This is a genomic window from Fictibacillus nanhaiensis, assembly GCF_019801215.1.
GTDB classification, from domain to species: domain Bacteria; phylum Bacillota; class Bacilli; order Bacillales; family Fictibacillaceae; genus Fictibacillus; species Fictibacillus nanhaiensis_C.
On record NZ_JAHVJO010000003.1, the window covers coordinates 1 to 56,760 of the forward strand.

At 38.7% G+C, this 56,760-nt stretch carries 65 protein-coding genes and 1 pseudogene (1 of these 66 only partly in view); 22 read left to right on the top strand and 44 right to left on the bottom strand.

Annotated elements, in window-relative coordinates:
- Positions 1-150: 150 nt before the first annotated feature.
- The 3 genes from KUV80_RS12945 to KUV80_RS12955 form a co-directional block, all read right to left on the bottom strand.
- Positions 151-816, bottom strand: a complete 666-nt coding sequence (locus KUV80_RS12945; protein ID WP_222463169.1) for a DUF4397 domain-containing protein — start codon at positions 814-816, stop codon at positions 151-153.
- A 308-nt stretch (positions 817-1,124) separates the two neighbouring features.
- Positions 1,125-1,754: a sortase domain-containing protein gene (locus tag KUV80_RS12950; RefSeq protein WP_222463170.1), complete on the bottom strand. Its 630-nt coding sequence runs from the start codon at positions 1,752-1,754 to the stop codon at positions 1,125-1,127.
- Complete coding sequence (locus KUV80_RS12955; protein ID WP_222463171.1) at positions 1,754-2,542, bottom strand: DUF4397 domain-containing protein; 789 nt, start codon at positions 2,540-2,542, stop codon at positions 1,754-1,756. The genes KUV80_RS12950 and KUV80_RS12955 overlap by 1 nt, the downstream gene beginning before the upstream one ends.
- A gap of 354 nt (positions 2,543-2,896) precedes the next feature.
- On the opposite strand from KUV80_RS12955, the gene KUV80_RS12960 reads away from it, so the two are divergent.
- Positions 2,897-3,025 (top strand): YjcZ family sporulation protein, encoded by a 129-nt coding sequence (locus tag KUV80_RS12960; protein WP_222463172.1) that lies wholly within the window; start codon positions 2,897-2,899, stop codon positions 3,023-3,025.
- Positions 3,026-3,198: 173 nt separating this feature from the next.
- On the opposite strand, the gene KUV80_RS12965 is transcribed toward KUV80_RS12960, so the two are convergent.
- From KUV80_RS12965 to KUV80_RS12985, 5 genes are all read right to left on the bottom strand, one after another.
- On the bottom strand, positions 3,199-3,990 hold the full coding sequence (locus KUV80_RS12965) for a DUF2935 domain-containing protein (RefSeq protein WP_222463173.1): 792 nt from the start codon (positions 3,988-3,990) through the stop codon (positions 3,199-3,201).
- A gap of 172 nt (positions 3,991-4,162) precedes the next feature.
- Positions 4,163-4,423 (bottom strand): hypothetical protein, encoded by a 261-nt coding sequence (locus KUV80_RS12970; RefSeq protein ID WP_222463174.1) that lies wholly within the window; start codon positions 4,421-4,423, stop codon positions 4,163-4,165.
- Between the two features lie 129 nt (positions 4,424-4,552).
- Positions 4,553-4,777: a hypothetical protein gene (locus KUV80_RS12975; protein ID WP_222463175.1), complete on the bottom strand. Its 225-nt coding sequence runs from the start codon at positions 4,775-4,777 to the stop codon at positions 4,553-4,555.
- Between the two features lie 62 nt (positions 4,778-4,839).
- A complete protein-coding gene (locus KUV80_RS12980; protein WP_222463176.1) occupies positions 4,840-5,289 on the bottom strand; it encodes a hypothetical protein in 450 nt (149 codons plus the stop codon).
- 322 nt (positions 5,290-5,611) lie between these two features.
- Positions 5,612-5,971, bottom strand: a complete 360-nt coding sequence (locus KUV80_RS12985; protein ID WP_222463177.1) for a helix-turn-helix domain-containing protein — start codon at positions 5,969-5,971, stop codon at positions 5,612-5,614.
- Positions 5,972-6,339: 368 nt separating this feature from the next.
- Here KUV80_RS12985 and KUV80_RS12990 point away from each other — a divergent pair, with 368 nt between their 5' ends.
- Positions 6,340-6,795, top strand: coding sequence for a hypothetical protein (locus KUV80_RS12990; protein WP_222463178.1), 456 nt, complete (start codon positions 6,340-6,342; stop codon positions 6,793-6,795).
- A gap of 94 nt (positions 6,796-6,889) precedes the next feature.
- On the opposite strand, the gene KUV80_RS12995 is transcribed toward KUV80_RS12990, so the two are convergent.
- The gene (locus KUV80_RS12995) at positions 6,890-7,243 is read right to left on the bottom strand and encodes a hypothetical protein (RefSeq protein WP_222463179.1); all 354 of its coding nucleotides are present in this window, start codon (positions 7,241-7,243) and stop codon (positions 6,890-6,892) included.
- A gap of 159 nt (positions 7,244-7,402) precedes the next feature.
- Between KUV80_RS12995 and KUV80_RS13000 the strand changes: the two genes are divergently transcribed.
- The 5 genes from KUV80_RS13000 (at position 7,403) to KUV80_RS13020 (ending at position 11,185) form a co-directional block, all read left to right on the top strand.
- Positions 7,403-8,413 (top strand): glycosyltransferase family 2 protein, encoded by a 1,011-nt coding sequence (locus KUV80_RS13000; protein WP_222463180.1) that lies wholly within the window; start codon positions 7,403-7,405, stop codon positions 8,411-8,413.
- On the top strand, positions 8,414-9,208 hold the full coding sequence (locus tag KUV80_RS13005) for a sugar phosphate nucleotidyltransferase (protein WP_222463181.1): 795 nt from the start codon (positions 8,414-8,416) through the stop codon (positions 9,206-9,208).
- On the top strand, positions 9,201-10,355 hold the full coding sequence (locus tag KUV80_RS13010; RefSeq protein ID WP_222463182.1) for a glycosyltransferase family 2 protein: 1,155 nt from the start codon (positions 9,201-9,203) through the stop codon (positions 10,353-10,355). Before KUV80_RS13005 ends, KUV80_RS13010 begins: the two co-directional genes overlap by 8 nt.
- A 148-nt stretch (positions 10,356-10,503) precedes the next feature.
- Positions 10,504-10,857: a helix-turn-helix domain-containing protein gene (locus tag KUV80_RS13015; RefSeq protein ID WP_222463183.1), complete on the top strand. Its 354-nt coding sequence runs from the start codon at positions 10,504-10,506 to the stop codon at positions 10,855-10,857.
- A gap of 154 nt (positions 10,858-11,011) precedes the next feature.
- A complete protein-coding gene (locus tag KUV80_RS13020; RefSeq protein WP_222463184.1) occupies positions 11,012-11,185 on the top strand; it encodes a hypothetical protein in 174 nt (57 codons plus the stop codon).
- A gap of 83 nt (positions 11,186-11,268) precedes the next feature.
- Here the strand turns inward: KUV80_RS13020 and KUV80_RS13025 are convergent, their stop codons facing one another.
- The 4 genes from KUV80_RS13025 to KUV80_RS13040 form a co-directional block, all read right to left on the bottom strand.
- The gene (locus tag KUV80_RS13025; RefSeq protein ID WP_222463185.1) at positions 11,269-11,721 is read right to left on the bottom strand and encodes an SRPBCC family protein; all 453 of its coding nucleotides are present in this window, start codon (positions 11,719-11,721) and stop codon (positions 11,269-11,271) included.
- Positions 11,714-12,034 (bottom strand): winged helix-turn-helix domain-containing protein, encoded by a 321-nt coding sequence (locus KUV80_RS13030; protein ID WP_338083512.1) that lies wholly within the window; start codon positions 12,032-12,034, stop codon positions 11,714-11,716. The genes KUV80_RS13025 and KUV80_RS13030 overlap by 8 nt, the downstream gene beginning before the upstream one ends.
- A 114-nt stretch (positions 12,035-12,148) precedes the next feature.
- The gene (locus KUV80_RS13035; RefSeq protein ID WP_222463187.1) at positions 12,149-13,168 is read right to left on the bottom strand and encodes a Gfo/Idh/MocA family protein; all 1,020 of its coding nucleotides are present in this window, start codon (positions 13,166-13,168) and stop codon (positions 12,149-12,151) included.
- A gap of 38 nt (positions 13,169-13,206) precedes the next feature.
- Positions 13,207-13,497: an AbrB/MazE/SpoVT family DNA-binding domain-containing protein gene (locus KUV80_RS13040; RefSeq protein ID WP_222463188.1), complete on the bottom strand. Its 291-nt coding sequence runs from the start codon at positions 13,495-13,497 to the stop codon at positions 13,207-13,209.
- Positions 13,498-13,747: 250 nt separating this feature from the next.
- Between KUV80_RS13040 and KUV80_RS13045 the strand changes: the two genes are divergently transcribed.
- The gene (locus tag KUV80_RS13045) at positions 13,748-15,262 is read left to right on the top strand and encodes an ATP-binding protein (protein ID WP_222463189.1); all 1,515 of its coding nucleotides are present in this window, start codon (positions 13,748-13,750) and stop codon (positions 15,260-15,262) included.
- Positions 15,263-15,358: 96 nt separating this feature from the next.
- Positions 15,359-15,655 (top strand): hypothetical protein, encoded by a 297-nt coding sequence (locus KUV80_RS13050; protein ID WP_246625217.1) that lies wholly within the window; start codon positions 15,359-15,361, stop codon positions 15,653-15,655.
- Between the two features lie 52 nt (positions 15,656-15,707).
- Here the strand turns inward: KUV80_RS13050 and KUV80_RS13055 are convergent, their stop codons facing one another.
- The 3 genes from KUV80_RS13055 to KUV80_RS13065 all read right to left on the bottom strand — a co-directional run bounded on the left by KUV80_RS13055 (position 15,708) and on the right by KUV80_RS13065 (position 16,937).
- Entirely contained in the window at positions 15,708-16,004 is a 297-nt protein-coding gene (locus KUV80_RS13055) for a rhodanese-like domain-containing protein (RefSeq protein WP_222463190.1), read from the bottom strand.
- A gap of 14 nt (positions 16,005-16,018) precedes the next feature.
- A complete protein-coding gene (locus KUV80_RS13060) occupies positions 16,019-16,375 on the bottom strand; it encodes a rhodanese-like domain-containing protein (RefSeq protein WP_222463191.1) in 357 nt (118 codons plus the stop codon).
- A 121-nt stretch (positions 16,376-16,496) separates the two neighbouring features.
- Positions 16,497-16,937: a GNAT family N-acetyltransferase gene (locus KUV80_RS13065; protein ID WP_222463654.1), complete on the bottom strand. Its 441-nt coding sequence runs from the start codon at positions 16,935-16,937 to the stop codon at positions 16,497-16,499.
- 287 nt (positions 16,938-17,224) lie between these two features.
- On the opposite strand from KUV80_RS13065, the gene KUV80_RS13070 reads away from it, so the two are divergent.
- The gene (locus KUV80_RS13070) at positions 17,225-17,539 is read left to right on the top strand and encodes a MerR family transcriptional regulator (RefSeq protein WP_222463192.1); all 315 of its coding nucleotides are present in this window, start codon (positions 17,225-17,227) and stop codon (positions 17,537-17,539) included.
- 37 nt (positions 17,540-17,576) lie between these two features.
- On the opposite strand, the gene KUV80_RS13075 is transcribed toward KUV80_RS13070, so the two are convergent.
- From KUV80_RS13075 to KUV80_RS13090, 4 genes are all read right to left on the bottom strand, one after another.
- The gene (locus KUV80_RS13075) at positions 17,577-18,305 is read right to left on the bottom strand and encodes an exonuclease domain-containing protein (RefSeq protein WP_222463193.1); all 729 of its coding nucleotides are present in this window, start codon (positions 18,303-18,305) and stop codon (positions 17,577-17,579) included.
- On the bottom strand, positions 18,302-19,279 hold the full coding sequence (locus KUV80_RS13080; protein WP_222463194.1) for a DUF294 nucleotidyltransferase-like domain-containing protein: 978 nt from the start codon (positions 19,277-19,279) through the stop codon (positions 18,302-18,304). Before KUV80_RS13080 ends, KUV80_RS13075 begins: the two co-directional genes overlap by 4 nt.
- 61 nt (positions 19,280-19,340) lie before the next feature.
- Positions 19,341-20,615, bottom strand: coding sequence for an ammonium transporter (locus tag KUV80_RS13085; RefSeq protein ID WP_222463195.1), 1,275 nt, complete (start codon positions 20,613-20,615; stop codon positions 19,341-19,343).
- 220 nt (positions 20,616-20,835) lie between these two features.
- Positions 20,836-21,915, bottom strand: coding sequence for a diguanylate cyclase (locus tag KUV80_RS13090; RefSeq protein ID WP_222463196.1), 1,080 nt, complete (start codon positions 21,913-21,915; stop codon positions 20,836-20,838).
- Between the two features lie 171 nt (positions 21,916-22,086).
- Between KUV80_RS13090 and KUV80_RS13095 the strand changes: the two genes are divergently transcribed.
- A complete protein-coding gene (locus KUV80_RS13095; RefSeq protein ID WP_425308810.1) occupies positions 22,087-23,175 on the top strand; it encodes an FAD-dependent oxidoreductase in 1,089 nt (362 codons plus the stop codon).
- A gap of 69 nt (positions 23,176-23,244) precedes the next feature.
- Here the strand turns inward: KUV80_RS13095 and KUV80_RS13100 are convergent, their stop codons facing one another.
- The 6 genes from KUV80_RS13100 to KUV80_RS13125 all read right to left on the bottom strand — a co-directional run bounded on the left by KUV80_RS13100 (position 23,245) and on the right by KUV80_RS13125 (position 32,164).
- Positions 23,245-24,510: an aminopeptidase P family protein gene (locus KUV80_RS13100; RefSeq protein WP_222463198.1), complete on the bottom strand. Its 1,266-nt coding sequence runs from the start codon at positions 24,508-24,510 to the stop codon at positions 23,245-23,247.
- 164 nt (positions 24,511-24,674) lie between these two features.
- On the bottom strand, positions 24,675-25,907 hold the full coding sequence (pepT, locus tag KUV80_RS13105) for a peptidase T (protein WP_222463199.1): 1,233 nt from the start codon (positions 25,905-25,907) through the stop codon (positions 24,675-24,677).
- 405 nt (positions 25,908-26,312) lie between these two features.
- Entirely contained in the window at positions 26,313-26,729 is a 417-nt protein-coding gene (locus KUV80_RS13110) for a DUF1801 domain-containing protein (RefSeq protein ID WP_222463200.1), read from the bottom strand.
- 110 nt (positions 26,730-26,839) lie between these two features.
- Positions 26,840-27,409, bottom strand: a complete 570-nt coding sequence (locus KUV80_RS13115; RefSeq protein WP_222463201.1) for a nitroreductase family protein — start codon at positions 27,407-27,409, stop codon at positions 26,840-26,842.
- A 259-nt stretch (positions 27,410-27,668) separates the two neighbouring features.
- Positions 27,669-29,393 (bottom strand): ribosomal protection-like ABC-F family protein, encoded by a 1,725-nt coding sequence (gene abc-f / locus KUV80_RS13120; RefSeq protein WP_222463202.1) that lies wholly within the window; start codon positions 29,391-29,393, stop codon positions 27,669-27,671.
- A gap of 377 nt (positions 29,394-29,770) precedes the next feature.
- Positions 29,771-32,164, bottom strand: a complete 2,394-nt coding sequence (locus KUV80_RS13125; RefSeq protein ID WP_222463203.1) for a M14 family metallopeptidase — start codon at positions 32,162-32,164, stop codon at positions 29,771-29,773.
- A gap of 235 nt (positions 32,165-32,399) precedes the next feature.
- On the opposite strand from KUV80_RS13125, the gene KUV80_RS13130 reads away from it, so the two are divergent.
- The gene (locus KUV80_RS13130; RefSeq protein ID WP_222463204.1) at positions 32,400-33,248 is read left to right on the top strand and encodes an alpha/beta fold hydrolase; all 849 of its coding nucleotides are present in this window, start codon (positions 32,400-32,402) and stop codon (positions 33,246-33,248) included.
- Positions 33,245-33,691: a hypothetical protein gene (locus KUV80_RS13135; RefSeq protein WP_222463205.1), complete on the top strand. Its 447-nt coding sequence runs from the start codon at positions 33,245-33,247 to the stop codon at positions 33,689-33,691. Before KUV80_RS13130 ends, KUV80_RS13135 begins: the two co-directional genes overlap by 4 nt.
- A gap of 22 nt (positions 33,692-33,713) precedes the next feature.
- On the opposite strand, the gene KUV80_RS13140 is transcribed toward KUV80_RS13135, so the two are convergent.
- A complete protein-coding gene (locus KUV80_RS13140; protein ID WP_222463206.1) occupies positions 33,714-34,286 on the bottom strand; it encodes a GNAT family N-acetyltransferase in 573 nt (190 codons plus the stop codon).
- 144 nt (positions 34,287-34,430) lie between these two features.
- Between KUV80_RS13140 and KUV80_RS13145 the strand changes: the two genes are divergently transcribed.
- Together KUV80_RS13145 and KUV80_RS13150 are read left to right on the top strand one after the other, a co-directional pair.
- Complete coding sequence (locus KUV80_RS13145) at positions 34,431-34,808, top strand: cupin (protein WP_222463207.1); 378 nt, start codon at positions 34,431-34,433, stop codon at positions 34,806-34,808.
- Entirely contained in the window at positions 34,805-35,557 is a 753-nt protein-coding gene (locus KUV80_RS13150; protein WP_222463208.1) for a hypothetical protein, read from the top strand. The genes KUV80_RS13145 and KUV80_RS13150 overlap by 4 nt, the downstream gene beginning before the upstream one ends.
- A 60-nt stretch (positions 35,558-35,617) precedes the next feature.
- Here KUV80_RS13150 and KUV80_RS13155 read toward each other — a convergent pair whose 3' ends face one another.
- The 11 genes and pseudogenes from KUV80_RS13155 to KUV80_RS18775 all read right to left on the bottom strand — a co-directional run bounded on the left by KUV80_RS13155 (position 35,618) and on the right by KUV80_RS18775 (position 44,835).
- Entirely contained in the window at positions 35,618-36,118 is a 501-nt protein-coding gene (locus KUV80_RS13155; protein ID WP_222463209.1) for a DoxX family membrane protein, read from the bottom strand.
- 310 nt (positions 36,119-36,428) lie between these two features.
- A complete protein-coding gene (locus KUV80_RS13160) occupies positions 36,429-36,965 on the bottom strand; it encodes a GNAT family N-acetyltransferase (RefSeq protein ID WP_222463210.1) in 537 nt (178 codons plus the stop codon).
- Positions 36,965-37,363, bottom strand: coding sequence for a GNAT family N-acetyltransferase (locus KUV80_RS13165; protein ID WP_246625218.1), 399 nt, complete (start codon positions 37,361-37,363; stop codon positions 36,965-36,967). The genes KUV80_RS13160 and KUV80_RS13165 overlap by 1 nt, the downstream gene beginning before the upstream one ends.
- A 6-nt stretch (positions 37,364-37,369) precedes the next feature.
- Positions 37,370-37,699, bottom strand: coding sequence for a YunG family protein (locus tag KUV80_RS18905; protein ID WP_425308981.1), 330 nt, complete (start codon positions 37,697-37,699; stop codon positions 37,370-37,372).
- 75 nt (positions 37,700-37,774) lie between these two features.
- Positions 37,775-38,596: pseudogene (locus KUV80_RS13175) on the bottom strand (alpha/beta fold hydrolase); the annotation flags it as partial.
- 11 nt (positions 38,597-38,607) lie between these two features.
- Positions 38,608-39,744, bottom strand: coding sequence for a DNA polymerase III subunit beta (dnaN, locus tag KUV80_RS13180; protein ID WP_222463211.1), 1,137 nt, complete (start codon positions 39,742-39,744; stop codon positions 38,608-38,610).
- A gap of 282 nt (positions 39,745-40,026) precedes the next feature.
- Positions 40,027-40,917: an AraC family transcriptional regulator gene (locus KUV80_RS13185; protein ID WP_222463212.1), complete on the bottom strand. Its 891-nt coding sequence runs from the start codon at positions 40,915-40,917 to the stop codon at positions 40,027-40,029.
- A gap of 284 nt (positions 40,918-41,201) precedes the next feature.
- Positions 41,202-42,836 (bottom strand): M4 family metallopeptidase, encoded by a 1,635-nt coding sequence (locus tag KUV80_RS13190; protein WP_425308818.1) that lies wholly within the window; start codon positions 42,834-42,836, stop codon positions 41,202-41,204.
- Between the two features lie 225 nt (positions 42,837-43,061).
- Positions 43,062-43,973 carry a hypothetical protein gene (locus KUV80_RS13195; RefSeq protein ID WP_222463214.1) on the bottom strand — a complete coding sequence of 304 codons (912 nt, stop codon included), beginning with the start codon at positions 43,971-43,973 and terminating at the stop codon, positions 43,062-43,064.
- Positions 43,974-44,169: 196 nt separating this feature from the next.
- On the bottom strand, positions 44,170-44,688 hold the full coding sequence (locus KUV80_RS13200) for an HAD family hydrolase (protein ID WP_222463215.1): 519 nt from the start codon (positions 44,686-44,688) through the stop codon (positions 44,170-44,172).
- Between the two features lie 21 nt (positions 44,689-44,709).
- Positions 44,710-44,835: a hypothetical protein gene (locus KUV80_RS18775; RefSeq protein WP_276516657.1), complete on the bottom strand. Its 126-nt coding sequence runs from the start codon at positions 44,833-44,835 to the stop codon at positions 44,710-44,712.
- Between the two features lie 163 nt (positions 44,836-44,998).
- On the opposite strand from KUV80_RS18775, the gene KUV80_RS13205 reads away from it, so the two are divergent.
- From KUV80_RS13205 to KUV80_RS13220, 4 genes are all read left to right on the top strand, one after another.
- Complete coding sequence (locus KUV80_RS13205) at positions 44,999-45,307, top strand: hypothetical protein (RefSeq protein ID WP_222463216.1); 309 nt, start codon at positions 44,999-45,001, stop codon at positions 45,305-45,307.
- Positions 45,308-45,330: 23 nt separating this feature from the next.
- Complete coding sequence (locus tag KUV80_RS13210) at positions 45,331-46,089, top strand: hypothetical protein (protein WP_222463217.1); 759 nt, start codon at positions 45,331-45,333, stop codon at positions 46,087-46,089.
- A gap of 160 nt (positions 46,090-46,249) precedes the next feature.
- Positions 46,250-46,711, top strand: a complete 462-nt coding sequence (locus KUV80_RS13215; RefSeq protein ID WP_222463218.1) for a universal stress protein — start codon at positions 46,250-46,252, stop codon at positions 46,709-46,711.
- A 220-nt stretch (positions 46,712-46,931) separates the two neighbouring features.
- On the top strand, positions 46,932-47,696 hold the full coding sequence (locus tag KUV80_RS13220; protein WP_222463219.1) for a class I SAM-dependent methyltransferase: 765 nt from the start codon (positions 46,932-46,934) through the stop codon (positions 47,694-47,696).
- Between the two features lie 79 nt (positions 47,697-47,775).
- Here KUV80_RS13220 and KUV80_RS13225 read toward each other — a convergent pair whose 3' ends face one another.
- The 5 genes from KUV80_RS13225 to KUV80_RS13245 form a co-directional block, all read right to left on the bottom strand.
- On the bottom strand, positions 47,776-48,402 hold the full coding sequence (locus KUV80_RS13225; RefSeq protein WP_222463220.1) for a YrrS family protein: 627 nt from the start codon (positions 48,400-48,402) through the stop codon (positions 47,776-47,778).
- Between the two features lie 159 nt (positions 48,403-48,561).
- Positions 48,562-49,815, bottom strand: coding sequence for an L-lactate MFS transporter (locus KUV80_RS13230; protein ID WP_222463221.1), 1,254 nt, complete (start codon positions 49,813-49,815; stop codon positions 48,562-48,564).
- A gap of 232 nt (positions 49,816-50,047) precedes the next feature.
- On the bottom strand, positions 50,048-50,389 hold the full coding sequence (locus KUV80_RS13235) for an RNA polymerase sigma factor (RefSeq protein ID WP_222463222.1): 342 nt from the start codon (positions 50,387-50,389) through the stop codon (positions 50,048-50,050).
- A 132-nt stretch (positions 50,390-50,521) separates the two neighbouring features.
- The gene (locus tag KUV80_RS13240; RefSeq protein WP_222463223.1) at positions 50,522-50,779 is read right to left on the bottom strand and encodes a phage holin family protein; all 258 of its coding nucleotides are present in this window, start codon (positions 50,777-50,779) and stop codon (positions 50,522-50,524) included.
- Between the two features lie 248 nt (positions 50,780-51,027).
- The gene (locus KUV80_RS13245; protein WP_222463224.1) at positions 51,028-52,104 is read right to left on the bottom strand and encodes an NAD(P)H-dependent flavin oxidoreductase; all 1,077 of its coding nucleotides are present in this window, start codon (positions 52,102-52,104) and stop codon (positions 51,028-51,030) included.
- 122 nt (positions 52,105-52,226) lie between these two features.
- Here KUV80_RS13245 and KUV80_RS13250 point away from each other — a divergent pair, with 122 nt between their 5' ends.
- Complete coding sequence (locus KUV80_RS13250) at positions 52,227-52,781, top strand: GNAT family N-acetyltransferase (RefSeq protein WP_222463225.1); 555 nt, start codon at positions 52,227-52,229, stop codon at positions 52,779-52,781.
- A 230-nt stretch (positions 52,782-53,011) separates the two neighbouring features.
- Positions 53,012-54,187 (top strand): endonuclease, encoded by a 1,176-nt coding sequence (locus tag KUV80_RS13255; RefSeq protein WP_222463226.1) that lies wholly within the window; start codon positions 53,012-53,014, stop codon positions 54,185-54,187.
- A 490-nt stretch (positions 54,188-54,677) separates the two neighbouring features.
- On the opposite strand, the gene mraY is transcribed toward KUV80_RS13255, so the two are convergent.
- Positions 54,678-55,628 (bottom strand): phospho-N-acetylmuramoyl-pentapeptide-transferase, encoded by a 951-nt coding sequence (mraY, locus tag KUV80_RS13260; RefSeq protein ID WP_222463227.1) that lies wholly within the window; start codon positions 55,626-55,628, stop codon positions 54,678-54,680.
- Between the two features lie 228 nt (positions 55,629-55,856).
- On the opposite strand from mraY, the gene KUV80_RS13265 reads away from it, so the two are divergent.
- Positions 55,857-56,760, top strand: partial view of a serine hydrolase domain-containing protein gene (locus KUV80_RS13265; RefSeq protein WP_222463228.1) — the 5' portion only. 758 nt of this gene lie beyond the right edge of the window; the window shows 904 of its 1,662 coding nt (coding positions 1-904); its start codon is at positions 55,857-55,859; the stop codon falls past the right edge of the window.

Below are 56,760 nucleotides of genomic sequence, written 5' to 3' on the forward strand. Positions count from 1 at the left end.
ATGTTCATAAGTGAGCAACACATTATACTTAAACTCTTTAGAATACCCCATAAATAAAACTCCCCTTAAGGTAAAACAGATTTTTTATTTCATCTGTCTACCTAAAGGGGAGCATATCACCTTGGTGTTAGCTCTTTTCGTATTAAACTTTTATCGTGTGGAAGGCATTCCTGGATTTTTAAGAACAACCACTTCAAGTTTATCCGCCGTATTTACTGCGAAAATGGTATAGATGGTATTGGCATCTAATTTGGTGCCAGAAAGACCTAATATTTGTTTGCCATCTGGTGTTCGAATTTCTAAACGGTATGTGTTTGGATCTAACTCTTTGTAATCTGTAATTGTTTTAAACGATGCTCCACTAAAGAGTGTAGGTCCATCGATTACTCCCACATCTACTGTAGGCGCATCTGGAGAAAGATGTCCAACACGGACTTTCGCTTTTCCATTTGTAACACGAAGAGCATCTTCAGCTACTACTAATTCAATATTTTTAAGCGTATTGGCTGCTGCTACCGTATAAGCTTTACCACCTTCGACCGTTAACTCTTGAGAGATAACCGGATTAGATGTTGTTCCCGCAGCAAAGATTTCTACTTTATGTGGTCCTGCAGCCAGTGGAATATACTCTGTTGCTGTTTTAAAGGACGCACCTTTTACAGCGGGTTTCCCATTTACATAAACATCAACTGCTGGTGCGTCTGGTGAAGCATGCACGATCCGAACCAATGCATCGTTCGAGTTGGCTGCCGCTCCTGTCGCCATTAAACCTAACAACATGAAAGCCGTAAGTGCGATACCTACAAACTTCTTCATCTTTATCTCTCCATTTCTGTAGTGTTCTAGTTGTTTATCTGATGTACCCTCACAATTTCTTAAAAAGTGTCATTGGATAACATTCGGTTTAGTTTTTGATGATCCAAAATCATTTATACTTCATTTTGAAAAACTCAAACAGGGAACTGTACTTTATAAGATTTTTTAAAAATTGAATAAGGGTATACGTAAGGGGTGAATCTTAAGAAGGAGGTTGTTGGCTATCGATGAAGAAGATTTCTAAAAAGACATACTAAAACCATCATAAAACGAAACAAGCCGACTCCTTTTAATAGAAATCCGCTTGTTTATGAATCGATTCTTTTTGTATAAACGACTAACCGCTTCTCATGTTCGTTTGACTTACGATCGTATAGTCCCGTACAAGTAATCAGGTTCAGCCTTCCATCACGAGAAGGACCGAATATCTCCCGGATAGGTGCTTCATCTTTCTCATAAGCAACGACTCGTTCTACTTTAAAAGAGACTTTCTCTCCTGCCTTGTTGTATACATGAACCAAGTCACCGGCTTTTAGTTTTTTTAGATAAAAGAATACAGCAGGGCCTTTGTAATCGTCCACATGACCAGCTATGACCGCATTTCCACGTGCACCTGGTTTCACTCCTAATTCAAACCATCCCACATCCTTACCGTTATCAGGCACTTCCATCTGACCTTTTTTGTTTAACCCCTGCCCGTCTATTAGAGCATCAACTTCCAATAAAGGAATTTCAATTCTCTCCGGGTCAATTCCAGTCAAAACAGGATCTGATGAAGTTTCTTTCGGAAGGTTTTTATCTTTATTTATCATATGACTCGTAGTAACTGTTGCAATTTGTGTCAGCTCTTGTTTTGCCGTTTCATTCGTTGATAAACTATTGTTTCCTGCTGAGCAGCTGCCCAGCAGGAAAATAGCTATTACCCATAAGTGTTTCATTAGTGAGCCGTTCTTTTACGGTAAGCGGCAAACGCTAGAACGCCAAGCCCTACAACAGAAGCGATGATTCCAGTCGTATAATCAGTCGTTGACTCAGAAGCTCCGCCCATTCCAGTCTTAGGCATCTCTGAAGGCATGACCATCGAATCTTGGAGAACTAATACTTCAAGCTTATCGGCTGTATTGATCGCATATACGCTGTATACCATATTTGCTTCAAGTTTTGTTCCTGAAAGATCAAGCACTTGTGTACCGTCAGGCGTACGAATTTCTAAGTCATACGTATTCGGATCTAATTCCTTATAATCTGTAAATGCTTTAAACGTAGCACCGCTAAACAAAGCATCTCCACCAATCAATCCTATATCTACAGTCGGTGCATCTGGAGAAAGATGCCCGATTCGAACTTTCGTTTTCCCTTCAGTTGCTTGCATAGAATCCTCTGCTACTACCAATTCAATCATTTCAAGTGTGTTGGCAGCTGCCGCCGTGTAAGCTTTACCCGCTTCAACAGTTACAGTTTGTGAAATTACTGCATTATCCTTTGTTCCCGCTGCAAAAATTTCTACTTTGTGCTCACCAGCTGGCACTGGCATATAATCTGTCGCTGCTTTAAATTCTGCTCCCTCAACAACTGCATTTCCATCCACGTAAACATCAACTGCTTGTGCATCTGGTGAAGCATGTACAATACGAACCATCGCGTCATTCGATTCAGCGAATACCCCAGTGGCCATTAAAGCAAACATCATAACAGCGGCAAGTGCAGATCCTACTATCTTTTTCATTTCATCTCTCCTCTAAAATGGTATACAAACGTCTGTACATGTCTTGTAAGTCATTTGTATAACTTATGTACCACATAAACCATAACCTTAAACTATATTTTTTAAAGATTTACATTTTTATAAAATGTTCAAGGTTTCCCCTTCTTTTTAAAACTTAGTGGTTTAGGGAAGAGCACTAAAGGTCTTGGCGTCCAATTTGTTCAAGGTTATTTTCTTCATAAGCCTGAACCGGTAACAACTTTTTAAAATTAAATGAAAATATCTACTAAAACTTGTGATACTGTCCTACTCATTCTATTTCCCTCCTACATATCATGATTGTGAGTGATGATATAAGCAGAGAGGAGGATTTACATGAGTTTTGGTTGTAAAGGTGGAGGATTTGCACTAATTATTGTCCTTTTCATCTTGTTAATTATCGTAGGTGCAGCATGTTTCTGTGGCTTTGGTTATGGCGGCGGTTATGGATTTGGCGGCTTCTAATAAACCGCTTAAAGCAGTAAAATAATTTATAATATGGCTACGTAGCAGAATTTACAATGGTAATGGAGACGGAACACAAATTATTATCGTAGGTTTTGCTATTGTAGTCATCTTTCATTACATATAAAAAGACGCTTTTTTTATTTCTGAAAGCGTCTTTTTTGCGTTATCTCCTAACTTCCTGAAGTTAGACTATCCTCAAACATATCAATAATATGAAGAAACCTTTCAGCTTCACGGAAAACATGATCGGCAAGGAGCGGATGTATATTGCTCTTGATTCTACAGGCCTCAATTAACTCCGTTGCAGCCTTTTTAAAATCTCTTAACGATACGACGGATACACGGTTTTGATCAAGAAATTGATTGAGCAGCGGTTTGGTTTCTGACTGTGGACGCATGGAATCCAAATCAATCGCTTGAAACACAAGTTGATCAAAATCATGACTGAATTCTCTTGCCTGATCGACAAGCTTTCTTTCAGATGGATCAAGAAGATGTCCAATAAACTTGGCATGGTCCGCCATAATTTTAAGAAAAAATACATTTTCTTTTATGATGGCTTCTGGTAATGGTCTCAGCTTCCCTTCATTTAATTCTTTTAGACGGTTCGCAAAATAGGCGGCTTCCCGGCTCGTATGGTCAATTAAAAGAGCATAATTGTTTGAAACTACTTTACAGCTTAACGTTAACCCAAGAACTTTTCGATTATATGCCCAAATGGAAACAGCCGATTGGTAAACCTGATTATTAAAGTTGATAATTTGCTGAGGATCAGAGTTCTGCGAGTATTGACTGAGTTGTTCTTCAATTTGTTCAAATACAGGTATGAATTGCTTCGCCTCTTGAATAAGTTGTTTATCATCAGCATTAAATCCAAGACTTAAAAATAAGGCATGTTCCTTCATGATTCTTGACCAAAAACGGATTTCATCAATTGAACGCATTACAAACGAATTAGACATTGATTCACCCCTAATGATTTTTTCACCATTGGAGTATATTCACTTCGTACAACCTTTATGATAATTTCCCTATGCTGTTTTCGTACACTTTATTGTTTTTGAGAATAGTAGTTTTCTGTTCTAAGAGGCTAGCAACGGTTTTCTATAATCTACTCGTATCGCCTTCTTTGTACTACCGTTGCTTATTTAACAAGTGTACAAACTTTTCCCGTGCTTTTTCATTATGGATCATTCTTTTCACTCGAAAAGAACTTTGTAAATAGGCTCTTACTCTTCTACTCACAAAAAATAAAGAATGATAGTTTTCATCATCATATAATGCTGCAAACCAGCTGTATTTTTTCATTTGCTCAATGTGCTTGTCAATTTTCTTTGTATCTAAAGAGTTATCACCTACACCGCCTGCAAGCATGTTTAACAGGAAGTCTATCATCGCTTCACAACCCCTAACCTTATCTGTTCTTCAATCCCTTCTGTTATGTTCTGCAAACCTGTCAAGCTTCCTGCTTGTCCGTAATATAAAAACAAGACCGCACGTAGGCAGTCTTGTTTTAACAAACGATTAAAATAGGTTTCGTATAAATTGAGCTTGATTATGGGTTTCAACCTTTACGTCAACGTTTAATTTACGAATATTATCACAATGAATGTGGAGTCTTTTTGCTTTATCAGCGTTAAGATAAGAAGCGTATTGATCCAGCTTATCTACTTCGCGGAGTATGTCTTCTTTTGTGTCTGCTTTTTCAATCCTGCTGCAACACGAGCTGATTTGGTCATAAACAGACATGCTATCCACCTCCTTTATTTTTTTATCTATATACCCTACTCTTCATTTTTAAAACGGTTGGCTTAATTGCTCGAAGAATCTTGCCAACTAGAGGAACCTGTCATTTGCATCGTTAACTGCTTGGCGTGTTGAAGATGCAACTCGGCATAGTCCTGCCATTGAATGATGTTTTCTACGAACGGTTTATACGGTTCAGGTGCTGCTTTAAGCATAACCTTTAAGTTTTTTCGTACTCCTTTGTCTTGATCCTCGGCTTGTTGGATACAGAGAATTAACGTTTTTAGAACAGATGGCGTAATATACCCGTTAACCATGCGGATGGCTGAACCCACAGCAGTTACACGATGGTAGGACGCCGGAACGAGAAAACGGTGCATGTTATTGTTTCCTTCTAACTTTTTTGTTTTGGGTATGTGATACAACTCCGTACTCATGGAGCACACAATTTGCTCACCATACAGGCTTTTCTCCAGTTCATCAGCAACAGACTTCCACCTATTACCTTGTCTCATCACAAAAAACACCCTTTCAAAAGAAATCGATGCATTATGTGTATGTTTGTAACACTTGTACGGTACCTAGTTTAGTATTCTCTTTAAGGGAGATTGGAGATTTTTTAAAAGGAAACTTTTGGATTTGAAAAAGAGATGATGAGAGATTTTGGGACAGGTATAAGAAGAGGTTTGAAATTGATACTTATATCATGTATAAGTTGTTTCCATATTAAAAATTTCAATATAGGGCGGGCGTAGGAAAGGGGTGTCATACGAATATCTTTCATAACAGTTTAATACGTGAAAACAATTAAAACAAACCTTACTAAAATGGTTTTTTCTATTTGTTTTGTATTGTATCTCTTAACATTCTAAGAGTCTGGATAATAAAATCAAATTCATGTTTAGTAACTTTTTTTCCATCTAAACATAAATCGTATTCTTCCAAAAGTTCGTCTGAAGAAAAATCAAGTTCTTTCATCAAACTTTCTTCCTCTAGTGTGAATGGTTCGTTCACGTCTAATAAAGTCATCAGGTTTACCGAATATACTTCAGCAATTTTCACCAATAATGATAAAGAAGGCGAATAGACACCTCTTTCAATTTTTGAAAGGTTGCTATAATCATAATTGATTTTTTTAGCCAAAGATTTTAAGGTATCTCCATTTTTTTTGCGAAGCTCTTTAATTTTCACATTCAAACTAATTCACTTCCCATTTAAGCATTATCTTCATTCTAAGTTGAGCAACGTTTACATGTAAATTTATTATACTTATATTGGTGTAATTGTCAAAATTATCTACTTTTTTGGTATATGTAACCAAAAATAATGTCTCTGCATATAATTTTAACATGAGTCATGAAATATGTTACTCATACACTCCTTTGAAACTGCTCCTGCTCCGCCAAAGCAGGAGTAGACTTAAATAAAAAGTTTTAATCATGAAGTAATAAGTAAATTAATAAGTTTTACTATTACGACTTTTGGTGTATAGACCAATTAACTAATAGTACTTTATAATTACATTAAAATAGGCTAAAGGACTATACAATTGGAGAGGATCTCTTATGGAAAAAAAGAGCATAAACTTAGTAAGTTTGATTCGAAAATTGATAAGAGAATATGAAAAGAAGCACGAAACGTTATATTTTTCTTTTATAAAAAGGAATAATGAATATATTTATATAGATATAAACGACAATCTACTGGAATTGTTACGCCTAAAGGCAACAGATGTAATTGGTAAAAGCTTATATAATAATCAGAACTTTTTAGGAACTTATTCTGATGAAATTTTCAATAATTATGAAAAGGCATGGCAAGGTGACCCCATTTTTTATTATTTAACCCCTGCTTCTAATACCGAGATATTCCTCATTATTTCACTTGATCCTATTTTAAATGAGAATGGAAATGTTAATCGAGTGGATGCTCATTGTGTACAATTAAACAAAAGCGATGAAAATGTGTTACAAATGAGCCTATCTCAATTTAAAGAACATGAATCGATTTCAAACAAATAATTAAATGAAGAGGGAATCCTCTTTTTTTCTTTGTCTTTAAAACAACACCCACATCAAATAGAAGTGGGTGTTGTTTTAGCATATTTCACAAGTCTTAGTAAGGTTTGATTTTTTTGTCGCCTAAGCAGACGATAGCACAAATACAACGACAGTCAAGGATGATCGTTCTTTTTTGTTCATGTTGATGCTTTCCGCAGTGTTCCATAAAACTAAAGACCACACAACACGATTTACGATCGAATCTTTCCAGTTTAAACTCCGTACTTCTCATACTGCTTATTGATAAAGGCTCTGAAGCACCTTTTAGAATAACCAGAAACTTCATTTCATTATCTGTACATAAACCAAGAGTATCATTTGCCAATTTTTCTAAAAGCTCGCAAATGCATGTATCACACTTATTTTTTTTATCAGTGTGGGTATTTTCGTTAAACAAAGTGTTATCCATTTTAACACTCTCCTTTCTTTAATTACTTCAAGATATGTACGATATACCAATTTGCGTTAAGTTAATCACCTATTTATTGTAATAATTACCAAAATGCCTATACAGAAGTTTTAAGATGGACATAGTTTACATAAACACAACAAGATTGGTAGTGAAACGATGTTACCTAAAGTAAGCATTGTCTTATCCACATACAATGCAATTGAAAGACTTAAAAAATGTTTATTTTCCATCACTTTGCAAACCTACACCCTCTCCGATTTGGAGGTTGTGGTTATTGATGACTGTTCTACAGATCAGACTCAAGAATATATAGAAAACACTATCTTCCCATTTTCAGTGATTTATCACAAAAATGATAAAAACTCAGGTAGATCTTATACACGTAACAAAGGAATCCATCATTCTAATGGTGAGGTCCTAATATTTTGTGATTGTGACATGATTCTTCCTCCTGAATTTGTGCAGAAACATCTAAACTATCATAAAGCAAATAACAATCTAGTCGTTTGCGGTTCCTTTTGGCAACAGCTCCCTTTAAGTACTTCACTTTCTTTAGAGTCTATAAAAAGCAGAGCCTATCAAAATGAAGCAATTGAGCAACCTTGGGCTTATTGGTTTAAACAATTTGTTCAATTGTATGGTAAGCATTTATCCTCCTTTTACTTCCCTTGGATGTACTTTGTGGTTATGAATGTATCTGTGAGAAAAGAGCATATCATTCAGGCAGGATGCTTTGATGAATCGTTTCAAGGATATGGAGGAGAAGATGAGGAGCTAGGATACCGTCTATATCAAAATGGACTTCCATTTATAATGGATACAAACATCAAAAATTTTCATCAAGAACACGAACGTTCTTTCAATCAACAAAAAGAAAGCCAGTCTAATATTAATTACATTGTTAAGAAACACCCTAATATAGACATTTTGCTTTTTTATTGCTTTAAAGAATTTGATCATTTTTTTAAAAATAATATATGTAAAGAAATTGATGAACTAAATGAGAATTCCGTTCTGCATAATTTAGAAAAAATGATTGCTAGACTGGAGCATCAAGGATCTTTGGACGAAATGGAAGATTTTTATTATTTCTCTAGAAAATCTGCTTGTCCCCCTCATTTGTCACGTATGATTAAGAAGAAACTTAAACAAGGAAGGCGATTTTAGTTGAAAGTATTTGGTGTTATACCTGCTGCTGGAAAAGGATCACGGTTATCTCCTCTCCCTTTTTCAAAAGAATTATTTCCTTTAGGATTCATGAATGCTCATGGAAAAATATGTCCAAAACCCGTTTCTGCCTATTTAATCGAAGCTCTAAAAAAAGCGGGAATCGATGATCTCTATTGGATAACATCTGTGGCTAAAACAGATATTCAGAAGTATTATAAAAGCGGAACAAACCTAAAAATGAATTTTTGTTATTTACTGCAAGAAGAACCAAATGGCTTGGTAGATGCTTTGACATGTATTGACCCTTGGATAAATAAAATGGATGAATATTTAATCGCATTAGGTTTGCCTGACACGCTCTTTTATCCACCTTGTATATTTACTCAGATGAAAAAACGTCTATTAGACGATCTCACCCTAGATGTTGTACTTGGACTTTTCAAAACCGACCAATGGTATAAACTAGGCATGGTCGAATATGAAGAACTGGAAGAGAAATCTTTAGTGAAAAGGATTGTGGATAAACCAAAAGAAAAACCGAACACAGAATTTGCATGGGGTGTAGCCATGTGGAAACCTTCTTTTCAATCTAGATTAGCGAAATTCCTGTCCGAAAGTGAAAGGCTAACGGAATATACGTTAAGTGAAGCATTCAATAGTGCGATTGGTGAGGGATTAAATATTGGTATAATTAAAGGCAGCCATTTTATAGATATGGGGACAGTTGAGGATCTACAAAAAGCAATTGAGATTCAAAATTCGCTTTCTTTTGAGGAAAATAAGGATGATTAAACTAAGCATCATCATACCTTCCTATAATCGGTATCCATTAAATTTGTGGAGTTTGTATTCACTGGAGAATCAAACCATTTCATCCGACCAAGTTGAAATTTTATTTATTGATGATTGTTCTACAGATGAAACACCATCATTAAGACATTTTGAATCAAGGTATCATTTCACCTATATTCGAAATTCCGTAAATAAAGGTCGAGCAGCTTCTAGAAATATAGGAGTAGAATTAGCTAGAGGAGAAATTATCTTGTTTCTCGATTCCGAAATGTTGACCGAACCAGACTTTCTTGAAAATCATATGAATCACCATCGTAATGACAAAAGCCTCGTGGTAAGTGGAACTTTTTATCATAAAGGTGTTTTTACCATGTATTACCCTGACTTTTCACATAATCAAGTAAACCATATCAAACATCTAGCTAAACACCACTCATTTCCACTGCGAACTCTCCCTGAATCCTATCCTGTTCCCTTGATAAAGAAAGAAGATATCCACACCTCTCAATTTATTAAATTATCTTTTCCAAACCCTTATTTTCCAGAAATCTCAGAGACTTATGGTGATGAATTAAAAGGTTTTACGCAGCCATGGACTGTTTTTCTTAGTGGGAATGTCTCCTTACAAAGAGAATTATTGTTACAAACAGGAGGGTTTGATGAAAACTTCAAAGGTTGGGGATATGAAGATTGGGAACTTGGGTACCGTTTATATAAACAAGGAGCTTATATTGTTAGTAAAAGCGACATAAAAGCGTATCATCAAGAACATCCTATTCCTCCTAATTTTATTGAAAAACAGATGATCCCGAATTTTTATTACTTTCAAAACAAGCATAGCGCTTTTGAAGTGAGCATCCACGCACTCTTTTTGTTAGGAAAGATCAATCGTGTTCAGGAAAGTCTAATCGTGAAAGAGTATGTAACTTTAATTGATGAACATCCTGTTGAGTTCATATCACTTCTTACTCTATTTCAGGCAGGACTAGAACAGATTGCTGCACACTTGGCTTCAGTCCCAATTAACAAAAGAGAGCTCGTACTAAATAGAAGAACGATTAAACAACAAAAGATAAAATTATTTCGAATGAATAAATATCACCATTTTCTTGATGCATTTTACTTTATTGAAAACAAAATTTTGTAAGGAAAAAGAGCTGTGCAGCAACAGCTTTTTTGTTATTTTTAAATTTATGTGTTAAAAAAGGCTAACTTTTTATATGGACGCAATATAATGTATGTAAGAGCTGTAATTAACAAAATTATACATTAATAATAAGGTGGGATCTTTTCTTATGAAAAAGATAAGGGAACTAAGAAAAAAGAAAGGGGACACCATTAAAGAGTTAGCGGATAAAATTCAATATGATTATAGTAACTTGTCCAAAATTGAACGTGGCCTTCTTACTCCTTCCATAAAGTTACTATCTAAAATTGCAAATATTTATGAGGTGAAGTTGACCTATTTATTAGATAACGAAGGTTTTTCAAGTGAAGAGCAAAGTTTCATGGAAGACTTAGAGCTTTCATCTGAAGATCTGTTAAACAAATATAACTTTTTATTGGATGGTAAACAGGTTTCTCAAAAGGAGGCAGAATTTATTATTATGATGATTCGAAAGTTAAGAGAAACTTTAACCGATCAATAGAAACTTCCTAATATTTAGTGCAAGATTATTATATTCAACCCAATTGGTTTTATTTACACAAATTTTATCTTCTTTTGGTTCCGAATACCAACTTTTCACCATATACTATATTAACCCCGATAAGGGATTCAATTTGAATTAAGGTGAAAAATAGATGAAAAACAATGAAACAATCAACGAAGAATATTGGAAATTGCTTCAGGCTATTGAAAAAAAGGGGCTAGACACAAATAAATTTCAACAAATTCTGTTTGATTTATCGAGCTATGGAAATACAATGTTGCTTGAACAACTTGTAGAAATCTTGTATTTTTGTTTAAAAAAGTGAATATTTTTTTATTCAACACAGAATAAAGCTGCCAACATTATCGGCAGCTCCTACTTTTTTATTCTTTCAATTAATTTACAAGGTTAAACAACAACTGCAGGCAGCGTTTTACCTGTTTCTAGTAAGGTCTTCAGGTTGCTCATGATTGCTGGCCAGCCATTATTGTATCCTTCAAACGTATCTTCTTTTTCTACAATCTCTGACTCTATTAAGTTATCATGTTTCAATGTCAGCTTAACGGTTGATTCCATTTGCTGCAAAGTAAACGTAACAACCGAAAGATCTCGCTCGCTAGTGTCTTCTTCATACGTCCACGTAAAAGAGAGTTCATTTGGCGGATCAAATTTTAATATGTTACCATAGTTCGGCCCTGCCCCTTCACGTGTGTGTTTAATCGTTGATCCTTCTTTCCAATCCGACTCCACTCTTGTACCAAAAAAATATTGTTCGGTCATCTCACTGTTTGTTAGTGCTTCCCAAACTTTGTCAGGTGTAGAAGCGATATATGTTACATAAACGAATTTCCGTTTATTCATTTTTGTGTTCCTCCTCTAAATTCTTTTTCAATGTATGTAAGGCTTGTAAAGTTTGGTCTTCATATTTGTGGATCCATCTTTCATAAATCTCATGTATAGGAACCGGATTCAGATAATGAAGCTTCTCTCGTCCGTTCCATTCTACTGCCACTAGATGTGCTTCTTCTAATAGTTTGAGATGCTTCGTTACAGCCTGACGTGTTATATCAAGATGTGCACATAACTCATGAAGCGTTTGCCCGTTGTTTTGATACAAGAGGTCTAACAACTTTCTGCGATTGGAATCAGCAAGTGCTTTAAATACCGAATCTATAAAGTAACACCTCCCCTTCTTTTGATTTGATTATATGCAACTTATTGGTTGCATGTCAAAACAACTTTTCATAATAAAAAAAGAGTGACTCGTGTAAGTCACTCCTTGTACAACTTATGTCTCTTGTTTAATTCCTAACTCAGATAACAAAACACGGCGTCCTTCTTTACTCGAACGAGCTGCCGCCTCATTGATGGCAGTTAGATTCAACATATCTTCTTTTGTAATGACAGGGTTTATTCCGCCTTCAATCGACGCTACCCATTGCTTCATCGCGGAGGGGAGTGGATGTGGCAGCTGTGCTGGAGTAAACCACTCCTCAGTTGTGAAGGATTTACTTTTCAATCGGACGTTGTCGCCTTCAATCATTAACGTTCCTTCTGTTCCATAGAGTTCGAGCTGTTGCGGACTGCCGAACGAAAGAAAGCCTGTTTCAATCATTCCCATCGCGCCTGATTCATACTCGACCATTACGACGGCGTTATCGTCCACTTCATGCTTATAAAAATGGTTTAACCTGCCGCTCACTGCTTTGACTTTTCCACCTAATCGGTTTGTTAAGTAGATCGGATGCGCACCAAGGTCGATCAACGCTCCTCCGCCGCACTCCTCTTTTTTATAAAAATGCTCAGGCAGCCATCCGTTAGGGTTTTCTTTAGAAGGAACGGCTCCGTTATGTGCCACGCGGCATCTGATGTATGTAATATCTCCAAGCAAGCCTTCGTTCACCACATCCTGCGCATACAGGTAAGAGCTTTCTGTCAAACGGGGCAAGGAAAGCATAAGCTTAACGTTATTTTCTTCAACAGCGGCAAAAATCTCTTCACAATCATCAATAGAGAAAGCCAAAACTTTTTCGGTGAAAATATGTTTACCATGGTTTGCTGCAGCAATTATGATGTCCTTATGCTGATTGGTTGGTGTTGTTAGGATTACTCCGTCAATCTCTGGGTTTGATAATACAGCTTCTAGGTCTCGTACAAAAGGAACGTTTAATTCTTTTCCCCACGTTTCTCCACGTTCATGGTCCTCATCCCATACCATTTTAATAGAGATCTCTTCATTTTCCTGTGCTTCCCGAGCATAATCAACGGCATGGACGTGCCATTTGCTAAGTAAGGCAACATTCACCATTATACCCACCCCTTCTCCAGCTCGTATTCATTAATTGATTAACTCACTTTTGGTGAGAGCATAATCTTTTCTTCTTTTTGCATGATGATAATATCATATGTTTTATTTAGTAAATGTTTTCTTAGTTCCAAGGGAATCGTTAATTTTCCTTTTGCACTGACCGTTCGAGTAAATTCTCTTGACTGTTGCCGGTCAATGATAATGATGTCATTATCGACATCAATCCCAACTTCTTTACCCTTATGCAGATTGAACTCTTCTCGCCATGTAACAGGGATATAAAAATAACCCCTCTGATTATTGTAAGTCTTGTCTGTGAATATGACCAATGATATTCACCCCTATTGTTATGATAGTCAAATCATATTACGAATAGGTGATCTGGTAAAGGAGATATAAGAAAATTTAGACATTCTTTACAATTCTAAGTATTGATGAAAAGCTACTTTCAGACTAGATAAAGATTAGGGAAGAACATGTTAATATCTTTAGACCTAGAAAATTTAAAGGATTTTAGTCATGGCTGTCAAAGATATCTCTATGTACGAATCATTGTAAGTGTAGAAAGGTGGGGGAAACGTGAGCGAAGAACTTGAATTATTTAGAAGGAAAATCAAAAAATCCGGCCATCTTTTTGCTGATGTCATTACCGAAAAATTCAAGGAAGAAAATGCCTCACTGAAATTGGATTTTAACAACATATACATAATGAGCGAGAAACTGTTCTACTATCTTAGTAATGCGCTCAATGAAGAGTATGAGCAAGCCAAAAACACAATCCATACTTGGACGGATATTTTTGAATTGGAACAGCCTGAATTACCTCTTAACTATTATTTGGACATCCTTCGGTATACGCGGACCATCATTTTTGACTATCTTGAAAAAGAAATGAACAACGATAACATCTCTGCTTCTACTGTGTTTCAAATCATGAAGATTCTGAACCCACTTCTAGATTACGCCTCTAATTCGTTAACCGAAAATTTTACAAAATCCCTGTTTAATATGAAGCTTGCCTTGCCTGAAACAAACGAAGATCTGATAATTACGTTAAAAGAACTGAAAGATTTTCAAGTGGCTTTAAATGAAGCGACCATTTTTGCAATAACAGACCAAAACGACAACATCGCTTATGTGAATACGCATTTCTGCAACATCTCCAAGTATACGAGAGAAGAATTAATCGGTCAGAACCATGGTGTCTTTCTAAGATCTGGTTATCATACTGATGAATTCGTTCAAGATATTAAGGATTCCATTCAAATGGGTAAGGTGTGGAAGGGTGAAATCTGCAACAAAGCTAAAGACGGCTCTCTTTATTGGGTGGATGCGACGATCGTTCCTTTTTTAGCGGCAGAAGGAAAAATGTATCAACACTTTTCGATCCAATATGATATTACAGAAAAAAAGCAAACGGAAGAGATGCTTCTTAAGTCGGAAAAACTGTCATTAGTAGGTGAACTGGCAGCAGGGCTTGCCCACGAGATCCGAAATCCTCTTACAACCGTGAAAGGATTTGTTCAAATTCTCCATCAAACAACCGGCGAAAAAAAGGATTTCTATACAAAGGTCCTTCTTAATGAGATCGATCGCATTAACTTTATTGTCAGTGAGTTTATGGTATTAGCTAAGCCTCATGCGGTTTATTTTAGTATGTGTAATCTAAGCGAAATCCTTAAATCTGTTATCTATCTTCTCGAAGCGGAAGCGAACCTAAAAAATGTGGTCATTGTGAATGATTCTATTAACGAAGATGTGAGTATCTTCGGAGAGAAGAACCAACTCACTCAAGTGTTTATCAATCTCATAAAAAATGCGATGGAAGCACTACCTGAAGGAGGCTATATTCGTGTTTCGACAGAGCAGATCGATGAAACGGTCACGGTTTCCATTGAGGATAACGGTATAGGCATGACAGAAGATCAAGTGAAAAAGCTAGGCAATCCCTTTTTCACGACAAAAGAGACCGGTACCGGTTTAGGATTGATGGTGACCTATCAGATTATCCAAAATCACAAAGGTACAATTTCCGTTAGCAGCGAAGCCAATAAAGGAACTACATTCAAGATTGTTCTTCCTGCAAAAAACTAGAGATTTTTCCAAATGCTATTCATGATACATGGGGTTATTGTATAAGCATATAAGGAACGCCAAAAACATGCACGTTTTGTTAAGGAGGCATTGTTATTGGAGATATTCCCCATCATTCATACAAACTTTTGGGATGCTCTCATTGCTATACCTGCCATTATCGTATTAATCGAGATTTTTAAGGTTTTCTTTCCCTATTTTCGTTCTTGGGAGCCAACGATTGCGATTGTTCTTGGATTTCTCCTATCGATATGTATGGTTCATGGGGACTCCCTATGGACCGGCGTAATCATGGGCGTTTTCTATGGAGTAGCTGCCGTTGGGGCTTATTCCTCTTTCATAAATGCCGTCCGTACTTACCGAAACAAGGATTCAAACAGACGTTTTCATTAAGAAACCTCCTGTTTTAAAAAGCTACAGGAGGTTGTGTTTAGCTGCGTTTTCATTATTCCGTCTTACCTTCAAATGAATCCATTCCGCCTGTCATGTTGATCACCTTATAGCCGTGACTATCTAACAGCTGGCATGCTCTTCCGCTTCTTCCGCCAGATCGACAAATCATAACATATTCCTTTGACTTATCAAGCTCATGCATCCGAAACTCTAACAAACCAAGTGGAATGTGCGTGATGCCAGGAATTTTCCGTTCTTGTACTTCATCCACCTCACGAACGTCGATCATATTCAGTACTTGTCCTTCATTTAATTTTGTTTCTACTTCTTTTGCTGTTAGTTGTTTCATCTTCATCCTCCTCATTATCTCCAGGCCGAAACGCCGCCCTTAACATTCTTTACTTGAAATCCTGATTTTACTAAAACTTTGCTGGCTTTTTGACTTCTCATCCCGCTCTGACAAATGACGACTACTTCTTTTTCTTTAGACAGTTCATTTGTTCTCTTTGATAATTGATGAAGCGGAATATTGTTAAATCCAGGAATGTGATAACTTGAAAACTCTCCTGAAGTACGTACATCAATAAACTGCTTATTCTTATCTTTCAACATTGTCTTTAGGTCTTGAGTGGTAATATTCTCCACACCTTTAATGGGCATAAAACGCTGTATCATAAACCAAATGATCAGTGCAAAAAGAATATAGTTGATGTAATCCATGGTCTAATCCCCTTTTATTACTACGATTTCTTATCGTTATATTATACCCTATAGGGTATAATGTCAACCAATTAATCACCACTTCCATAAAAAAGAAGAGGCTGTCCACCCTCTTCCTGTTTTATATGTTTTTATAATAAATAATGGTCGCTTCTAATCCTCCACTCTCCGATATAGCAAAGTTCGGAATTCGACCAGCTTCTACATAACCGATTGATTGATAAAGGAAATTAGAAGGATCTCCTTCTCTCGTATCTAAAACGAGCAACGAACGCTTTTCTTGAATAGCTCTTGTTTCTGCAGTCACCATGAGTTTACGAGCAATACCCTTTTTTCGATAAGAAGGGTGAGTCATTAACTTGGCAATTTCTGCACGATGCGTACCATTAGGCTTTCTGCATAGATGAAGCTGAACACTTCCCACGACTTTATCTTCCATTTTCGCGACCCATAAAATGGCATCAGGTGATAAAACGTTCTTCCAATACATGTTTGCATCCGTCTCACGTAGTGGAGGCAAAAAACCAATCGATGCCCCTTCATGAACAACACGAACTAACATTGAAGAAAGTTCTCCAATTGACTCGTTTATTGTATGTAATTCTATAATTTCCACATTCGTTTACTCCTTTTATGTGAATTTTAGTTTAATCATCGTTATCCCTATTTTATCACTCGTGGTTGAGGAGTCATTAAAAATAAATCTTACTTTTTTAATACACTGAGGAATAGAATAGCGTAGTGCTCACCAACAAAAATGTAAGAAAACCTAACAAATTTATGATATAATAGTTAACAATATTCCGAATTGTCTGTACGAGTTTTCGTTCTTTCTATAGGAGGACTGGAATGGCAGCTGATAACACATCCTACAAAGATAAAAAAGTGATGACCATTGGTATTATAAGTGAGTTAACCGGACTGTCTGAAAGGAAGATTCGATATTATGAAGAACGAAAGCTTATCTTTCCAGAAAGAACGGGAAAAGGCACCCGAAAGTATTCGTTTTCTGATGTTGAACGGCTCATGGAAATTGCGGATCACATTGAAGACGGTATCCAAACCTATGAGATAAAAAAAGAGCTTAAGAAGAAGCAGAACCGTGAAGAACGCAACAAGATGATTCGGGGTCAACTAAACGCTCAATTTAATATGAGAAAGTAAAATCAGCCGACTCCTTATTAAAAGATTGCCAACTGATTTATTTGGATAGCCGCTCATAAACATCTCGCAGATTCTTCATTCCTAACGCTTGAATTCGTTCTACATAAATACTCCAAAGTTCTGCTGTCATCCTCGCATCTCCTAATGCATGGTGACGGTTAATGACGGGAATACCGCAATGTTCACAACAATCTTCCAAACGAACAAAATTATTTTTTGGTTCTGCGAGTCTTAAAAGAAATGACGTGTCTACGATTCTATGTTTGAACTGACTTCGAAAAAGTTTCCAGTTATAATGCTGCAGAAATTTCTTTTCATGACTAGCATGATGTGCCACAAGAACAGCACCTTTTACAAATTCATAAAAATCAACCATCACTTTTGATAGTTCTGGTGCCGCATCAAGCTCCCTATCAGTTAGTCCTGTCAGTTCCTTTATTTCATGAGTAAGGTTACCCTTACAACGAACAAGTGAATAAAAAGTATCCTCTTGCTGAACTTCTCCACCTCTGACTTTCACCGCTCCGATCGATAGAATTTTGTCTCCCTGCTCAGGATTAAAACCAGTCGTTTCTAGATCGAATACTACAACATTCAGCTGATTAAGCGGCACAACCAAACTCTCCTCTACCTTTAACTCTTTTTGTAGCTGCCGTAAAAACGCAACATGCTGCGGGCTGGATTGTCCTGATAAAGACGCGTATACACTTGAGTTAATTTTGCCCTGGACTTGTTTCATAAACTGAATAAGCGGGTTTATCCTCATTTGTGCATCGTTCCCTTAATGACCGAGCGTGTATAATCTTGTAGTTTTTGTCCATTTAACAGAATATGTTTGATCTCTTTTCTCTCATCCTTACTTAGTTCTTTAATATGGAGATAGTGAATGTCATCGTAGTTTTCTGTCATTGTTTTATGATATTTAAGTCGGTAGTGAAGAAGATTTTCAAATTCTTTTACACACCAGCTGAGCTCCTGTTGATATCTTGGAAGCTTTAATAGTTCTTCAATTCTTGAGAGTGTAGAAATTGCGTTAATGCATTCTTTCATGGCAAGGAGACGAACATTATTCACATATGGAAAAAAACCCGATTGTTTCAGATCAATGCTCCCTGCATGCGAGCCATGCGTTTCAGTTAAAAACTGATGAAAGAAGCCAACAGCTTTTTTTATATGCTCTGTGTTTTCAAATAACCTTTCAAGAAAATGCGGGTATTCCTTCATATAATCATGTACGATTTGTTTAAGTTTATCACCATATTTTTCTTCACCAACAAGCACTCGTGCATCATAAAAAATTAACAGAAAGCGAATACTCTCGAAGCTTTCTTCTTTCAGCCATTTGGAAAGCTGTTCACTCCATTTCATTTGTGATTTGCACCATACTGAATTCGAACTCATTACATTTCCATCACAATACGGATAACCGACTTCGTTCAAACCATATGCCAATTCTTTTCCAAACTCAAGAAAGTAATGACCCGCTTCATCGTTTTCTTTTTCATAGATCAAACCATGGTCTTGATCAGAGACAGGAGCTTGTTCAAATCTGCCTGCACTACCCATTACAATCCAGGAATATAGGCAAGGGGGTGGTCCAAAGGCTTCAGTGTGTTTTTTGAGCGCAGCATCAAACACTTTCTTCATGATCGTGTCATGAAAGACATTTACATCACGGGACGAATGTTCATGGTTACTCCATTCACTGTCACGCCATCTTTTTATCGACAAATAAGACATATTTACACATCCCACGTGAGAAAAGCATTGGGAGAGTTCCCCAAAATGCCCTTCACTTCTATTAATTTGCAAGTCTGTTTTTTTCTTTGTTTGTAACGAAAGCTTCTGGATAGCCGTAGTTTCCGTGTTCACTAACATCTAATCCGATAATCTCTTCTTCCTCAGATACACGCAGTCCTTTCATAACCTTTTTCATCGCGTATAAAAGAACGAAAGAAACGACGAATGCGTAAAGCGCTGATACGGTTACACCCATCGCTTGAACACCAAGCTGCGAGAAACCACCGCCATAAAATAGACCCGGTTTACCGACTGCCGCAAGTTCTGGTGTTGCAAAAAGCCCTGTAGATAACGTACCCCAAATTCCTGCTGCACCATGAACGCTTAGTGCATAAATCGGATCATCCACTTTTAACTTATCGAATAACTTCACAGAGTAGAATACAAGAATGCCTGCTACAAATCCGATCAGAACTGCTGCCCACGTTTCAACAAACGCACATGATGCCGTGATAGCAACAAGTCCTGCTAATGCCCCGTTCAGGATTGTAGGAATATCTGATTTACCTAGTACCATCCAAGAAATAATAAGTGCAGCAACCGCTCCAGCTCCAGCCGCAATGTTCGTGTTTAAAACTACAAATCCGAAAAAGCCATCATCAACAACAAATGTACTACCCCCATTAAAACCAAACCATCCGACCCAAAGAACAATAACGCCTAATGCAGTGTATACTTGATTATGTCCAAAAATAGTGTTGGATGTGCCATTCTTATTGAACTTACCAATACGCGGTTTAAGTAAAACCGTAGCCGCTAATGCTGCCATTGCACCAGTTAAATGAACGACTGTTGAACCAGCAAAATCTTGCTTGCCGTGTTCCGCTAACCATCCCCCTCCCCAGATCCAGTGGGCCACTACCGGGTAGACAAGAACTGAAAAAAGGATTGCGAATACAAGGTAAGCGGATAACTTTGCACGCTCAGCAAAACCACCAAACGCTATCGTTAACGAAATCCCAGCAAAAGCAAGCTGGAACATGAAGAATGCAGCTGTAGAATATGGAATCCCCTCCGCTTGTTCACCCGAATAAAAAAAGTCAGTCAAACCAATAAAAAAGTTTGAATTACCTCCAAAGATAAAACCATAACCTACTGCCCAGAATACTATTGAAGCCAAACCAAACGTAAAAACTGTCTTACCAGCAATATGTCCGGCATTTTTCATACGGGTTGATCCCGCTTCAAGCAAAATGAACCCACCCTGCATTAAAATGACAAGAAGTGCACCTAGCACAAGCCATACACTGTTTAACGAAAACATTATTTCTTCCATTAGAAACGCCCCCTGCTTCACTGTTTCTTTTCATTCTATACAGTTCTGATGAAGATTCTACACCTATGTAAGATAATCTAACATGGTTTTTCAGGAGGGTTTGATCATGGATCACAATATCCTTCTTCCATTCTATCTGCTCTTTTTTGGTTGTCATTTTTCGTTTTTTCCTTTCGTAACCAATAAAAAAACCAAGGAGAATGCCTCCCTGGTTCAATACTTAATAATTGGCCACACACACCATGTTTCTTCCAGATTTCTTAGCTTCATAGAGCGCTTTGTCTGCATCTTTTATGATTAGCGCAACATCTTCCGTTGTTTCTGGATAACACGATACACCCACTGAAACTGTCACATTTATTTTGCCGCCCTTTTCCAAGGTGAAAGGATTATCTTCTACTGTCTTTCTAATTCTTTCCCCTATTTGAACAGCTTCTTCTAAGGGACAATCCAGAAGGAGGACTGTGAATTCTTCTCCACCGTTTCGGCTGACGATATCGAACGTTCGGGTACATGAACGCAAGATGTGTCCGAGTTCTTTTAAGACAACATCTCCTTCTGCATGACCGTATGTATCATTCACCTTTTTGAAAAAATCGATATCAATATAAAGCAACGACAGCTTTTTCTTCTTTTTCTCAAGTTCAGCGATGCTCGCGTTAAAGACTTCATCAAATTTCCGTACATTGTTTAATCCTGTTAGAGGATCGACTGTGGAGGCTGCTTTGTATTTTTGAAATAACTGCTGGCTTTTTCGCAATAAATTTACCGTTTTAAACGCGACATACCCTGAACAATAAGAAACGATCCAATAAACAGGGATAAGAACCTTTAAATAATTTGTGTCTTTAATTAAATAAATGAACAAGATGGTTGATGCAATATTTGTGAAAGTCAGCATCAAAAACTGCTTAACCCGTCCCGTTAATTTTGTTTTCGAGATCAACACTGAAAATAGAGTAATAGACACCATCAAATAAATGGCTGCATATGAAGAGATATTAATGCCTATTAAAAGACGTCCGCCAATTATCATCACCATGGAAATAAAGGCGGGAATGGCTCCCCCAAAGTAAGCTAACAATAGGATTGGAATCGGTCGTAAATCAATAATGGTCGTACCGATTTGTATGCTGTACTGCATCAATATGTTTCCCAATACACCGCCTGCAACTCCTGTTAGTACTTTACTTTTAACAGAAGATTGGGTCGTTAGTTGATAGTTGGTCGATACTTGTGTATATAAGTATAACAACGCAATTAAAATGGCCAGATTTGCAAAAAGTTCTTTAATTATCATGTTTTATCACCATATAGTAAAATACCATATTTCCAATCCAAAAACTAACATTATTTTCAATTATTGCTTACATTTTTTCTCTCATGCCTCTTTCACGCAACATATAAGCCGAACGTTCGCTAGTTTAGGAAAAAGTGGCTATGATGAAGATATAAATTTTATCATATTGGAGTGTTTCGTTTGAGTCATATTTTACTAGTCGGTGGCGGACACGCCCATCTATCTATTCTTCGCAATCTATTAAACGAAACAGCAAGGGATTTTGAAGTGACGCTCATTTCATCTTCAAAATACCAATACTATTCAGGAATGTTCTCTGGGTTTACAGAAGGTCTTTATTCTGAGGAAGAAATCCGGATTGATCTTGAATCCTTATGTAAGAAAGCCTCCGTTTCTTTTATAGAAGACACAATTATCTCTTTTGACCCGTTGCAAAAGGTATTGTTAGGATTCTCAGGCGGCATTTACAACTTTGATGTGATTTCGTTTGATATTGGGTCAGGTATAAACTCAGAATTAACGAAAACGATCGGCTTGAACATCAAGCCCAATTATCAATTCCCTGATCAAATCAAGACATTCCGGTCTAGTGAAAAGCCTGTAGTGATTGGCGGTGGTTCTGCTGGCGTTGAACTGGCTCTATCGACATTAGCGTGGAGAAGAAAAAAGAATAGGAACCGTGCACCCGTGACTTTGATTAGTTCTTCTCCTCTTCTTGATTCATATGGTGCGGCCGCAACCAAGAAGATAAGGGGCATCGCCAAAAACCACGATCTTCGTTTTTACGAAAATGAACAGGTTGAAGACGTGACTGAAGATTACCTTTTGACAAGCAACGGTTCGCGTATTGCCTATTCCGCGATTCTCCCTGTCACCGGACCAAAAGCAAGTTCAATATTTAAACAAGCTCTGCTGCCAATTGATAAAGCAGGGTTTATGATGGTCGAAGATACACTGCAAAATCATGAATTTCCATTCGTTTTCGGAGCTGGTGATTGTGTAACTCTTGCAGGTTATGAACACTTGCCGAAAAATGGTGTGTATGCAGTCAGACAGGGGCCTGTTTTGTGGAAGAATATAAAAAACTATCTATCACGTCAATCATTAGATCGCTTTTATCCACAAAAAAAGTTCGTCTCGATTCTTTCAACCGGCAACCAAAACGGCCTCTTTACGTATGGAGGGTTTGCGGTGCAAGGTAAGTGGGCTTGGACTTTAAAAAATATGATCGACAAGCGATTCATGAATAAACATCATTAAAAAACAAAGCTGACGACAAAAGGACATATAAATGTGCCCCTTTGTTGCCAGCTTTTTCATCATTTCAGACTATGATTTTACAGTTTGCAGTCTTTGTGTAGCCATAAACTCCTCGATCTCTTCTACTTCTCGAATGATATCCTTTGAAAGGTTCTCATACCCATCTTCGGTAACTAAAATATCATCCTCAATTCGGATTCCAATGGATTCTTCTTCAATGTATAATCCAGGCTCGATGGTAATAACCATGCCCGGCTCAAGGACACGATCCTTATATGAGCCAACATCATGTGTGTCTAATCCAAGGAAATGACCCACACTATGATAATAATACTTGGACAGTTCTGAGTCTTCTTGAATTAGGCCGATCGCTTTACATTCTTCTGCGAGCACCTTTTTAGCATGTTTATCGAGTTCTGCATATGCGAGACCTGGTTTAATCAATGCCGTTGTTTCTTTAAGTGCCTTTAACACGATATTATACAGCTGCTTTTGGCGGTCAGTGAATTTTCCGTCCACCGGAAACGTGTAGCTGATGTCGGCATTGTAATAATTTTTTTGTGCGCCAAGATCAAGTAACACGAGATCTCCTGATTGAATCTGCGCATTGTTGTCTTCATAATGAAGGACGGTTGCATTCTTCCCACTTGCTGTAATCGTATTAAAAGCGAAATTTCGAATGCCTGAGGATTTTAGCTTAAAGTCAAAATGAGCTTCTAACTGGTATTCCATCATCCCTGCCTTGGCATGCTTCAACACATTGTAGATCCCCTCTTTTGTGATGGAGATCGCTTCTCGAATGGTTTGAATTTCTTCAGCTGTTTTGATCACTCGCAGCTCGGAAACTTCAGGATAGATGTTATTAATAGAAAGGTGTGGATAGTGCTCTTTAATCTGTTTAGCAAATAACGATGTTTGGGTTGGAGCATCTGACCAGCCACGGCGTTCAAGATCAAGACATACATGCTTCACTTGGTTCGTAAAAAAGAGACTTGCTACAAACCCTTCGAAGTTTTCCACATACTTAACCTCTTTAATCCCAGAAATTTCTTCGGCTTCCTCTTTAGAGATGGTTTTACCTACCCACTTTTCCATAACTGGATCTGCTTTTTGGATAAATAGCATCTCCTCCAGTGAACTTCCCGACTTTTTCATCAACAAAATAACGTTCGGTTCATTGATTCCCGTCAAGTAATAGAAATGGCGGTTCGGTACGAAAGGATAATGTTCATCCGCTGACTTTTGTGGAGCTTTGCCGGCAAATAGGATCGTAACCGATTCATCAGGCAGCACGTCTTTTAATCGGCTTCGATTTCGTTCAAACAAGTACGACATTGTTTCATCCCCCTTGAATAAAAAATAAAAACGACTGAATGGTTTATTTATACACTTCATATTATAAAGATTAAACCGGGGTCATGACAAATGTTTTTTGAATTTTTTTACTTTTTTCTATATATAAAAAAGCTAACCTTTAAATCGGTTAGCTTTCACATGACCTATGCTTCTTGTTCAAACAGCTGTACAAGTTCTACGATGACTTGTGTCGCTTTAACCATGTTATCAACCGAAATATATTCATGACGGCCGTGATAGTTTTCTCCACCTGTAAAAATGTTCGGTGTTGGCAGTCCCATATAAGAAAGCTGAGAGCCATCTGTTCCCCCTCGTATCGGTTTGATGATTGGCTCGATCTCAAGGTTTTTCATCGCTTTGTACGCGATATCTACAATTTCTTTTACCGGTTCGATCTTCTCTCTCATGTTGTAGTACGTATCTTTCATCTCTAACAGGATGTTTCCTTTTCCATATGTTTCTCTTAATTCATCAACAATCTTTTGCATCGTTGCTTTTCTATTTTCAAAAAGATTCTTGTCAAAGTCTCTGATGATGTAATTCATGTCCGTTTGTTCAACGTCCCCTTTTAATGAAAGAAGATGATAAAACCCTTCATAGCCGTCCGTATGTTCAGGGGCTTCTTCTCTCGGCAGCTTGCTTTGCAGTTCCATCGCAATTTTCAAAGAGTTGACCATTTTTCCTTTTGCTGATCCTGGATGAATGTTTTTCCCTTTGATAACAATATGCGCATCTGCCGCATTAAAGCTTTCATATTCCAGTTCACCGAGAGGTCCACCGTCCATCGTATAAGCAAATTTAGCCCCGAATGCCGCAACGTCAAACTTGTGAGGGCCTCTCCCGATCTCTTCGTCCGGAGTGAACGCTACTCGTATTTTTCCATGCTTGAGTTCTGGATGCTGAATTAAATACTTCATCGCTGTCATGATCTCCGCGATTCCCGCTTTGTTGTCAGCTCCTAGCAGAGTTGTGCCGTCTGTTGTGATAAGCGTATGCCCTTTGTAATGATTCAGACTTGGAAAATCCTTTGGAGATAATTCAATATGTAGTTCTTTGTTTAACGTGATGGTTTTTCCATCATAGTTGTCAACGATTTGAGGCTTAACGTTTGCACCAGTAAAATCGGTTGCCGTATCAACGTGAGCCAGAAATCCAATCGTTGGCACGTCTTTTTCTGTGTTAGATGGAAGAGTTGCCATCACATATCCGTTTTCATCGATCGTCACGTCTTCCATGCCAATTTCCTTTAGTTCATTCACGAGCATGTTTGCGAGAGTCAGCTGTCCTGGTGTAGAAGGACAGGATTCACTCGTTTCATCAGATTGTGTATCTACCTTTACATAGGAAGTAAATCTCTCAATGATTGCTTGTTTCAACTTCATCAACTCCCATTCCTTTTGTTTTATCTTAGCATGTTTGTCAGACTTCGAGAAATGCTCTTTAAGCCCATTCACCTTTTGCTTGTCGGGGCTGAACTCTTCTAGAAATGAGCCTTATTAAAAACCTATGTGTCAATAAACCATTTTTATAGAAATCCTTCAACAGTCTAAACAACTTGTCCTTTTTCGCATATGATATATTAACCGACGCAGAGATTGGGGGGACAGGAAATCTCAGCGAGGTGAAATCAATGAGCTGGAAACGAGATCACAAATGTGAATCTTCATCTTCTTATTACTACTACTTCAAATGTAAAAAGTGCAAGAAAAAGAAGAAGAAGTGTAGATGCAGATACTAATTTTCTAAAACAAAAAGGAGTCCATTTTGGGCTCCTTTCCAAATTACTTATATATTCCTTGTATGTGATCAACGGAAGACTGAATCAATTGCTTCAAGACTTCCACGTCAATATCCGAAAGCTTATTAACATACACACAGGCGACTCCCGTTGTGTGTTTGCCAAATTCTTTTAGCAGCGCTTCGCGGTTAGGGTCACCAGGAGATAAGTATAAACTAATTTTGGCTTTCCTAGGGGAAAATCCGACTATTGCCGCATCTCCTTCATGACCTGTTGCGTATTTGTAATGATAAGAACCAAATCCGATAATGGTGGGTCCCCACATCTTCGCCTCAAATCCTGATGTTTCGGTAAAGATGTCCAGCAATTTATACGCATCTTCCCGCTTTTTCGGGCTTTCTACATTTTCAATAAACTCGATAACATTTCTGTCGTTTTCCTTTGTTTTTAGTTCATACATACAGAAATCGCTCCTTTTAAACCGGTTTTCCTACCATTCTACACCATCTGCTTTATCCCTCCCTATTTTCTGTAGTTGTACGAATAAAAAAGCTGCCGGAACAACTTTTTCTATTCAATCCATTTTGTTAAAACGGTAATTGGCGTTTTATTCACGTCTTTTGGCTCCATATCAGGATAGCCGAGATAAATAAAACCCGTCATTTGCCCTTTTTCAGAAAGACCAAAAAACTCCTTTATCTTCGGGTGATAGATGATTTTACCTGTTCTCCAAATGCTGCCTAATCCTAGTGCATGAGCAGCGAGCAGCATATTTTGAATTGAGCAGTGAACTGCTGCGTATTCTTCAATCTCTATTACATTATCCTTATCGCTCGGCTCCACCCCAACCGCAATGATGACAGGGGCTCGTAACGGATTATTTTTGGCTTTTTTGACTTTAAGACCTAACCCTTCTGGTGATAGATTCGCATTTTCAATGATTGAGATATCCGCCATAACTTCACCAAGCTTCGTTCTGCCTTTTTCTTTTAATACGAAAAATCGCCAAGGCTCTGTTCGAAAGTGGTTCGGAGCATAAGTTCCAGCTTCTAAAATTTTGTCGATTACATGATTCGGGACAGAAGTGTCTTTTACCTTACCGATGCTTCTTCTCGTTTTGATTGCTTCAAACGTATCCATACGTTCACACTCCCTCTTCTTACAAGTATTCTGGGACATGTGAGGATATTAGTAGAAGGAATAGTGAGCAGGTCCAGAAGTTTTGGTGTTGGATTCGCTATTTTTGATGACGAATCCGAAAGTTTTCGGCGTCAATCCGAAAGTTTCGGGGCTCAATCCAAAAGTTTTGGTCGTCAATCCAAAAGTTTTACCTACATATCCACGAGTCGACATATATCGACAAATCCAAATGGTCACACATCAGGCTTAACAATCAAAATCACTTCATTAATCTTCTTTTTTGATCCATATACGCGTTTAAATCTTGATCCAATGTCACATACTCTTCTGTTCCTGGTTTATACATACTGATTCGTCCAAGCAGCTCCGTAATTTTATGATCTAGAATTGCAAGTTCTTCTTGAATATTTTGTTTCGGCTTTATGGTCTTTTGCTGTTCTCGGGATAAAAATTCACTCAAACCCATTTCGATCCGTGAGATCTTTTTGTGCTGAATGGAAAGTAATTTATCACAGCATTTTTCAACAAAATAACGATCATGTGAAACGATGAGTAATGTTCCTGCAAACTGAAGAAGAGTTTCCTCCAGCTGTTCACGGCTCGGTAAATCCAAATGGTTTGTTGGTTCATCTAGTATAAGAAGATCATATTCTTGAAGAATCATCTCAGCGAGTTTTACGCGTGTTCGCTCTCCTAAACTTAAATGAGAAATGGGCTTCGTCCACTTGCTGTCGTCTATTCCCATACTTACTAAAATGCTACGTGCTTTTGAGGACTGCTCACGATTACTTAGATCAAAACATTCCTTAATACTTTTGTTTTCTGGCAGATCGAGGACATCTTGTGAGAGGTATGCGAGTTTAATTGACTCACTTTTCCAGAACGAGCCCTTCGTAATAGATTCCTCACCAAGCAGCATCTTGATTAAGGTTGTTTTTCCCGTCCCATTCGAACCAATCACTCCTATCCTTTCTCCATGCTTGATATAGAAATGACTTTCTTCGAATAATAGACGGTCACCAAATTGCTTCGTTAACCCTTGTGCTTCAAGTACTCGCTTGCCTCTTTTTCCGGCGTTTTCAAATTGAAACAACACCGATGCTTCTTCTTTTGGTTTTTCGATTCCGTATTTAGACAACTCAAGATTCAGTCGTTTGAGCTTCGATTTGACTTGATTATCCTTTTTCTTTGCTTTTGCTCGTTCGAACTCTCTTACACCCATTTGACGGTTCTCAGAGTTCGAGCCACCTTTACCAGCTTGTTTATGGGCTTTATCAGACCAATTCTTTAACGTGTTCACCTGTTGATGAATCATATCCACTTTTCGCTGCTGTTTGTTATAATCGCGTAACTGCTGGTCATATCTTCTCTGTTTTTCTAGACGATAGGCTGTATAGTTGCCCTCATAAATAGTTAATTCTCCGTTCTCTATTTCAAAGATCTTCGTAACCGTTTCGTCCAAAAAATAGCGATCGTGCGAAATGACGATTGCCGCTCCTGCAAAGCTTTTTACTTCATCGATCAGCCATTGAACACCATGCAGATCTAAATGGTTCGTCGGTTCATCTAAAATGATGAACTCGGGATGATTTGCCCAAATGTTGGCGAGCGAGAGCTTTAATCGTTCTCCGCCACTCAAATAGGGAGATTGTTCCGATTGAAGTAAATCCTTAGAAAGCCCCATTCTTTTCGTCATGTGAAAAAAATCCTCTTTCGCTTCGACCATGATGTTATCCATAGTTATTGGACAGTCTGTGGATTGTGGAAGATATCCCATTTTCAAATGAGACGGCCATGTGGTAATTGATCCTTGATCCTGCTCTATATGTCCCGCTAGTATATTTACTAGTGTTGTTTTTCCTGAACCGTTCCAGCCGACGAGCCCGATTTTTTCACCTTGTCTGATTTCAAAATGAATGTCTTTTAGTATTTCGCGTTCACCAAATGTTTTCTTTATTCCTTTAACTTGTATAACTGTCGTCATAAAGCTTCACCCTCTTATGTTGTTTTATTTTGGGAGGTTTTTGACAACAAAAAACCTCCCTGGAGATCCCAGAGAGGTTGGTTATATGGAAATAAGCTGCATTTTACAGGTACCGAATAAACACAAAAACAGAATTTTTGTGTGAAAGAAATGATATCAGTACTTATATTCGCAAAATGGGCAGACTTATCCTATTCTCCAGGTCTCAATTTTGAGTTTTCCTTAGAAAATAAGATTGTTCCACATCAGCGACGTACCGTACCTTTCCCTTATGACTTTTTACAAGTTTAGTATATTTACAAATTGCAGGATTGTCAATTGTATCCATAAAAAAGAGGCTAACCCTTAGTCCATCCGGGTCATCCTCTATGGATCCTTTATTTCAGAATAAACGTCTCTGATCTGTAATTTTTCTTGTTTCCATTAGGCTCATAATGGTTCTCAATATTGCCGCTAGGGTCAACTGAGAACCACTTCAGTGTCGTAGTTCTGTTGATGATAAGGGATTCTGCGCCTTCCCGTGTTCCGCTAAGCATTAATTTTTGTGATTCAAAGGTTGGTCTGCTTCCATCTAATGTATAGTAAATGGTTGCAGGTTCGCTCGTCTTAAAGCTCACCTCTATCGCCTCATTAAATTTTCCTCCATTAGGAGTTGTTTTAGACTTTGGTGCTTTTTTGTCTTTAGAATAGGCATAAGCGACTTCCATCAAACCTAACAGACCATTCGAGAACTCCATTGCTTCTTCATGTCCTTCTTCAAAAGGTGGCTGGAATCCAACGATTTCCCAACGGTTCGTTTCTTTGTTCCAAAGGTCTGCTCCCACTTCAAAATTCCACGCATAGATGCCTTTTTCATACCAAAGGAAGTCGGCAGAATTTCCGGCAGCTGAATAGAGAACATCCGGAATCGGACCGGTTCTACTTGGCAGAATTACGGTACCGCGATGCTTTTTAATCTCTTTTAAAATATGATCGGATGCCTGCCAATAGTAAGCTTCTTCACCTGCGGATGGACGCGGCAATGTTTCGCGTTCAGGTGTGTATGCCCCTGGTGACCACATGAAATATCCGCCATAACTATGGATGTTCATGCCAAACTTGATGTTTGGATTTTGATTGGTCAGCCATGCAAGATTTTGGCTTTCCGGTTCAGAATGCTCACTCGGTCCTGCAAAAACGCTGCTTAAGCAATTTGTTGCAGACGCTCCAACATATCCATCAAATACCGATCCAACTGAATGGTTACGGTTTAAGTCAACACCCCATGCGTTTCTGTAGCCGTTATCGGACTGTGATGGTCCACAATGATTGGTGAGGTTTTTGCGCTGCATATTAAAATCATAGAAACTAAAGTGAGCTCCATCCGGATTCATGGACGGAATAATAAAGATATCCAAGTTATCAACTAGCTTTTTCGTATCTCGGTCATGGGCATAGTTACGCAGCAAGCGTTCAGCCGTCTCCACGGAAACGAGAGGGGTTACCCATTCTCGGGCATGTTCTTGGGAATAACCAAGCACTCCTGGCTTTGATCCGTCACGATGTTTCCCGATACGAATGGCTTTTACCGTAAAAGGATCGCGTGAAACGGTAGCTGGAGCTTTTAAATTGTCGGTTAAATTTGCTGTTGCAGGCATGACGATTTCGCTGCCAGCACTTCCGCGATACGTTGTAGCTGATAATAGATGGTTTGCGCTGGAATTTAATGCTTCTACAACCTCTTGAGCTGTACTTTTCACAATTCCTGCAGCATCTGTTGCAAGGTTAACGGTTACTTTGTTTCCATTGGCTTCAACAGATAGTGTCGCGTCTCTTTGATCAGGCTTCTTAAACTCTACACTCATAGAGTTTCCGCCCTCATGTCCCCACGCTTTTGAAGTCACGACCACTGCTGCGTTTTGAAGTGTTCCTAAAGTTGCCTGTGCTTTGCGGCGGTAACCGTTTGTTTTATTAGGCATCTCAACAATTTCAGCAAGCTCTGGATACTCTTTTACGAGATTCTCTATTCGAGCGTTTATTTCAGTTGGATCCATATAGTGATCGACGAAATTTTTTACATAATGCTTGCTTGGACGATCAGGTTTATCTTCCCCAATCCACTCCGTTACTTTCGAAGTCGCTTTTCCTCCTGATGAACTCTCGATTGTCACTTCTTTCGGTTTGGCTGTAATCGGCACCATAAAGGAGTGATACAAGTATTCACCTGCGGCTTCTTTCTTTTGAAGTGTGGCTATCTTTTCCATTCCGTTTTCCAGCCATTTTGCTGTAAGAATGGTTGACGAGCTAGTACCTGCTGATGATTTGGCTTCTACATATAAGAACGTGTCAGATTGGTTAGTGAAATGATTGGCGCGTAGAATGTTTACGGTATCCTCAGCAGCTGTCAGCTGTTTTTCCTGTTTTACAGCGACATTTCTTTCTGCAACACGCTGATTCCATTCACTCTGAGTGATCAACGTTTCTTTGACTGATACTCCATGGAGCTTAAGCATTGCGATTTCAGTTGGTGTTACGACAGCATCCACCTCGAGTACTCCATTGTGATAATGCACCCTGTGCGCAAGATCGATTCCAATCTCAGTCAGCTTGTCCATCGCAGCTTTGTTTGGTACTTCCAGCTGAACAATGGATGCCGTTTCGGCTTCTTTCACCTTAAGTAAAGACGCTTCAGCACGTGGTGCTCGGACTCCCGGATCTAATGTCGCAAAAGCAAGCCCTGCAACTGTCGATAGCACGAGAGCAGACGATACCCATTTCGTTTTCCCTATCATACAAAACACACCTCCTATGTAAATATAAGGATAGTGTATCGTTATTTTCAGAAAATTGAATCATACTTTAGAATGATGATGTACTGAAGTGAAATACCTAGTTATGTATCATTTTTTTATGCGATTTCATAATGATGAAGAAAAAGGAAATGTTTAGTAATTAGGGAATAGATAGATAGTGCTATTTACACTAATTTTTAATTCCTAGTCTATGAAAAATGAGGATAACTCTAAAATGATCTGTTCAGTCTCAAAAGGATCCATTTATTATCAAACGGTGGGGGAAGGTTTTCCGGTTATTATCTTGCATAGCATAGGAACTGATCACCGATCAATGACCGCATGGCTTGAGCCACTCTTTAAACAACATGCAGGTTATAAAAGGATATACGTAGATTTGCCTGCACACGGTAAGAGTACAATAACAAGTGATTTAAGTTCTTCTGATGACATGCTCTTAAATCTTTTAAACTTTGTCGATGAGATACTCCCAGAACAGGATTTCTTACTAATCGGCACATCTTTCGGAGGGTATCTGGCTCAAGGTATGATGCATAATAGACTTCATCGTGTTCAAGGCATCTGTCTTCTATCCCCTGCTCTTCACATACAAAACAGAATCACACCAGAAAAAAAGCTTTTTAGTCGTGATGAAAAAATGCTTCACTCTTTAGATCCTGATATCCGAAAAGCTTTTGAAACACTCATAATTTATCAAGACCGCAAACATCTTACTTATTTTATGGAAGAAATCCAGCCTGGCCGTCTGTTGGTGAACAGAGAATTTTTGCTATCAAATTGGCGTGAACAAGGTTACTTATTTTCAATAGAACCCTTTTCGACAGTTGATACCCTATCGCAACCTGCGCTTATCCTTACTGGAAAGCAAGACTTTATATGCAGTTATCGGGAATGCTTTGATCTAATCAAAAAATTTCAGCATGCATCTTTTGTTGTATTAGACCAAGCGGGTCATATGCTTCAAATTGAAAAACGAAAAATAGTACAGGAGCTGGTTACAGAGTGGTTATATCGGGTGAAGAAAAGTATTTTCAGTGAACGGACAAAGGAGATGAGAAATTGAAGACTAAAGTCTTTCTATTAGCCATCGTTTTACTTTCTGCGTGTTTATTTCCTTACAAAACCTCGGCAAATTGGGCATATACTTTTGTCGTTTGGAATGGTTATACGTATATTTTACAAGAAGAAGTGATTGAGCATGTGGGCGATGAGATTGGTGAAGTGACATTCTATTCAGACATAGAAGGAACGTATAGCGGGAACTTTTCGAATGCGTATGAAAAAGGAACAAAATATTTTTCAATTCTTGGTGTCAGTACAGATGAGGCCATAGCCGTTCAGGAAAAGGACGGCACTTTTACAAAAGCTAAAAGGAGCGGTGAATATGCAGGGGGAAAATATTCAATGACAACATTGATAATAGGATCTCTTGGGCTTATCGTTTTTGTTTCACTCATCACTTATAAGCTAGAAAGATACATAAGAAGAGAAAGGGCTGCACGCTGAACGCAATCCTTTCCACTCTTTTTTAATCTTTTATTCTCGCAAACTCTTCTTTTAGAACGGAATACACTTTAAGATCTCTATGGTCCCCTTTTGCTAGCATGGCTTTTCTGACGGTTCCTTCATATGACATGCCCACCTTCTCCATAACTCGCTCTGATCCTATGTTCTCGATAAAACACCTCGCTTGAATTCGGATTAAATCCATATTTTGAAAACCGAACGAAATGAGTTCTTCTGCTGCTTCCGTCGTAATGCCCATACCCCAATACTCTCGTGATAAGACATAACCCATCTCTGCACTTTTGTGATGGGGCTGCCATGTCACAAAATCAATGGTCCCAATCATCTTTCCGTTTTCTTTGTATTCAATGCCCCACGGAGCAATTTCACCTTTATCATAGTTTCGCAAAACAAAATCAATGAATTCTTTCGTATCTGATAGGGTTCCGTGAGTTTGCCACGTCACATATTTTGCTACCTCTGGATCAGACCCATATTCATACATATCATTTATGTCGCCTGGGGTGATTTTTCTAAGGATTAATCGCTCTGTTTCTAGCCTCGGCAGGTCACTGTAAATGTCTTGAATGTCCATCTGTTCACTCCTATTTTGTTTACATCTATTGTAAACTTTTTATTCGGATTGAAAAAGGAAAATAATGGACAATTGTCGAATCTTTGCATCAAGGGGGAGTTTATATTTCTTACCCTTATATATGTTTTAAGATTGGAGATTTTTATGAAAATATTTTCATTTAACAAAGATACTGGCAAACATGTCACAAAGTTTAACTCGAATTTTGTTATGTCTCAAATTGTTCAAACACAAAAACCTGCTCATATCGGGTGCATGCACCTTATGGAAGGTGGAATTATTGGGTATCATCAGGCTGTCGTGCCACAGCTTCTTCTCGTGGTAAATGGTGAAGGTATTGTCTTAGGCAAGGATCAAGTTCCTTTCCCTATTAAAGCAGGTGAAGCCGTTTATTGGGAGAAGGACGAATACCATGAAACAACTACAAAGACTGGTTTGACTGCTATTGTGATTGAAAGCGAAGAACTTCATCCTGCTTCTTTTAAGTTAAAGGAGATAAACAATATAGGTACATCATCATGAACCCTACTGTCATTAGCTCATTAACAAAACCTGTAAGAATAAAAGCATCATCTAAACCAGCACAGTTATCTAAAGATTACCAACAGAAGGTCGAAAACTTTTGGGAAGTTGTGAATGCGAATCACCGTTTTACACGAGGAGAAGTTTTCTTTGTGGAGTCTATTGTGGAAAAACAAGATTTCTATGATATTAACCTAGTTGTTTCAGATTATGCACACTACCTTTATTCTGTTCGTAGTGAAAGGAAAGAATTAGAAAGCTGCAAAGTAATCTATGGAGCCGGATTAGTTGAAACGAAAGACTCTTTCTTAATCTTTGGAGAAATGGCAAATCATACCGCTTATCCACAAAGACTTCAATGTGTAGGTGGAGGCTTAAGTAAGGAAGACTTAAACGATGGATTTTTTGATTTAGAAAGAAATGTGTTGAGAGAGCTAACTGAGGAGTTAGGTATCCATTATCCAGAGGACATTCAAAATTGTTCCGTAAAATATATTAAAACTGGCGGGACGTATGATTTCATTGCGGTGCTCTATCATATTCAACTCAATGTAACCCTTCAGCAATTTCAGGAAAGATATGAAGCATTCTGTCAGGACCTTTTATCAAATGGTGAAGTTCCAGAATTTCAGGATATTATTTATCTGAAAAATGACTCACAAACCATTAACAACTATCTTCAACATGAAACCCGTTTAAGTGTTGATTATCTCTTCCCATTGCTCAAACAGTTACTTAATGAATCGTAATAAAAGAGGGAGACTAAAAAGCTTTGTGCTTTTCTGGTCCCCCTTTTTTACTTTAAGAATCTATGAAGCTAGGCTTTCTTGATTTCTCTTTCCTATTTTCGCTTTCATAAATGGGATAACCAAACGGTCTAAACCGATTTTCCCAGCATTGAAGGCTGCTACTAAAATGAGGAATTCCAACAAAATCATTTGTGGATTCGTGCTCGTTGTTCCGGAAAACATGTAAGCGAAATTCATCACTAATCCCATTAAAACAGAAAAAGTCGTAAACACCCCTAAAATTAATCCTAGGCCCACTAGCAATTCTCCCCACGGTACTAAAACATTGAACAGTCCTACATTAGGAATGGCAAATCCATTCAGGAAATCTGCCCACCAAGGCTGGACCGCTGGGTGTTCACCATTCGCTTTTTTTACAGCTCCCATTAAAAACCCAGTAGCATCAAAACCGCCCGAAATTTTACTCCATCCTGCAACGAACCATTGCACTCCTAAATACAAACGAATGATGGTGAGAAGATAAGACGCCACAACATTTTCTCTTAAAAATTTGAAAAACATACTTTACACCTACTTTCTTAAAAATAAAAATGGGTAAGACTAACTATTTTGCGTACAGGCAACTTTTGACGTAAATTTTTTTAATTACTAATTGATATATAGTTTTTGCTTATAACAGGGGGATAGCTTAACATGTATTATAACCATTGTATATCTCCGTTACGCCAAAAAGTTTCCTTAGGTAAACTTTTATCGAATGCCTTAATATTATGGATTGGGTTATGTTTTGTCAATCCCTTTTTCAAAAAATAATACTTTCGAATTAAAACGAGAAAGAAGCTGAACAAAAATGAAGTCAGCTTCTCTCACATCACAATGTGTAATCTTCTCTTAAAATACTCATCCTCAGCCGATCAATAAACCTCCCTTTTCTTAATCGATCTTGCCTTAATACTCCCTCTTCCACGTATCCTGCTCTCTTATAAGATTTTATCGCCTTTTGGTTATCCACTTCTACACGAAGCCAAATTTTATTCAAGTCCAGCTGTTCAAAGCCAAACCGTAACATTTTATGCATGGCAGCCATGCCGTACCCTTTACCCCAATAGGCTTTATTTCCGATAGCTATCCCTAACTCGGCGTGTTTGTTCAACTTATCGATCTGTTTCAAGTCCACCCATCCGATGTGATGACCATCTTCTGAAAGAATGGCCTTTTGCTCATAACCATTTGTTTTATGAATACATTGTTCAATCCATTTTTTCGTTTCATCCCTAGTAAACGGCGGGTACTCTTCGGGCATGTTAAGGTGCTTTGTCACTTCTTCATCCAGACACCATTCATAACGATCATCGGCATCTTCCAACATCAAGTCTCTTAATCTTACGTTTGGCAACTGATTTTCCATTATTTTTTTCGTTCCTTTTTCTTTTGATAGGATTGCAGAGATTTGGTATAGCCTAACTTTTCAAAAAATGCTTCTTTTCCAGGCTGTGCACCTAAGAAAAGCGAGGTTGGACTCGCTTCCCAAGCAAGTTCCATCAGCTGTCTGCCTATTCCTAACTTTTGATAGTCTGGATGTACCAGAATTTCTGGTATGGTTCCAAAAATATACCCATCTGTTAAAAGACGAACGCAGCCTATTAACCTTTCGTTGTCCCATGCCGTAATATTCGTAGTTTGCTGCAAGGCAATTGAAACGAACTTTTCATCATATTCTCCAGGCCATATATCATTTACGAGAGATAAATAATCTTGTGCAGTGAACAAATGATCGTCCACTGAATATTGGATATCCTCTTTCAAAACCGCTTACCTCCATTGTTTTTTTACATTTTGTTTTAGATAGCTATATTGTTTTTCATTTGTATCAAGCATCGCTTCTTCACGGCTGGAGAGCACATCCATATACTGAATGCTTTCTGGAAATTGCGATTCCGTAAAATCATGCCGCTGCTCGTTTATCACATTATAAAAATGCCAGCCCTCTTCCGCTCTCGTCTTAACAATCTTCCCGCCAAACAGGTCATGCACCACTAAAGCCGTTACCCCGCACTGTCCTTTGGCTGGATTGTCTTTAGTCCATTTCGAACTAGATTGGAGCGACCATACGTTATATAAGATGTTTTTTAATTTTTCCAATTCAATGGTCGTATTTCTACTTAAAAAGTTCAGCGTCTTTGCAACAAATGCATCCGTTTCCTCCAGGTCAGGAAAATGGGCACTTTTTTGAAACAACTCCCACGTGCTGTTTGGCAACTCTTTATTGACCATTTTAGAAACAGACATTCCTGTATTACGGTCATGAACACCGGTGATGATTAACGTTTCATGGTGAATGGCTTGAAGACGATTTATCAGCGGTACATCAGGCGGTTGTTTTTGAAGGGCTTTCATCATATGTCCTGTATTTGTTAAATTACTTTCTTCCCAAAGCTTCCGATTTTGTTTCGCGATCGCCTGGTTTTCAAACAAAAACCGATCCACTGTTTCTGTATCTACAAGGTTCCATACGTGGTTATATTTCTCTTCGATGGATGTATTTTCTGTTAAGATGGTTTCGATTTTTTCTCGTAATGAATCCGTAGCTACAGACATAAATCCTTGAATCTGTATCAGTTGTTGAATACGTGAATTCATCAAACTCGGTCCAGAAAGTACGAGTTTGTTAATATCCTGGGGGTAAGCATAAGCGATTTCTAGTGCTAACTCTCCGCCAAACGAATATCCTAACAAATCTACTTTTTCAGTATCCAGCGTAGTTTTGAGCTCTTTGAAATCTTGAACAAGCAACTCAATGGAATAGTCATCTTCTGAAAGGGGTTGACCACTTCTTCCTGATCCTCTTTGTTCGTAATACACGACTGTTCTTTCTTTTGCGAGCAACGGTCCAACCGTTCGCTCGAATGTATAGTGGTTTCCGCCAGGACCTCCATGAATGATTACTAAAGGATTGGTTTTCTTTTCACTGCCTTCAATTTTTACCCAGTGCTCGATTTTATTAAGTCTCCACTTGTATTCACCATTTTCAAGTTTCATCTAACCACCTCCTAGTAAGACCTTACAGGTGAAATGAGGTGCACATAAGTTGAATCATGTTCGGTTGATTCAATCACAATGGGCTTCATCATCCCGCTGAATCTTAGTTTTATTTCTGGGTCTTGAATGGTCTTTAACGCATCTAGAATAAAATGACCATCCACAGATATCTTTAACTCCGTCTCGCCCTCTATACTCTTTATTTCCTGAAACTCTTGTATGTTGCCCATTTCAGAAGATCCTGAAGAAATGCAAAGTTTGTGATCATCCGTAACACTAAGAGTGATGTTGTTATTCTTCCACTCTCCTGCAAAGAGACAAGCTCGTTCAATTCCTTTTACGAACAACTCTTTAGACAGAATGAGTGTTGTTTTTTGATCAGTTGGGATCAGACTTGCTGTGTTCGGATAGTTTCCAGCAATTAATCTGGAATAAAAAGAAATTTCAACTGTCTCAAACTGAATATATCCTTCCGCTAATTGAATATTAATCTTTCCTGAATCATGATGAATCAATTTCAAAAGCTCATTTATGCTGGAACTTGGCACGACTACCGTTTCTTCAACCGTGGATGAATCGATATAAATCTCTTTTTGCGCTAATCGTTGGGAGTTTGTCGCAACCGAAATGAGTTTGTCTTTTGTAAAGGTAAGGTTTACTCCTGTTAAAACAGGTCTTGTCTCACTTTTGGCTGTTGCAAATACGGTTTGTTTAAACGCGTCCATCAACTCTTCTGCATTTATATGTATACGGCTAGTCACATTCAGCTTTGGTAGTGTTGGGTACTCATCTGCTTGAAAACCATTAAACTGCGTCCGAATCTCTCCAGATTGAATGAGAATGGAATGATTCTTATTTGCTTGAACGATAATTTGATCTGGCAACTTTTTGATCAGTTCTGTAAAATATTTTGCTGATACCACCACGCTGCCTGGTTTCAGAATTTTGACTGAAGCTGTTCCTTCCATCTTTGCAGGAATCCATCGTTTAATAATCAGATCTGCATTGCTGCCGATTAATGTGATACCGTCTGAATCCGCGATTATTTTAATACCAGATAAAATGGGTAGAAGGGTTCTCGACGAAACCGCTTTTCCCACATCAGACAGGGCTTTGCTAAAAATTGCTTGGTTTATGATAAATTCCATTTAGGGCTTCCTCTCCAAATTCATGCCAACATTGTTTATTTTAACACAATATTCCAATTATTCTTGAGGTTATTCCATTGTAATTGAATGAAAATTAGGTCGGTTTGTCGAAAATTCGATAAAACTAAAATAACGTGGAAATAAATCATTTAACGTTAGAGAAAACAGAAATAACGTGGAATTCATTCATTTAACGTTTGAGAAAACAAAAATAACGTAGAATTCCATGCGGTCGCAACAAAAAAAGCTGTACCAACGATTGACGTTGGACAGCTTCTCACACTATTTTACTTTGGCTTGTTGTTTTTTTACCGGTATATAGATGTCGATCTGCTTTTCTTTTCCTACGCAACGTTCATCATATAGTTCAAATTCTACCGTTCCATCATGTTCATATCCTGAATCTGGGAACCACTTTGAGAAGATTTCAACCCACGTCGCTTGTATAGATGATGGAAAATTTTCTTCAGTCGCTTTCGGTGTTGTAAATACTGCGTACTCCATTTCAGGAAAGCTGCGGTAGGACATCCCTTCTGGCGGCTGTGTTCCTTGTGCCACTTCCATTCCAATCATATACACAAATTCGCCTGTTGTTGTATTGTAATCGGTGCACAACCCCAGTTCATTTTTGTTTAACGGACTTGGTATCTTTGCACCAAGGTTGTTCTGAATATAATGCTGCCAAAACTTAGGGATTTCGCGATTGTTCTCACCGTCCGTGTTGCGCGTTTTTAAGTCGTATCCGATAATGTGGAATGCCGGTTTTGTTACTAGTTTCATTTCCATTGAAATTCCTCCTGTAAAATTGCTCATATTTAGGTAAGCTTTTTGATGCAGAGACACTGGAATAAAAGTTGTATTCCGGTACTGTTTGGGTGACATGCCATAACACTTTTTAAACGCTCTGTTGAAGGACTCGTGATACTGAAACCCAAGGTCAATTGCAATATCGATCACTTTATCCTCAGAGTTCAACAAACGGCTCGCCGCATGAGAGAGTCTTCTTTTTCTCACATAATCCATGACTGATTCACCTACTAAAAAATGAAACACGCGATGGTAATGAAAAGGTGAGAAGCAAGCGAGCTCTGCAAGCTCCTCTAATAAGATCCTCTCATGCAGATTTTCTTCAATATAATCCAGTGTTCGCTGAATACAAACTTCATAATCCAATCTCCATCACCTACCCTACACTTATCATAACGACGAACGTTCATTCGTTCTTAACCTTTTTTGCTAAGTTACCTCTTCCTAATAATTGTATATGAAGTTTCGGCTTTGAATCCAAAAGTTTTTGGTCGGAATCCGAAAGTTTATGGCTTGACTCCAAAAGTTTTTGGCCTGAATCCGAAAGTTTCAGTCATTTATCCACGAGTCTACAATTCTCGACAAAACGTGCAGCGGCTAACACATATAAAAAAACCAGAGTCGCAAATACGACTCTGGCTCATTTCTTATTATTGAATTCCGACCGCGTCAAACGCCTGTTTTACAGATGTTACTTCTTGTGAAGCAGCTCCATAAAGGTCAGTTGCTGATGAAATAGCTGCCGCTCTTGCCTGGCTGAAGTTAGATGAAGACGTTAGATAAACTGTGTTCATTCGGTAGAAGATTGCTCCTAATTTAGATCTGCCGATACCTGTAACGGTTACACCATAGTGCGTTCCACCTTCACTGAGCAAGTATGCTGCTTTGTTGATTATACCGCTGTTGATATGAACGCCGCCATTGTCACCAGTACCTGTGTAGCGTACGGAATAGTGATCTGGATCGTTATATTTTGTTGGATCTGACATGGAACGAAGGGCGTCACCTGGCGTTCCTGGTGTATAGATGTCTTCACCAATCTCAAAATCTGGATTGTTATTATCATGGTACTCTACCAATGTACCAAAAATATCAGACATCGCTTCATTTAGAGCACCTGATTCATTTTGGTAAACGAGATCAGAGCTTGTATCGGTTACGGCATGTGTTAATTCATGGGCCACTACATCAATACCGCCTGATAATGGAATGAATGTTGTGCCATCTCCGTCACCATACACCATCTGTGAACCGTTCCAGAAAGCGTTGTTGTAGTTGCTGCCATAGTGGACAGAAGATGTGATGCGCGCTCCCTTGTTATCGTATGAGTTTCTTGCATGTGTATTTTTATAATAATCAAACGTGATACCCGCAAAATAGTGAGCATCGACTACAGCTGCATCGTAGTTGCTGTCGAACACATTATCTGGTCCGCTGTAAAGCGTTCCCGGAAGATAGAACTGTGGAAAGAAAGTACGGTTCGCCATATCGTACGTGTAGATCCCATTTGCTCTCGTGTTATCTTGCATATAATACTTACCGCTTGAAAGGGTAAGATTCAATGTCTTTGAACCTCCGAGAACACCTTTTCCAGTCCCCGTTGCGTTTGTTCCCGTTACTTCATGCATGTCGTTGTAACGGTTGATGATCTCACCTGATTGAGCATCGATAAAATAGTTCCAGTTTCCTGGTTCAGGAATTAAAAAATTCAAGTTTACAAGATATGCGTAATGAGCCACATTTTCTTTCATGAAAACAACGAGCTCTGCTTTTGGTGTTTCCTCAAATTCTGCTAGAATACCTAATGCAGCAATCGCCTTTTCTACCGCTTTTTTCGGTTGAATTTTCGTCTTTCCTTTCAGCTTTTCCTGCTTGTCCAAATCAGGAACGACTTCACCAGACACAACGGATAGAATACCATCTTTATTGATGTGAGCGACTTGTGTCGATCCCCAAACAGGTACACCGTTAAATTGCTGCTGAAAACGGATAACCGTATTGCCATCTGGTTCTTTTGTGCTTTCTAAAATGGAAAAGGAATCTTGTGCTTTTTTGTTTCCTATTTTAAATGAAGAGGTGTGACTATTTATGTAGTCGTAAAAAATCTGTTGGGCTGATTCTTTTGAAGGTGCACTTAGCTTCCCTGATAGAAAAGCCGGTGTACCATACTTGCTGTTCACCTTCATTTTCACATCTTCCGTTGCTGCTGAAGCTTGTGTGCCAAATGCTCCTGCTAGCAATGTTGCTGCTATCCCCATCGATACCCACTTCTTTTTTCTCATCATTATTCCTCCATTTTCCTTTTTCAGTAATACTTACAGCCAACATCATATCACCCTTTTTTCCTAATTTATACGAATTTTCAGAAATTTAAAGAGATGGTACTAGTACTAAATAGGTTAAAGAAATTTATAGAGTCTTAAGAATCACTTTTATATCAATACTTTTATACTAGTTCTTCTCTATTAAAAAAGAGCCTATCATTTTTCTGATAGACTCCTGTATTTGTATTACTTTCTACCGCCTAATAATCCGCCTATTACGTCTCCTGGATTACCATTATTCTGGGAACCGCCTGTGTTAGAGCCTGCCCCTGCATTTGGATCGGTCGTGTTATTCTCTTCAGTAGATCCTGTGGTTTCATTAGGTGGTGTCTCTTCTGGTACTGGTTCAGTACTTGGATCACTCGTTGTTGTATCCGAGCTTGAATCCTCAGATGTATTCGTTGTTGGCTCAGTACTTGAATTACCAGTTGTTGTATCTGTACTGGATTCCTCAGCTGTTGGATCCGCACTAGTTGTTGGCTCTGTCGTCACATCATGATTTACCATTGACGATTCAGAAGGGTTGCTCTGATTACTAGAAGAGCCTGTTGAAGTTTCTTCTGTTTGATTCGTCAATTCCGTAGATTCTGAAGTCGTTGAAGTGTCCTGTGTAGAAGTGTTACTCGTTGATGTAGTAGATTCATTGGTGGTTTGTTGTTCTTGTGGAGTAGAAATTACTTGGGTTGCTGGTACCACAGTATTTCCTTTTGATCTCGAGTCGTTAAACTTGTCATACGCTTCTTTGCTAATATCCATTCTAAACGCATGAAGCTTTGATTCCCACGTTTGACTATATTTATCAACACGATAACTGACTAACTTTTTAGCTAAGTTTTGCAAATTAGATTTTAAGTCATTCAGGGTGGAAATGCCCCCGTTTTGAATGGAATAGTAAGCGCTCAGCACATTCTTCATATCCGTATAAGATTGTGTTGTCATCTTTTGATCATTTGCTATATTTTGCTTCACTTGACGATCTTCAGTTTCATACTTTTCAGTCGAGTTCGTTTTGGAATCAGACCGAGAGTATTCATTTTGGTAATTGTACGAGTTGTTGTTTGTTTGGTAATAGCTTGTTGATGACTGGCTGATCTGCATTATTTCACCTCCTGTCTTTACCTTATTTATCGGTAAAAAACAGTGACTTTTTGACTATTTATCGCAAGCTGCATCTAATGTTATAGTGCTAAAGATTCAGCTTGTGATAATTAAAGATTCTTATTCATCTCTTATGTCATAGTTTGTATTTTTGCATAATAAAAGAGCCTCCGAATTGGAAGCTCCTCTCCTAAATCTATAAAACTTTCAGTACATCCATCGGTGTTTCTAATTTATAAAAGTCTTTTATTTGCTCACTTTTATACTTTGGCAAAAACCATGTTGCATGAAACGCCTGTATCCCTGCTTCTATTGCACCTACTAATTCGTTTGCTCCACCATCTCCTATAAAAATAGCTTCCTGTGGTGTTACTTCTAGCTTTTCACAAGCAATTTCATAGATTTTCCGGTTTGGCTTGGCTTGTTTGACATCACATGAGAAAATGACCGCATCAAAGTAGGTTGCTAGCTCGCAATTATTCCATGAGAGTACTTCTTCAGGTGCACAATTACTGATAAGACCAACTTTTAGCCCTTTACCTTTTACAATCTGTAATACCTTTAGCACCTCAGGGATTATGTCGTAAAAAGGTACGGCTTTCGCCCCTACTCTCTCTTGATGCACTTTCTCTATAAATACCGAATCAGCTGGTATCCCGTGTGACGCTAAAATATCTCTCAATACACTTTGATGATCAGGAAACGTTCCATCCATTCGTCGTTCTCTTCTTTGATCTCATTCGGTTTTAAATATTTTCTTGTCCAGTCCAAGGATGTTCGTTGAGTAGGTAGCTTTTTTCTGTTCTCCATCCCACTCTGTAATCAGAGTTTCATATAGATCGAAAAAAACTGCTTTAATCATCACAAGTCCCCCCACCAACATATTTGCCACACTACATATGACGATTATGACTGCCATTTTGTTTCAAAATAGTTAGGAATCCATTTTAACTAGTCAATCGTCCAAGCATTATTCCAGCCCTTGAGTAAACTATCTTGAAATTACTTTCAAAGGAGGGGAAATTATGTCAAGTGGATGTAATTCAAACCATCATCATGTTGATTCATGCAAAGGATGCGTTTGTTCCATTTTAAGAGATGCTGCAAAGGCACCTTTTAATCCCTGTCAACGCGGCACCCAGACTTTCACTATACTTTTTGGCGACCCAACATTAGACATTGGCGGTCTGATTTTTAAGGGGTTAGATGATAAAACGTGTTGTGCAACATTTACCGATTTTGAAGGAAATGTATACGTTTTTGACTGTCGAAAATTGGATGGAATCAGTTGTACGGTTTTCATTGATGAAGATATGAATAATGGAATTGCTTAAAGAAACCAGAAAGGAGGGCTAAAATGCTCAACCATAAGAACAACAATGATAAAACATCTTGTCCAGGTTGTGTGTGTCATGTTTTAAGAAATCTAAAAGACACCCCGTTTTCATGTAATGATAATAATGAACAGCTATTCACACTTGTGAAAAAAAATGGTATTAAGATTCCTAATTTAAGATTTGTTCGTTTTAATCCTGATACGTGTTGTGCCACATTTCGAACTTTCACTGGCAGCACTGTCCAAGTATGGGATTGTAAAAAACTAACTGGAATTATATGCCAGAACGTACCTCCGATTCCTCCACAGCCACCAGTAGATTGCACGTGCAACGGTACAATAACAGCCGGTCAGTCTGGTACTCCTGAAACATTTGCAAATAATCGCGTTACCTTTATAGTACCTTCATCGGATAGACGCAATGTTAATGGCAGAGTAAATATTTGTGAAGATTGTACAATTGAAGGTAGCGTATTTGAGTTCATGGTTCCAAGTCAGTTCCAATTTACTTCAAATGTCGTTACAAGTGCTGTATGTTCAATGAATAATATGGTTCTGACTGTAACTGGTGTTGGTACTGCTACACCAAGAGGAGGCCCAATGGGAGACTTGAAGTTAGATGGTGTCTTTAGCTATGAACTTGTTTTAACGGATGACAACATGGAGGGCAGTATAGAAATTACTTTACGCGATACAAACGGAGTCGTAGTGTTCCAAACCGCTCCATTTACCCCTTCTGTTGGTGGAGGAAAATCCGTTAGCATTACAGAATGCACATAAAGGTAATGTCCTTTGATTGTTGATGTCGAAAATGCAAAAGCCCTTTAACCAGGGCTTTTTGTGATTCTTCTCTATTGTCAGTGTTTTACATAAATGTGATGGGGGTACTGTTTTTTATAAGGTAGCTGTGTACCAAATCTGTATGAAAGGAGATCCTATGATGCTATATAAAAAGATTCTCGTAGCCGTTGATGGTTCAGAGGGAAGCTTTGATGCTCTACGAAACGGAATTGAAATTGCCCGGAATTCAGGTGCTGAGTTAACACTGCTGTATGCGATGAACAAATCTGTACAACCCGCATATAGCAGCGTGTATCCTGTTGGCATGACGGATCCTGCCTCCGTACGTGAAGAGGTAAAAGAAGCACAAGTCTCCGAAGAGCGTTTTGGAGAAGAGATCCTCAACAAGGCACAAAATCGGGTCGACCCTGATATCAAGACGACAACTGCCTTGTTGCACGGTAACCCGCCTGCCACAATCTGTGCATATGCTGAGAAAAATAACATCGATCTCATTGTCATCGGAAACAGAGGTCATAGCGGATTAAAAAAACTATTTCTTGGCAGTGTCAGTCAGAAAGTGGTATCTGATGCACTTCAGCCTGTCCTCGTTGCCAAATAACTACTACTCAAACAAGGAGTTTACTCAGAAGAGTGAGCTCCTCTTTTTTTATGATATAGAAGGAATTTATTCACTTTTCAAGAATTTTACTAAAACGAGATTAACAAAGGAGATTGCCGTGAATTTTTTTGAACATGACATATAAAACATTTATTCTTGCCGAGGCCCTCCCATAAACTCTATACTCAACTACTTTGACAACAAATTCGGAGGTGCAAGAATGATTCGTAATAATGAATTTGAGATGTATGTAAAGGATGCAGAAAAGCCTTTTTCAGGCTGGGATTTTTCTTTCATTACAGAGACAGGTCGAGTGGGCAGCAGCTTGCTTTCCTGGTCTTATGGAAGTAAAGTAATCCCGCTCATCCAGAAAGCTTCAAGCATGCTTGACATGGGAACTGGCGGAGGAGAGCTTTTAGCAAAATTTCAGCCGTTTCCCGAAAAAACCTATGCCACAGAAGCGTATATACCAAATGTTCCTATCGCTAAAAACCGATTGGAACCACTAGGCGTTAATGTTGTTCAAATCGGTGAAGATGATCTTCTGCCTTTTGAGGATGATCGATTTGACCTCATAATCAATAAGCATGAATCTTACTCTCCTTCTGAAGTACGCCGTGTATTAATGGCCGATGGCTTGTTTGTTACCCAGCAGGTTGGCGGAAGGGATTGTATCGATATTAATCATGCTCTAGGTGCTCCTATTAATGAAGAGTTTTCACATTGGGAGCTGTCTTATGCCGAAAAAGAATTGCGTGAAAACGGATTCGACGTTTTAGAAGCCATAGAAGAATTCCCGGTGCAGCGCTTTTATGATGTAGGTGCCCTTCTCTATTATTTAAATGCCATTCCGTGGCAGATTACAGATTTTCAGAGTGAAGATTATATGGAGAAATTCTATGACATTCATAAGAGAATTCAGTCACAAGGATATTTTGATGTAAAGCAGCACCGTTTTATCATAATCGCTCGACATAAATCTTAGTGATATAAAAAAGCTGGCTCTCCTGATAGTAAAAATACCTTACTATCAGAGCCAGCTTCGTTTATATTTTCATGTGAAGTTATTTCTCCACACTCGTGACTTTCCATCCTTTTTGATCAACCCACTCTAAGTTAACGGTGTATCTATCGTTCGACTTTCCATTCGGACTTACTTCTGCAATCGATTTGTGTGGTCCGCCTCCGTTTGCGATCTTCCAAACCGTCATCTTATCATCAAGCCCGGTAGCAAGCTGAATCGCTTTTAGCTTTTCGTTCCAATCGACACTGCCTTCTTCATAACTCGATGTATGAGGTCCGGTTTGCGAGGTTCCAATGGGTTCATTCAGTTTTGGTTGATCTGATGCTTGCTGCTTCTTAGCTTCTTCTTTTTTCGCTTTTTCTTTTTTATCCGATTCCTTTTCTGCATCGATTCCGATCTCTTGAGATGCCTCTTCCTCACTAGCTGAGGGTGAATCTTCCGGAATTGATGCTTCTTCTTCCTCTTCCTCATATGCACTTTCGTTATCCGGCTGCAATTTTACTACTTTATGTTTGGGTTCTTTACTTTCCTTTTTTACAGGTTCTTCTTCATTACCCATTAACAGGGCATTTTTGGGTAAAAACAAAAGTGCTAGAAGAACTGCACCTAATGCGCTGAACAGGACGACGTTTTTCTTTCTCGATTTCTTTTGTTGATATCTTTTCATATGATCAATCACTCCTTAAAAGTTACCGTTCCCTCATGTCTTAAAACAAAACAAAAGAACTCCATCCTAAGAGGAGTCCTACAATTTGTTATTACTTTTAATCACTAAATAAATATTCGTTATTTAAGAGCCAAAAGATGAGGGTATCGAAAACAAATATTAAGCGACCGACTTCTCCTGCTTCGCCTCCAGCCGTTTCATGTCAAAGCGCACTAAGATAGAAACGACCAATGCGATGACGAACAATCCTGAGAAGAACGACAAACTGTTGGCATAAGAGCCTGTCGTGTCTTTGATCCATGCGGCGAATAGCGGACCTGCGAGACCTGCAGCTGCCCAGGCTGTTAAAATGTAACCATGAATGGCACCGACTTGCTTTGTTCCAAAAAGGTCTCCAATAAAAGCTGGAATTGAAGCAAAACCTCCTCCGTAGCACGTGTAAACGACAGCAAGCATCACTTGGAACAATAGAGATGAAGTCGTTTGCGGCAACATGAAAAAGAGTGCAATTTGTAACACGAAGAATGTTGTATACGTGTTTGGACGTCCGATGTAGTCAGAAACAGAAGCCCATCCAATTCGGCCAAAACCGTTAAATAGTCCAAGCACCCCAACAAGCGCCGCTGCTTCAGCCGTCGAAAGCCCAATACTCTCTTCAGCAAGTGGTTTTGCTGCAGACAGGATTGCAATTCCGCACGTTACATTTATGAAAAGCATAATCCACAGATAATAGAACCGACGTGTTTTAACAGCCTCATTTGCTGTTAACTGCGAAAGATCTTTCTTGATCTTCACTTTTCCGCTCTTTACGTTTTCTTTAAAACCTTCTGGCATCCAACCTTCTTCCGGTTTTTCCAAATAAAGAGACGATAACGTCATAATGGCAAAATAGGAGATACCTAAAATGAAAAAGGTGTTTGCTACTCCAACAGATTTGATTAATGTGTCCATGATCGGCGAGCTAATAGCAGCTGCAAATCCGAATCCCATGATGGCAAGACCAGTCGCCAAACCACGGCGGTCCGGGAACCATTTAATGAGCGTGGATACAGGTGCAATATAACCTACACCAAGACCGATTCCGCCCAGTACACCATAAAACATGTACAGCATCGGCAGTGATTCCATTTGAACCGCAAGTCCTGATCCGGCAATTCCGATCCCAAAGAAAATAGCTGCCAGCATTCCTGCTTTTTTGGGACCATGTTTTTCAACAAAGTGACCTAAAAAAGCTGCAGATAATCCTAGGAAAAGAATCGCGATACTGAACGTCAGCTGTACTTGTGAAGCCGACCAGCCAAACTTGTCGATTAATGGGTTTGTAAAATTACTCCACGCATAAACAGAGCCGATGGAAATGTGGATCCCAACAGCTGATAACGCGATAAGCCAGCGATTCTTCGTTTTTCCCATACCGTAAATCCCCCTTAATTAAGCATTCTTCACGTATACTTCTATTGCGAACCATACAAAAAGACAACATTCAATGAGACTTATACAAAGATAAGTTCTCTAAGAATGTTGCCTAACATCTCTACATACTCGTGCAGAGAAATCATTCATCATTATTTTTATAAAATAAAAAATGTGCAGATCATGCAGATTTTCCATTTCATGTTTGCAATAGTTGTAAACGCTTCCTATACTACCAGACGGAAGCACTCTTAGCAATATACTTTTTAGATTTTTTTGACAATAGAGACGAAATATGTAACTCTTCTTTCTGTACACACAACCATTTACATCGTTTGACTAAATAGGTAGAAAGAAAGTTTTCATTGGAATCGGCAAAATCCTGAGGATCATTCCACAGCTCTCGAAAAACATCTTTTAATATTTGTTCAGCTAACTTTTTCTCGCCTGTAATGCGAACTGCTACTTGAAAAAGAAGTGTGCCATATGATTCAACCAATTGCTCTAGTGCCTCTTTATCCTTAAACATCAAACGGTCAAGAAGCCGCAGATCTTCATTTTTTCTCATTTGCATAAGTCATCACCCTTTTTTTGTAGTTCAGTTCACTCATACGATACCCCTTCTTCCATATTGTAAAACCTTTGTATATATTTTGTACACTAAAAAAGCGGCACGAGTATTCGTGCCGCTCAACATAACATTTTTTCATTTCCCTTGTGGACTTTTGCTATCTATAAAATATTTAACACCTGCTACTGTTCCAATTCCAAGGAGTGCATACCTCAATCCGTCTAAGAAGGCTGCTGGCGTAACTGCTCCAGCATCCCAAAACGAATACAACACACCTAAAACTATGGCGACAATTGGGATATACCGATTTGAAACACGCTCGGTTTGACGAATGGCATAAAGAATGACGGCTAACCCGACATAGGGCGTAAAATTGGCGATTAAACTATTCATGATAATCCCCCTTAAAACGTCATGCACTCTACATTCCTAATTTATTTTTACAGGTATGAGAAAAGAACGTGCTCCCGATTAAAAATATTTTTGGCTGTCTATTACAGGCGGACACACTTTACGTATGAAACTAATTTTTCGAGATTATGAGATATACTTGTGGATTCATAATGCAATTATCTGAGATCAAGAGCCTTTTTTCTGAGGTTAAACGGCATTCTTTCGGACTGAACCTTCACATGTACGTCTTAAGTGGATTCCGTATCATGACTCGAAAAGAGCTCTGAAATGATTTTCTTTTTGCTGTTCTCAAGGCTTTCTATTAATTCTTTTGCGGAATGCTTCTTGGAGAGTGATGCTGCTTGACCTGCCCACATGGAAACCATCTCTTTATTTTGTTGGTTCGCCGCTTCTTTTCGAATATCTGATGTTAATACATGTTGAACAGGATACGGTGGAAGCTTATCTATCATTTCGAGCTCCAGCATCATGTCATTTTTCAATCCTCTTGCGTTTTTTCCAGAAAAGGCTTTTGTCAGTTTAGTATCCGTATCTTTACTCGATAGTATAGCCTGTTGATGAATCGTACTTGCACCACTTTCATGAACAGTCAGAAAAGCTGTTCCGAGCTGAACCCCTGATGCACCAAGTGCTAAGGAAGCGGCATATCCTCTTCCGTCCATTATGCCTCCAGATGCAATAACTGAACAGCTTACTGCGTCAACGACCTGCGGAACTAAAGCCATCGTTCCAATCATTGTCTCATTCTCAGAATCCAAGAAAGTTCCTCTATGACCGCCTGCTTCACTGCCTTGGGCAACGATTACATCAACTCCGTTGGATTCTAGCTCCACCGCTTCCTTTACTGTTGTTGCTGTTGCAATGACAACTATTCCTGAAGCATGCAGCTTTTCTACTAAACTCGTAGATGGTGCATCAAATGTAAAACTCACAATCTTAACACCTGACTGCATCACCACTTCTAGTTGTTGTTCAAAGATATCCAACCTATCTGGAACGGTATTCACTTCCGAGATTCCAAGCTTCATCCTATAGGTATTCAATTGTTTTTGCATGTTAAGAATAGATTTCTCATCCACCTCATAACGCTCGGGAAGAAAGAGATTTACTCCAAAAGGAGCTTTCGTTAATTGTTGGATTGCATGAATCGTGTCCCTTATTTGTAAAGGTGTCATATAACCTGCGCCAAGTGTACCTAGTGCACCCGTCTCACTTACAGCTGCTACAAGTTTTGGCGTTGTCGGCCCTCCAGCCATGCCAGCTTGGATAATAGGATAGCGTATATTTAACATTTTACAAACCATTTGTCATTCTACCTCCACCATATTTTAGATTTAACTGATCTAATAAGAAAATCATGCCTTTGTTTTACTTTTTCCATGTAATAAAATGATAAAGTAATCGATTAAGTAAAGGAGTGAAAGAAATGGAATTAAAATACGAGATTCTTCCTATTCATCAGATTGAACTTTGCCGTGATCTTTGCAACGAACTGATGGCCTTTCAACAATCAAAAGCCTACATAACACCAGAATTGTTTGACACCATGAATTTTGACAGCAGAATGATTCCTTCCATAAAAAAGGCTGTAGCTAATTATATCGTAGTCGTTAAGGATGAAGATCAAATTGTAGCCTATGTCTATTCAAACATCTCTCCTAAAGAAGTTTATTCAAATGAGTTCGCTACCTTTTTTGATTTGAATTCTGTTAAAGAAGAGCTGGTCGGCTGCTTATCCCAATTTTATATAAAGAAAGAATACCGACAATACGGGATAGGTTCTAAACTTTTTAATCTGTCCATAAAATGGCTGAACCAATTTGAAGATGTTGAAGATTATTTTATCTTCGTCTCCAATGGCAATGAAGATGCATTGGAATTCTACAAACGTAAAGGATTCTCGGTTAGTCATGATATACTTGATGGTTTCATTACCGTATTACGCAGCAAAAAGTTGGTAAACGATAACCTGAAAGTGTAACTGAAAAGAATGTTTTGAGGCGTACCTGGTTTAACTTGCGTACGTCTTTTTTGTCTGTAATCTTTCCTCCTTATCTTGTAGGCCTATATAACTGCATGTTCAACTCAATAGTTCGTTCCTTCGTAGCTAGGTTCATGTTTTACTAGACGGTAAAATGAAATGGCATCCTAGTAGTTTCACCCTCGATCAACAGTTACACCGTATGTTAAATCAAAAATGGAGGCGTTAAGATGAAAAAGCATGGAAACAAGAAATTCCTTTCGCTTTTTTCTGTTGTCATCGCACTTGTTGTAAGCTCATTATCGTTTATTCCTTCTCTTCAGGCTGTTGGAGATGGTTCCTGGACAAGTCCGTATTCGGTTTCACAAGCCATATCTAACCAAAATAACAGTGTGAAAACGGTACAAGGATACATAGTCGGCCAGCCTACAAGTACATCTACTGTCGTTACGAGCAATTATCCGAACGACTATGCACTGGCACTCGCAGACAGTGCATCAGAAACGAACACAGCTAACATGTTGTATGTTCAGATCCCTACTTCTTATCGTTCTCAATTCGGCTTGAAGACAAATCCTGGTTTGAAAGGGACTTCCATTAAAGTTACGGGGAATTTAACAGCGTATTTTTCACATGCTGGCCTAAAGAACGCCACGGCCATGGAAAAAACAACTGGCTCAAACCCGGGTGATCCTGGTAATCCAGGAGATCCACCACCATTTGATGAATCTTATTACAGCTCTGCCACTGGAAAAACAGGGGCTGCGTTAAAGACAGCACTTCATAACATCATCGACGATCATACGGAGCTTTCCTATTCTGAGGTTTGGGAAGCGCTAAAAGTAACAGATCAAGACCCGAACAACAGCAACAACGTCATTTTGCTTTATACAGGGCGTTCTCAATCAAAAACCACGAATGGCTCTGGCATAAACGATTGGAATCGCGAACACGTTTGGGCAAAATCGCATGGTGATTTTGGCACAACAATGGGTGCGGGAACTGACATTCATCATTTACGACCAACCGATGTGAGTGTAAACAGTTCACGAGGAAACCTGGATTTCGATAATGGCGGCTCTCAGCACTCTGAAGCGCTCGGCAATTATTATGACAGTGATTCATGGGAACCTAGGAATGCTGTAAAAGGTGATGTCGCACGCATGATCTTCTACATGGCCGTTCGTTATGAAGGGGACAGCGGTGAACCACAGCTTGAACTGAATAACAATGTAAACAACGGGACAGCCCCATTCCACGGTAAAATGTCCATTCTGTTGCAATGGCATCAGCAGGATCCCGTTGATAACTGGGAACGCAATCGAAACAACATTATCTACAATGACTATCAGCATAATCGAAATCCGTTTATTGACCACCCGGAGTGGGCTGAGGAGATCTGGTAACATTACTAAAGATTGTGATACCGATCATAAATTTCGTTTTGCGATCATAAATTTCGTTTAGCGATCATAAATTTCGTTTAGCGATCATAAATTTCGTTTTGCGATCATAAATTTCGTTTTGCGATCATAAATTTCGTTTTGCGATCATAAATTTCGTTTTGCGATCATAAATTTCGTTTTGCGATCATAAATTTCGTTTAGCGATCATAAATTTCGTTTAGCGATCATAAATTTCGTTTAGCGATCATAAATTTCGTTTAGCGATCATAAATTTCGTTTAGCGATCATAAAAACAAGCCCCAGCGTTCCGCGGGGCTTGTTTTTCATATTCCCTTATTTTTTATTACAGGATCTTCCCTTTCAGGAGGACTTGCCCATCAAGATCATCTGCCTTGGTGGCTTCCTCGCCCCATACCTCGCGAGAGAATACTCCTAAAGCTAGCTGGCACGCTGATCTTACTCAAGGAACCCTACTCAAGAAATGAGCTCCTTACATAAACATCTCAAAATAGATGAGGCATATTCCGCATGCGGCCCATGAAACCATAGCGAATATGGTAACGATCATGTTTTCAGACCAGCCGTACTTTATCCCGTAATGATAATGGATTGGCGTAAAGCGGAACAGTTTCTTTTTCGTCCGCTTAAAATAAGCAACTTGGATAATGACAGATAGCTGTTCTGCAAGATAGATGATAAATAGGATAGGAATCAAAATTTCTACGTTTTCAATGATCGCGAGAAAGGATAACGTTCCACCTATTGCTAACGAGCCTGTATCTCCCATAAACGCCTTTGCCGGATATAAATTATAGATCAAGAAACCAAGAATTGTTGCGATCATCACTAGACAAAAAGCTTTCACTTCCATATTCTCACTGATTACAAAGAAAAAGAAGTATGTAGGAATCGCTACCATGCCCAATAGCCCGTCCATTCCATCGGTAAAATTGATTGCGTTTGCTGTACCTACAATAAACAATGTGATGATGACAAGGTAAGGAATGTACGGCAATACGATATCGAAGGAATCCGTCACTCGAATGCTTGTATCAATGTTAAACAGATCGATTCCAATGTACAAGAGCAAAATCGTAAATGTAAATTGAAAGATGAGCTTTGTTTTTCCTGACACCCCTCCAGGATCTTGTTTTGATGCTTTCCAAAAGTCATCCAGAAAACCTATGAAACTAAAAAGCACAAAAGTGCTCACCAAAAAAAGCATGACAGGACTTATGGAATAAAACAAAGCGACTGTGATACCTACGAAAAACACGCTTCCCGCCATGAGGGGTGTTCCCTTCTTTTTTTGGTGATCAGCAGGAAGTTCTACCCGAATAGGCTGGGTCAGCTTTAATCTTTTTAGAGTAAAAATCAATACAGGTGTTATAAGAACCGTTAATAAAAATGTGATAAGTGCAGGTTTAAGCTGTAGAAGCACGATATTCTCCTTTCGAGTCTGTCACGAATATATAATTCGATAAAAAGGAAAATGTTCCTTCAAAATAAAAAAAGGGGGTCTGTCCCCGGGACAGACCCCCTACAATTCTCTACAATTCTTAAAACTTTATAGGTCCTTGTACTGTGGGTCTTCTGAGTGATGGACAGCCCATTTCTGGATTGATACTGTAAGTAAGTGTAAGAATTTTCAGAATAAGGAGATGTGCATATGAGAGGAAAACGCGTTTTAGTTTGTACCATGCTAAGTACAGCCATGCTTTTATCCAGTGTAACTCCTGCCATTTTCGCAGGTGACTCTTCTCAACATCAACACGTTAAACCTGGTGACTGGAATCAGCCACTTCCCTCTTCTAATATTCTTCATCCAGGAACACCCAAAAGTGCTTCCCTTCACGAGCAGCCGCTACAAAACATTGATTCCTTTATTGAACAAGAAATGAACAAAAGAACAATGCCTGGCGCAGTCGTGCTTGTTGCTCGCAGCGGAACAATCGCAAAACATGAGGCTTATGGTTATTCCGCCCGCTACACTGACAATCAGTTTACAGAGATGGCTAACCCGGTTGAAATGAATAAAGACACAATTTTCGATATTGCTTCCATCAGTAAGCTTTTCACGACAACTGCAGCGATGAAACTCTATGAGCAAGGAGCGTTTAACCTTGATGATTCCGTTGGTCAGTACTTGCCGGAATTCAATCAAAACGGAAAAGAAAAGGTAACAATCAGGCAGATCATGACGCATACTTCAGGCTTTACGGCGTGGATTCCTCTTTATAGTAAAGGAAATAACCGTGAAGACAGAATTCAGATTGCATTAGAATATCCTTTAAAAAATCAGCCTGGAACGACCTATACATACAGTGACCTTAACTTGATTACACTTGGAGTTCTAGTAGAAAGACTTTCTGGAAAACGGTTGGATGAATACGTCAAAGAAAACATTACAAAGCCGCTCGGCATGAAAGATACGATGTATAATCCCCCAGCTTCTCTTCGTGAGCGAGTAGCCGCGACTGAATATCAGCCGAATATTGGCCGGGGCATGGTGTGGGGCAGTGTTCATGATGAGAATGCGTGGAGCCTAGATGGAGTAGCTGGACATGCAGGAG

Bases quoted from the DNA above. Each gene is read 5' to 3' on its own strand.
- KUV80_RS12945 (WP_222463169.1), bottom strand. From the start codon at position 816: ATGAAGAAGTTTGTAGGTATCGCACTTACGGCTTTCATGTTGTTAGGT.
- KUV80_RS12950 (WP_222463170.1), bottom strand. From the start codon at position 1,754: ATGAAACACTTATGGGTAATAGCTATTTTCCTGCTGGGCAGCTGCTCA.
- KUV80_RS12955 (WP_222463171.1), bottom strand. From the start codon at position 2,542: ATGAAAAAGATAGTAGGATCTGCACTTGCCGCTGTTATGATGTTTGCT.
- KUV80_RS12960 (WP_222463172.1), top strand. From the start codon at position 2,897: ATGAGTTTTGGTTGTAAAGGTGGAGGATTTGCACTAATTATTGTCCTT.
- KUV80_RS12965 (WP_222463173.1), bottom strand. From the start codon at position 3,990: ATGTCTAATTCGTTTGTAATGCGTTCAATTGATGAAATCCGTTTTTGG.
- KUV80_RS12970 (WP_222463174.1), bottom strand. From the start codon at position 4,423: ATGATAGACTTCCTGTTAAACATGCTTGCAGGCGGTGTAGGTGATAAC.
- KUV80_RS12975 (WP_222463175.1), bottom strand. From the start codon at position 4,777: ATGTCTGTTTATGACCAAATCAGCTCGTGTTGCAGCAGGATTGAAAAA.
- KUV80_RS12980 (WP_222463176.1), bottom strand. From the start codon at position 5,289: ATGAGACAAGGTAATAGGTGGAAGTCTGTTGCTGATGAACTGGAGAAA.
- KUV80_RS12990 (WP_222463178.1), top strand. From the start codon at position 6,340: ATGGAAAAAAAGAGCATAAACTTAGTAAGTTTGATTCGAAAATTGATA.
- KUV80_RS12995 (WP_222463179.1), bottom strand. From the start codon at position 7,243: ATGGATAACACTTTGTTTAACGAAAATACCCACACTGATAAAAAAAAT.
- KUV80_RS13000 (WP_222463180.1), top strand. From the start codon at position 7,403: ATGTTACCTAAAGTAAGCATTGTCTTATCCACATACAATGCAATTGAA.
- KUV80_RS13010 (WP_222463182.1), top strand. From the start codon at position 9,201: ATGATTAAACTAAGCATCATCATACCTTCCTATAATCGGTATCCATTA.
- KUV80_RS13015 (WP_222463183.1), top strand. From the start codon at position 10,504: ATGAAAAAGATAAGGGAACTAAGAAAAAAGAAAGGGGACACCATTAAA.
- KUV80_RS13020 (WP_222463184.1), top strand. From the start codon at position 11,012: ATGAAAAACAATGAAACAATCAACGAAGAATATTGGAAATTGCTTCAG.
- KUV80_RS13025 (WP_222463185.1), bottom strand. From the start codon at position 11,721: ATGAATAAACGGAAATTCGTTTATGTAACATATATCGCTTCTACACCT.
- KUV80_RS13035 (WP_222463187.1), bottom strand. From the start codon at position 13,168: ATGGTGAATGTTGCCTTACTTAGCAAATGGCACGTCCATGCCGTTGAT.
- KUV80_RS13055 (WP_222463190.1), bottom strand. From the start codon at position 16,004: ATGAAACAACTAACAGCAAAAGAAGTAGAAACAAAATTAAATGAAGGA.
- KUV80_RS13060 (WP_222463191.1), bottom strand. From the start codon at position 16,375: ATGGATTACATCAACTATATTCTTTTTGCACTGATCATTTGGTTTATG.
- KUV80_RS13065 (WP_222463654.1), bottom strand. From the start codon at position 16,937: ATGTTAGTTCGTGTTGTTCATGAAGGGGCATCGATTGGTTTTTTGCCT.
- KUV80_RS13070 (WP_222463192.1), top strand. From the start codon at position 17,225: ATGGCAGCTGATAACACATCCTACAAAGATAAAAAAGTGATGACCATT.
- KUV80_RS13075 (WP_222463193.1), bottom strand. From the start codon at position 18,305: ATGAGGATAAACCCGCTTATTCAGTTTATGAAACAAGTCCAGGGCAAA.
- KUV80_RS13080 (WP_222463194.1), bottom strand. From the start codon at position 19,279: ATGTCTTATTTGTCGATAAAAAGATGGCGTGACAGTGAATGGAGTAAC.
- KUV80_RS13085 (WP_222463195.1), bottom strand. From the start codon at position 20,615: ATGGAAGAAATAATGTTTTCGTTAAACAGTGTATGGCTTGTGCTAGGT.
- KUV80_RS13090 (WP_222463196.1), bottom strand. From the start codon at position 21,915: ATGATAATTAAAGAACTTTTTGCAAATCTGGCCATTTTAATTGCGTTG.
- KUV80_RS13100 (WP_222463198.1), bottom strand. From the start codon at position 24,510: ATGTCGTACTTGTTTGAACGAAATCGAAGCCGATTAAAAGACGTGCTG.
- KUV80_RS13110 (WP_222463200.1), bottom strand. From the start codon at position 26,729: ATGTATGAACTAAAAACAAAGGAAAACGACAGAAATGTTATCGAGTTT.
- KUV80_RS13115 (WP_222463201.1), bottom strand. From the start codon at position 27,409: ATGGATACGTTTGAAGCAATCAAAACGAGAAGAAGCATCGGTAAGGTA.
- abc-f (WP_222463202.1), bottom strand. From the start codon at position 29,393: ATGACGACAGTTATACAAGTTAAAGGAATAAAGAAAACATTTGGTGAA.
- KUV80_RS13125 (WP_222463203.1), bottom strand. From the start codon at position 32,164: ATGATAGGGAAAACGAAATGGGTATCGTCTGCTCTCGTGCTATCGACA.
- KUV80_RS13130 (WP_222463204.1), top strand. From the start codon at position 32,400: ATGATCTGTTCAGTCTCAAAAGGATCCATTTATTATCAAACGGTGGGG.
- KUV80_RS13140 (WP_222463206.1), bottom strand. From the start codon at position 34,286: ATGGACATTCAAGACATTTACAGTGACCTGCCGAGGCTAGAAACAGAG.
- KUV80_RS13145 (WP_222463207.1), top strand. From the start codon at position 34,431: ATGAAAATATTTTCATTTAACAAAGATACTGGCAAACATGTCACAAAG.
- KUV80_RS13150 (WP_222463208.1), top strand. From the start codon at position 34,805: ATGAACCCTACTGTCATTAGCTCATTAACAAAACCTGTAAGAATAAAA.
- KUV80_RS13155 (WP_222463209.1), bottom strand. From the start codon at position 36,118: ATGTTTTTCAAATTTTTAAGAGAAAATGTTGTGGCGTCTTATCTTCTC.
- KUV80_RS13160 (WP_222463210.1), bottom strand. From the start codon at position 36,965: ATGGAAAATCAGTTGCCAAACGTAAGATTAAGAGACTTGATGTTGGAA.
- dnaN (WP_222463211.1), bottom strand. From the start codon at position 39,744: ATGGAATTTATCATAAACCAAGCAATTTTTAGCAAAGCCCTGTCTGAT.
- KUV80_RS13190 (WP_425308818.1), bottom strand. From the start codon at position 42,836: ATGATGAGAAAAAAGAAGTGGGTATCGATGGGGATAGCAGCAACATTG.
- KUV80_RS13195 (WP_222463214.1), bottom strand. From the start codon at position 43,973: ATGCAGATCAGCCAGTCATCAACAAGCTATTACCAAACAAACAACAAC.
- KUV80_RS13200 (WP_222463215.1), bottom strand. From the start codon at position 44,688: ATGGATGGAACGTTTCCTGATCATCAAAGTGTATTGAGAGATATTTTA.
- KUV80_RS18775 (WP_276516657.1), bottom strand. From the start codon at position 44,835: ATGATTAAAGCAGTTTTTTTCGATCTATATGAAACTCTGATTACAGAG.
- KUV80_RS13205 (WP_222463216.1), top strand. From the start codon at position 44,999: ATGTCAAGTGGATGTAATTCAAACCATCATCATGTTGATTCATGCAAA.
- KUV80_RS13210 (WP_222463217.1), top strand. From the start codon at position 45,331: ATGCTCAACCATAAGAACAACAATGATAAAACATCTTGTCCAGGTTGT.
- KUV80_RS13215 (WP_222463218.1), top strand. From the start codon at position 46,250: ATGCTATATAAAAAGATTCTCGTAGCCGTTGATGGTTCAGAGGGAAGC.
- KUV80_RS13220 (WP_222463219.1), top strand. From the start codon at position 46,932: ATGATTCGTAATAATGAATTTGAGATGTATGTAAAGGATGCAGAAAAG.
- KUV80_RS13225 (WP_222463220.1), bottom strand. From the start codon at position 48,402: ATGAAAAGATATCAACAAAAGAAATCGAGAAAGAAAAACGTCGTCCTG.
- KUV80_RS13230 (WP_222463221.1), bottom strand. From the start codon at position 49,815: ATGGGAAAAACGAAGAATCGCTGGCTTATCGCGTTATCAGCTGTTGGG.
- KUV80_RS13235 (WP_222463222.1), bottom strand. From the start codon at position 50,389: ATGCAAATGAGAAAAAATGAAGATCTGCGGCTTCTTGACCGTTTGATG.
- KUV80_RS13240 (WP_222463223.1), bottom strand. From the start codon at position 50,779: ATGAATAGTTTAATCGCCAATTTTACGCCCTATGTCGGGTTAGCCGTC.
- KUV80_RS13245 (WP_222463224.1), bottom strand. From the start codon at position 52,104: ATGGTTTGTAAAATGTTAAATATACGCTATCCTATTATCCAAGCTGGC.
- KUV80_RS13250 (WP_222463225.1), top strand. From the start codon at position 52,227: ATGGAATTAAAATACGAGATTCTTCCTATTCATCAGATTGAACTTTGC.
- KUV80_RS13255 (WP_222463226.1), top strand. From the start codon at position 53,012: ATGAAAAAGCATGGAAACAAGAAATTCCTTTCGCTTTTTTCTGTTGTC.